Source organism: Caulobacter sp. GW821-FHT05F04, from assembly GCF_059419665.1.
On record NZ_JBWKSF010000006.1, the window covers coordinates 225874 to 282216 of the forward strand.

A 56343-nucleotide genomic window follows, 5' to 3' on the forward strand; every position below is an offset into this window, starting at 1 on the left:
CGCGGAGCCACTCTTTCCAGACTTGCGATCAACGATGTTTGGTCGTGGCAAGTCGAGGCCGCCTGCGAAGACTTTCGAAGAGCTCAAACCAGGCCTCACTCCCACGAGGGCTTGGACCGAATGATCAGCGGCACGTCGCCCTCGGTGCGCACGGCGACGCGCTCGCCCTGCCGTTCGAAGATCAGGTCGACGGTCAGGGCGCCGACGCGGAGGCGCTCGACGGCCAGACGATCGATGCCGATCGGCAGGCGCGGGTCCACCAGGACGATCTCGCCGCGATTGGCGTCGATGGTGATCCCCAGACACGCCTGCAATATCATGAACACCGACCCCGCCGCCCAGGCCTGGGGCAGGCAGGCGACCGGATAGGCCACGGGCGGCTCGCCCGGCGAGCGCGGGAAGCCACAGAAGAGCTCAGGCAGGCGCATGCCCATGCGGCTGGCGGTCTCGAAGAGATCCGCCGTCAGGTTCACCACCCCGTCGCGCTCGCCGTAGCGGGACAGGCCCATGACGCACAGGGCCGTGTCGTGCGGCCAGACCGAGCCGTTGTGGTAGCTGATCGGATTGAACCGGGCCTCGCCGGTGGCCAGGGTCCGCACGCCCCAGCCGGAGTTGAAGCTGGCCGATAGTAACTGGTCGCTGACCTTGCGGGCCCGCTCGGGCGAGGGCAGGCCGCAGAACAGCAGATGGCCCGGATTGGACGACAGCGTCCGGCAGAGCTGGCCCTGGCCGTCGACGGCGATGCCGTAGAAGCCGCGCTCCTCGATCCAGAACAGCGCCTCGACTTTCTCGCGCAGCGTCTCGGCCTTCTGTTTCCAGATCGCGGCCTGACCGATCTCGCCCCGTCGTTCGGCCAGGCGGGCCATGCCGCGATAGGCGGCGAAGGCGTAGCCCTGCACCTCGACAAGGGCGATGGGCCCCGTGGGATAGCGGCCGTCGGTGTGGAAGACGGAATCCTCGCTATCCTTCCAGCCCTGGTTGGACAGGCCGCTGTCCTGGCCGCGGGCGTAGTCGATCAGGCCGTCGCCGTCGCTGTCGCCGTCGTTCTCGATCCAGTGCATGGCCTTTTCCAGCGCCGGCCATAGCTCGTCGATCAGGCTGTCGTCGCCGGTCCGCTCCTGGTAGGCGCCGGCTAGGGCCACGAACAGCGGCGTGGTGTCGACCCCGCCGTAGTATCGGCCGAACGGCACCTCGCCCAAGGCGGGCATCTCGCCCTTGCGGGTCTCGTGCATGATCTTGCCGGGCGCGCTGTCGCGGAAGGTCGAGCGCTCCTGCGCCTGATGGGCGGCCAGATAGCGCAGTACGCCCTTGGCCAGGGACGGCTCGAACCACAGGATCTGCCAGGCGGTGATGATCGCGTCGCGCCCGAAGGCGGTCGAGAACCAGGGGATGCCGGCATAGGGGTAGGGGCCGGTCTCCATCCGGGTGGTCAGCAGGGCCAGATCCGCTCGCGACTTGCCCAGCCACTCGTTGAACAGGCGGCCGGAGCTGTTCAGCCGCGCGCCATGCCGGCGGCGGGCGCGCATGTCCCAGCGAGCGTGGGCCGCGGCGTCGCGGAAGCGCTCGCGGCTGGGAATATGGCCGTCGACCACGCCGATCTCGATATAGAGCTCGGTCTGGCCCTCGGCGTGCAGCGAGAACATGAACTCGGCCCTGTGGGCCGAGAGGCGGAACGGCGCATCTGAGAAGGCGATGACCGAGGTTCGCTCGACGTCGTCGAGGCCGAGATAGCTGAAGGCGACTCTCCGGCCGTCGATATGCGGCGGCCCCTTGGTTCCCCGCTTGGCGCGATGGCTGCCGCGCACCTCGAACATGTCGCGGAAGTCGGCGTCGAACTCGATGGTCATCGGCAGCAGCACGGTGTCGCGACTGTAGTTGACGCAGCGAATGCGCTCGAACAGGCGCTCGCCCCACAAGAAGCGCTTGCGCTCTATGTGCAGCACGCCGGGAGGCCCCATCCGTTCGCCGGGATAGGGCAGGGCCTGGTTGGTGCTGTTGCAGGTGAAGAAGACGTTGTCGTGAGCGACAGCGGCCGACAGAAGCGACGGCATGCGACCGCCCAGGGTCAGTCGGTAGAGCGACAGTATGCGAGTGTCGTTGTGGAAAAGCCCATCGCCTTGGCCGGCGATATCCCCGAACTCATCGGCGACGATAAAGGTGTCCTTGTCCTTGAGCGCATAGAGATTCTGCGGTGCGCGGACTTCCGCCGTCACGCCGTAGTCGACCGGCGCCTCCATGGCCGGTGCAAGACTCTCCATGGCCCCTCCTTCAATTCATGCGCTAGCCGCCATATCGACCAAGGACGGATAGACGGCCGCGCCATTGCACAGCCGCTCGTAGAGGGCGACATAGCGGCGGGCCATCGCCTCGGACGAGAACCGTTCCTCGAAACGCGCGCGGACACGCTTTCGATCCAGGCTTTCGACCTTGAGAATGGCGTCGGCGGCCTGGTCGTCATTCTCGACGATGAAGCCGGTCAGACCGTCATCGATGACTTCGGGCACCGAGCCGCAAGCATAGGCCACGACAGGCGTGCCGCAGGCCATGGCCTCGATCATCACCAGGCCGAAGGGCTCGGGCCAGTCGATCGGGAAAAGCAGGGCGTCGGCCCCGCCCAGGAAGGCCGATTTGTCGCTGTCGCCGATCTCGCCGACGAACTCGATCAGAGGCTCGCCGCGCATCATCGGCTCGATGACGTCCTCGAAATAGACGCGGTCGGCGGGATCGACCTTGGCGGCGATCTTCAGGCGCTTGCCCAGGCGCTTGGCCAGGTTGATGGCGCGGTCGGGGCGTTTCTCCGGCGAGATGCGGCCCAGGAACGCCAGGTAGCCCTGGCTCTTCTCGGAGAAGGCGTAGATGTCGGCGTTCATGCCGTGGTGCACCGTGCCGGCCCAGTTGGCGAAGGGCAGGGGGCGCCGCTGGTCATCGCTGATCGAGACCAGAGGGAATTGCGGCCAGCGTTTGTAGACGGCGGGCAGGTCCTTCAGATCCAAGCGACCGTGAAGGGTGGTCAGGGTGTTTTTCGCTCGGTCGGCGAAGAACGGGAATTGCACCATGTCGGTATGGAAGTGGACGATGTCGAACTGGTCGGCCATGGCGCGCACCTCGGCCAACTGGGCGAGGTGGGCCGCCAGATCCGACTTTAGCGGCGCGGGGTCCAGGCGGATGGCCTGGTCGCGGACGGCGATCAGTCGGGCCTTGGTCCGGGCTTCGGCGCTGGCGAACAGGGTGACCTCGTGGCCCAGGTCGACCAGGGCGTCGGTCAGGTGGGCGACCACGCGTTCTGTGCCGCCGTAAAGCCGCGGCGGAACAGCTTCGTATAGCGGGGTGACTTGGGCGATCTTCATGGCGCGGACCTTGACGGGGAGGAGCTGGAACGCGGCGCGGGTCCGCCACAGATCAGTTCCGATCGCCGCTATTGGTTCCGCAGCTCGCCCTTTTGCGGCCTCAATGCGGCTAAGCGCGTCGTTGCAATTGCTCCCGACGTTCCCGTTCCTGCCGCAAGGCGCGCTGGCGCCGCCGATAGCGTCCGTAGAGCTTGCGGCCGGCCGCGGTCAGGCGAGGCAGGAAATAGATCACGATCAGAGCGCAGATCGTCGTCACGATCACAACGGGCGCACTCAACATGGCGGTTTCCTATGAAGCCTAGATTTCCGGCTTCCTCCCCACTCGGCGGGTGAACCGCCGACAGCCGCTTATTTACCATACGGCGAAGCTGATCAATCAAGGTTACGTGACAGTCGCCGCCATGGGGTCTGATGACCACCTTTTGATCTTTGGGAGCATGCCCTCAGAAGGCGATGACGCTTTTAGGGCGCTCACCGGGCGACAGGCGAGCGAGCGCGGCTTCCGATCGCATTGCGTTTCGGCCGGGCGCGGACCTATAAGCCTGCTCGAAAGTCCAGTCCTTCGAGGGATTCCATGAGCACCGACTTCGCCGCCGCGCGGCTGAACATGGTCGAGAGCCAGATTCGCACCGCCGACGTCACTGACCTGCCGCTGCAGGACGCCCTGCGGGTGGTGGCGCGCGAGCGCGTCGTGCCGGCTTCGAAGGCCTATCTGGCCTATGCCGACGCGGACATCGAATACGCGCCCGGCCGCTGGCTGCTGCGCCCGCGTGAAGTGGGCAAGCTGCTGCAGGCCCTCAAGCCCCGGGAGGGCGAGAAGGCCCTGGCCATCGCCGCGCCGTACGCCGCGACCGTGCTGGAGACCATGGGCCTGGTCGTCACCCGCCTGGAAGGCGACGATCTGAAGGCCGTGCCGACCGGCTCCTACGACGTGATCATCTGTGAAGGCGCGGTCGCTGTGGCTCCCAAGGCCTGGCAGGACGCCCTGGCCGTTGGCGGCCGTCTGGGCGTCGTCGAGCGCACCGGCCCGGTCGGCCGGGCCGCCGTCTATCTGCGCGCCGAGGACGGCGTGGGCCGTCGCCAAGCCTTCGACGCTTCGCCGCCGATGCTGGCCGGTTTCGAGGTCGAGGCCGGTTTCAGCTTCTAGACACCCTTGGGCGATAGCCTGCCGCAACGTCTGCGTGAAAAAAGCTTAACTAGCGGCGTCTGGCGGCTGGACTTACACGCGGTCATATTGTGGCGAGCGCGCGCTTCGCGGGGATTGGGGATAGAACTTTGATGTCGAACCGTCGACGGGCCGGGCTCCTGGCCGCTGCTTGCTGCGCCAGCCTGCTGGCCGGCGCGTTTTCCGCCGTCTCGTTTTCCGAGGCTCGGGCTGACACCCTGGCCGACGCGATCTCCCTGGCCTATCAGACCAATCCGACGCTGCAGCAGCAGCGCGCCAGCGCCCGCATCACCGACGAGGGTGTCGTGCAGGCCAAGACGGGCTTCCGCCCGACGGTCGGCGCCGTGCTGGACGTGACCGGGGCGAACGTCAACCCGGCCGGCTCCGGCGCCACGGTCAAGTCCTCGGGCAGCAGCGCCACGGTCTCGGTGACCCAGCCGCTCTACACCGGCGGCCGCGCCAGCGCGACGCTGAGCGCCGCCGAGGCCGACGTGCTGTCGGCCCGCGAAAGCCTGCGCTCGGTCGAACAGAGCGTACTGGTCAATGTCGTCCAGGCCTATGTCGATGTCCGCCGCGACCAGGAACGCCTGCGCATCGCCAAGGAGAACGTCGCGGTCCTGCAGCGCCAGCTCGACGAATCCAACGCCCGCTTCGAGGTGGGTGAGATCACCCGCACCGACGTGGCCCAGTCGCAGGCGCGCCTGGCGGCCGCCAAGGCAGGCCTGTCGGGCGCCCAGGCCCAACTCGAGGTCAGCCGCGCCGGCTATGCCGCCGTCGTCGGTCAGACCGCCGGCGACCTGGCCCCGGAGCCGACCCTGGCCGGCCTGCTGCCCGCCTCGGTCGACCAGGCCTTCGAGGCCGCCCAGACGACCAATCCGGGCGTGACCTCGGCCCAGTACAACGAAGAGGCCGCCGCCGCCCGTGTCGCGGTGGCCAAGGCCGGCTATCGCCCGACGATCTCGGCCCGCGCCGGCATCGGCTTCGACGCCGGTCGCAGCGCTGGCGTCGGCAGCCAGTTCGACGACTATTCGCGCACCGTCTCGGGTTCGGTCACCGCCTCGGTGCCGATCTTCACCGGCGGCCTGACGACTTCGCAGGTCCGCGCCGCTACGGAGCGCGAGAACGCCGCCCGCAGCGCCACGGAAAGCGCCAAGCGCACCGCGATCCAGCAAGTCTCGAACGCCTGGAGCAACCTCCTGGCCTCGCGCGCCCAGCTGGGTTCGAACGAGGAACAGGTCCGCGCCACCCGCATCGCCTTCGAAGGCGTGCGCCAGGAGCAGCAGGTCGGCCTGCGCACCACGCTGGACGTGCTGAACGCCCAGCTGGAGCTGTCGAACGCCGAACTGGCCCTGGTCAGCGCGCGCCGCGACGAATACGTGGCCAGCGCCGTCGTCCTGCAGGCCATGGGCCAGCTGGACGTCAGCAAGCTGTCGACGGGCACGACCGCCTACGATCCCAAGGTTTCCTACAGCCGCGTGACGCACAGCGTGGGCTGGGTGCCGTGGGAGCCGGTCGTTCAGGCGATCGACAAGGTCGGCGCGCCCTCGACGAAGTCGCCCTCTTCAACCAGCGTGGCGACCTCCAAGTAGCCTTAACTCCGCGTCGATTCCGCTCAGGCGTGGACTTACGCTTGCTTAACACGCGTAAGTCTGCACCATCGCGGCCAAGCGCGTCCTAGGGCGCGCAAGGATTCGTACCCTTTACGACGGCCCCGCACATGTCCGATCAGAGCTCTCAAGAACCGACGATGGAGGAGATCCTCGCCTCCATCCGGCGCATCATCTCGGAGGATGACGCGCCGGCGGAGCCTGCGGCCGAGGCCGCGCCGCCTCCGCCGCCGGAGCCCGAGCCCGAATCGTTCGACGACGACATCCTCGAGCTGACCGATCCGATCATTTCGGAGCCGGAGCCCGAGCTGCCGCCGCTGGAGACCGTCGGCGACATCGACGTCTATTCGCCGCCAGAGCCCGCGCCCGAGCCGGTCTACACTCCGCCGCCCTCGGCGCCGGCGTTCAACCGTGACGAAATGGCCGACAACCTGGTCGGCGACCACGCCGCCTCGGCCGCCGCCAGCGCCTTCGGCAGCCTGAGCTCGGCCCTGCTGATGCCCAAGGACGGCCGCACGCTGGAAGACGTTGTCCGCGAGCTGCTGCGCCCGCTGCTCAAAGAGTGGCTGGACCAGAACCTGCCGCGCATCGTCGAGACCAAGGTCGAGGAAGAAGTACAGCGCATCGCCCGCGGTCGCGGCTAAACGCGCTAGATCTTCGAAAAATCGAGGCGGTCGCCGCGGCGGCCGCCTTTTTCGTTGTGAATTACCCCACAAATCCAGGCCCGCCGGTTCCCCGCGCGGGCCGCAGATGGCATATCCGCTCCGCCATGCTTGAAAAGACCTTCGATCCCAAGTCCGTCGAACCCCGCCTGTACGCCGCCTGGGAGGCCTCCGGGGCCTTCAAGCCGAGCGAGGATCCGAACGCCGAGCCGTTCGTCATCGTGATCCCGCCGCCGAACGTCACGGGCAGCCTGCACATCGGCCACGCGCTGAACAACACGCTGCAGGACGTGCTGACCCGTTTCCACCGCATGCGCGGCAAGGCCGCCCTGTGGCTGCCGGGCACCGACCACGCGGGCATCGCCACCCAGATGGTCGTTGAGCGCCAGCTGGCCGCCGCCGGCAATATCGGCCGCCGCGATATGGGCCGGGAGGCCTTCGTGGCCAAGGTCTGGGAATGGAAGGCCGAGAGCGGCGGGACCATCACCAACCAGCTGCGCCGCCTGGGCGCCAGCTGCGACTGGTCGCGCGAGCGCTTCACCCTGGACGAGGGCTTGTCAGCGGCTGTCCGCAAGGTGTTCGTCCAGCTCTACAAGCAGAACCTGCTGTATCGCGACAAGCGCCTGGTCAACTGGGACCCGCAGTTCCAGACCGCCATCTCCGACCTCGAGGTCGAGCAGAAGGAGGTCGACGGCGCCTATTGGCACTTCGCCTATCCGCTGGCCGACGGTGTGACCTACCAGCACCCGATCGCCTTCGACGACGAGGGCAAGGCCACCGCGTTCGAGACCCGCGACTACATCGTCGTGGCCACGACCCGTCCGGAGACCATGCTGGGCGACACCGGCGTCGCGGTTCACCCCGACGACGAGCGCTACAAGGGCCTGGTCGGCAAGTTCGTGACCCTGCCGATCGTCGGCCGCCGCATCCCGATCGTCGCCGACGACTACGCTGACCCGACCAAGGGTTCGGGCGCGGTGAAGATCACCCCGGCCCACGACTTCAACGACTTCCAAGTCGGCAAGCGCGCGGGTCTGGCGGTCATCAACATCCTGACGGTCGAAGCCAAGCTCAACGAGGCTGTTCCGGCCGAGTACCAGGGCATGGACCGCTTCGTCGCGCGCAAGGCCATCGTCGCCCGCGCCGAGGAAGAGGGCTGGCTGAAGGAGATCGAGAAGACCAAGCACATGGTCCCGCACGGCGACCGGTCGGGCGTGGTCATTGAGCCCTTCCTGACCGACCAGTGGTATGTCGACGCCAAGACCCTGGCCCAGCCGGCCCTGAAGGCGGTGGAAGAGGGCGAAACGGTCTTCGAACCCAAGCACTGGGAAAAGACCTACTTCGAATGGCTGCGCAACATCGAGCCGTGGTGCGTCTCGCGCCAGCTCTGGTGGGGCCATCGCATCCCGGCTTGGTTTGGTCCGGATGGCGCGATCTTCGTCGAGGAAACCGAGGAAGCCGCCTACGCCGCCGCCAAGGCCCAGTTCGGCGAGAACGTCGTCCTGAGCCAGGACGAGGACGTCCTCGACACCTGGTTCAGCTCGGCCCTGTGGCCGTTCTCGACCCTGGGCTGGCCGGAGAAGACCGCCGACCTCGCCAGATTCTATCCGACCAGCACCTTGGTCACCGGTTTCGACATCATCTTCTTCTGGGTCGCCCGGATGATGATGATGGGCATCCACTTCATGGGCGAAGTTCCGTTCAAGCAGGTGTTCATCAACGCCCTCGTCCGTGACGAGAAGGGCGCCAAGATGAGCAAGTCCAAGGGCAACGTGATGGATCCGCTGATCCTGATCGACGAGCTGGGCTGCGACGCGGTGCGCTTCACCATGACGGCGATGTCGGGCCAGGCCCGCGACATCAAGCTGTCGAAGCAACGCATCGAGGGCTATCGCAACTTCGGCACCAAGCTGTGGAACGCCTCGCGCTTCGCCCAGATGAACGAGTGCGTCCGTGTCGAGGGCTTCGATCCTTCGACCGTGCAGCAGCCGATCAACAAGTGGATCCGCGGCGAGACCGTCAAGACCGTCGCCGAGGTGACCAAGGCCCTGGAAGCGCCGGCGTTCGACGAGGCCGCCGGCGCCCTGTACCGCTTCGTCTGGAACGTGTTCTGCGACTGGTACCTGGAACTGGCCAAGCCGATCCTGAACGGCGATGACGCCGCCGCCAAGGCCGAGACCCGCGCCACCGCCGCCTGGGCGCTGGATGTGATCCTGAAGCTGCTGCACCCGGTGATGCCGTTCATCACCGAGGAGCTGTGGCAGAAGACCGCCGTGTTTGGTCCGGCCCGCGACTCCATGCTGATCTCGGCCCAGTGGCCGCAACTGCCGGACAGCTGGATCGACGCCGACGCAGAGGCCGAGATCGGCTGGCTGGTCGAGACGGTCGGCGAGATTCGCTCGATCCGCGCCGAGATGAACGTGCCGCCGTCGGCCAAGCCGGCGCTCAGCATCGTCGGCGCCGGCGCGGAGACCAAGGCTCGCCTGGTCCGTCACCGCGACCTGCTGCTGACCCTGGCCCGCCTGGACAGCCTCCGCGAGGCCGAGGCCTCGCCGGCCGGTTCGGTTCCGATCGTCATAGGCGAGGCGACCGGCGCCCTGGCCATCGCCGACTTCATCGACCTGACGGCCGAGAAGGCGCGCCTGACCAAGGAGATCGCCGGTCACGCCGGCGAGATCGAGAAGGTCAACAAGAAGCTCGGCAATCCCGACTTCCTGGCCCGCGCCAAGGAAGAGGTCGTCGAGGAAAATCGCGAGCGCCTGGCCGAGGCCGAGGCCGCCAAAGCCAAGCTCCAGGCGGCGCTGAGCCGGTTGGAGTCGGTGGGCTGACAAACATCCCATCTTGTCATCCCGGAAGCCTCGTAGAGGCTGTCCGGGACCCAGGGGCAACCGCAGTGCGCCGGCCCCTGGGTCCCGGCTCTCCGCTTCGCTACGGCCGGGATGACAAGCATTTTTTAGAAGCTCAGCGCCCCGGAAGCCGTCGTCCTGAAGGGCCCGTAGCCCGTCACTCCCGGATGGGGCGTCTCCAGCGGATGGCTGTGGGTGGCGGTGATCACCACGATGCTGGCTCCGGCAGCCTCGGCCGCGGCGATGCCCGCGGGGGCGTCCTCGAACACCAGGCAGTCCTCGATCGGATGGCCCAGGCGCTGGGCCGCCAGCAGGAAGCAGTCGGGCGCCGGCTTGCCGCGCTCGACGTCCTCGGCCGTGACCAGCACGGCGGGGAGGGGCAGGCCCGCCGCCGCCAGCCGCACCTTGGCCAGTTCGCGTGGGGCCGAGGTGACGATCGCCCAGCGATCGTCGGGCAGGGCGGCCAGAAACGCCTTCGCGCCGTCAATGGCATCCACTCCGTCGACATCGGCCATCTCGGCGGCGTTGATGGCTCGCGCCTCGGTCTCGGGATCGACGCCGGGCAGGGCCAAGGCCTGCAAGGTCTCGATCATGCGACGGCCATGGATGGTGGGCAGGAAGGCGTCGACATCGAGGCCATGCTCCCGCGCCCAGGCGCCCACAACACGCTCGGCGGCGACGATCGAGGTCAGGACCGTGCCGTCCATGTCGAACAGGAAAGCGGCGAATTCGCGATCGGGAAACAGCAGGGATTCGGCCAAGGCGGCGCTCCGAAGTCGGGAAATGACGCTAGGTCATCGCCCCTCGAAAGCATGGTGTCCAGGCCCGTATCGCGCGTCTAGGTTATCAATGTTCTCCTAGGGTCAAACGGACGTTTGCATCCGGCTTGCGGCTGTGCTCTCTGGTCGGCGAACGCGCTCGATCAAACAGGGCGCGACACCTAACCGGGAGAGTAGAATGAGCCAGGCCGCCCCCGTCACCGCGTCCGTTCCGTGGCCAGCGATGTCCGTCCAACAGGCCTATGCCCTGATCACTCAGCCCGGGACCCCCGGCGAGATGGAGGAGATCGAGATCCGGGGCGTGAAGACCCGGGTCTGGAAGCACGCGCCGCCGACCCTGCGCGAGACCCTGCTGATGGGCCGCACCCACGGCGACAAGATCTTCATGGTCCACGAGGATGAGCGCGTCAGTTTCGAGGCCTTCTATCGGGCCGTCACCGTCTTCGCGGCGGAGCTGGCGGCCAAGGGCGTTCAGAAGGGCGACCGGGTCGCCATCGTCATGCGCAACCTGCCCGAATGGCCCGTGGCCTTCTATGCCGGCCTGTCCCTGGGCGCGATCGTCACGCCTCTGAACGCATGGTGGACCGGCGCGGAGCTGGAATATGGCCTGCTCGATTCCGGCGCCTCGGTCCTCGTGGTCGATGTCGAACGCTATGAGCGCCTGACCGAGCACCTGCACAACTGTCCCGAGCTGCGGACTGTCTATGTCAGCCGCTCTCCCGAGGAGATCAGCCACCCGGCCGTGATCCACCTCGAGGCGGTGATCGGCGGTCCCAACGACTGGGCCGGGCTGGAGGAGAAGCCGCTGTCGACCACGCCCCTGGCGGCGGACGATGACGCGACGATCTTCTACACCTCCGGCACCACGGGAAAGCCCAAGGGCGCCATCGGCACCCATCGCAACATCAACAGCAACATCTTCGCCGCCGCCGCCGCCGGGGCGCGCAGCTTCCTGCGTCGCGGCGAGGCCCCGCCCGAGCCTGATCCCAGCCTGCCGCAGAAGGGCTCGCTGATTTCCGTGCCGTTCTTCCACGCCACGGGCTGTTTCGCGGTGCTGAACCCTTCGCTGTTCGGCGGCGCCAAGCTGGCCATGATCCGCAAGTGGGATCCCGACAAGGCCATGCAGTTGATTCAGGACGAGCGCCTGACCTCGATGGGCGGTGTGCCCACGATCGCCTGGCAGATCATCGAGCATCCCAACCGCGAGAAGTACGACCTTTCGTCCATCGAGGCCGTGGCCTATGGCGGCGCGCCCTCGGCCCCGGAGCTGGTGCGCAAGATCAAGGAAGTCTGGCCAAAGGCGGCGCCTGGCAACGGCTGGGGTATGACCGAGACCTCGGCCACCGCCACCAGCAATTCGGCCGAGGACTATGAGAACCGTCCCGACTCGTGCGGCCCCGCCGTGCCGGTCACCGACCTGAAGATCATGACCGTGGAGGCCCCATACCGCGAGCTGCCGATCGGCGAGGTCGGGGAACTGTGGTGCAAGGGCCCGCAGGTCGTGCGCGGCTACTGGAACAAGCCGGAAGCCACCAGCCAGACCTTCGTCGACGGCTGGGTGCGTACGGGCGACCTGGCGCGCCTCGACGCCGAGGGCTTCTGCTTCATCATCGACCGGGCCAAGGACATGCTGATCCGCGGCGGCGAGAACATCTACTGCATCGAGGTCGAGAACTGCCTCTACGACCACCCGGCGGTGATGGACGCGGCCCTGGTCGGCATCCCGCACAAGACCCTGGGCGAGGAGCCGGCGGCTGTCGTCACCCTGAAGCCGGGCGCGGAAGCCACCGAGGCCGAGCTGCGCGCCTTCGTCGCCGACCGCCTGGCGGCCTTCAAGGTGCCGGTGAAGATCGTCTTCTGGCACGAGACCTTGCCGCGCAACGCCAATGGCAAGATCATGAAGAACGACCTCAAGAAGGTGTTCGTCGAGGGGTGATCTCTCGGCGTCCGCCGCGAGAAGGAAGGGCCCGCATCGGTTGATGCGGGCCCTCTTGGTTTACAGGCTCACCGGCGGTTTGCGGTGCGCCCACGGCTGGGCCTCCTCCAGCTGATAGGCCAGCTGGAATAGCAGCGCCTCGCCGCCCGCGCGGCCGGCCAGCTGGACGCCCACCGGCAAGCCGTCCGGCGTCCAGTGCAGCGGCACGCTCATCGACGGCGCGCCGGCGACGTTCTGGACCGGGGTGTAGCCGACATAGGTTGTCAGTCGGGACTGCAGCTCCTGGAATGGAATCCAGCCGGCGACATAGCCCAGCTCGACCGGCGGCTTGCCCAGCACCGGCGAGAGGATGACGTCGTACTTGGTCAGCCAGGCGTCATAGGCCTTTGTGTTGGCGTTCAGGCGCTCAATGGCGGCGGGCAGGGCGCCTTGCGGCAGTTGGCCGACCAGTTCAGCCATGCCCAGGCTGAAGGGCTCCAGCACGCTGGAATCGGGCTTGTGGCCGATGGCCTTGCCGATCCCGGCGACCAGTTCGGCCGCGCCGCTGGCCCATAGCACGGTGAAGTCCTGGCCGAACTGGGCGCCGTCCATGGGCCAGGCGGTCGGCTCGACCTTGTGACCCAGGCTCTCCAGTAGCTTGGCGGCGTTGTTGACGGCGGTCCGCACCTCCGGATCGGGCGTCTCGCCCGTGCCGGTGGCCATGACGAGGCCGATCTTCAGCTTCCTCTTCAGCGGTTCGGAGACCACGCCGATCGGCTTGAACACCGCGTTGGCGCCGGTGCGCTCGGTGGCGGCGAACAGGGCGGCGGAGTCGCGGACGCTGTGCGAGACGCAGTGAGCGACCGAGATGTCGAGGCCGCGCGCGACGGGACGGCCTTGCAACATGCGGCCCCGCGAGGGTTTCAGGCCGAAGAGACCGCAGTTGCTGGCCGGAATGCGGATCGAGCCGCCCCCGTCGGTGGCGTGGGCGAGCGGGATCATGCCCGAGGCCACGGCCGCCGCCGCGCCGCCCGAGGAGCCGCCGGACGAGCGGGCCGTGTTCCAGGGATTGCGCGTCGGCTGAAAGCCCATCGGCTCGGTGGTCGGCAGGAAGCCGTATTCCGGCGTCGCCGACTTGCCGATCACCACGAAGCCGGCCGCGTCGAAGGCGTCGACATATTGGGTCTGGGTGGTTTCGGGCGGGGCGCGCAGGCCGCTGCGCGAGCCGTTGCGGGTGGGCAGGCCCTTATAGGGGTCCAGGTCCTTGACCATGAAGGGCACGCCCGCGAACGGACCCGACAACTGGCCGGCCTTGGCCTTGGCCAGAGCGCGGTCGAAATCCGAGGTGACGATCGCGCCGACCTGCGGCTGCAGAGCCTCGGCCTTGCGGATGGCGTCCTCGACCACCTCGGCGGCGCTGACCTCCTTGCGACGGATACGGCCGGCCAGCTCGGTGGCGTCGGGAGTCCAGGGCGCGGGTGCGGTCATCGATTTGGGCTTTGCCTCCACTGAAGATGCGGCCGCCACGGCGGCGGATGCGGCCAGCAGGCCGCGACGGGTGAATCGCATCGGTTTCTCTCCCCCAAAGCGTGGTCTCGCCACGCTCAGTCAAATGGCCAGCGTCTAATGCGCCGGTGATCGGCGTTCAGTTGAACCCGAAGAGACCTGGGCCGCAAGCCCGTGCTAGACGGCGGTCTGAACTTTCGAGGAGGCCGCGTGGCCCGCAAGCGTATCGATCTGTTGCTCGTCGAGCGGGGTGTCGTCGACAGCCGCGCCAAGGCCCGCGCGGCCGTCGAGGCTGGCCTCGTCACGGTCAATGGTAAGCTGATCACCAAGCCGGCCGATACGGTCGACCAGCACGCCGAGATCGTCGCCGAGGCCGCCCATCCTTGGGTCGGGCGTGGGGCGTTGAAGCTCGTCCACGCGCTGGACCTGTGGCCGATCGTCGTGGAGGGGCGCCTGGCGCTCGACGTCGGCGCGTCGACAGGCGGCTTCACCGAGGTCCTGCTGTCGCGCGGCGCCGAGAGGGTGTTCGCGGTCGATGTTGGCCGCGATCAGCTGCACGCTAAGCTGAGGGGCGACCCTCGTGTCGTCGACCTGTCGGGCGTCGACGCCCGGGCGCTGGACGAGACGGTGATCCCGACGGCGCCGATGCTGGTGGTCAGCGATGTCAGCTTCATCGCCCTGACCAAGGCCCTGCCGATGGCGCTGGACTTGGCGGGGCCGGGCGCGGACCTGGTGGCGCTGATCAAGCCGCAGTTCGAGGCGGGCCGCGACTTCGTCGGCAAGGGCGGGCTGGTCAAGGATCCCGAGATCATCGCCCGTTGCGAACGCGAGGTCGTCGCGTTCATCGAGGCTTCGGGCTGGTCGGTGAAGGGCCTGACCGAAAGTCCGATCACGGGCGGCGACGGCCAGGTCGAACGCCTGGTCTGGGCGACCAAGGCCTGAAACGAAATCGGCCGCCCCCATTTTCCACTAAAGGAGGAGGGGCGGCCGATGGTCTTCCACACAAGCTAGGTCGGGGACTTAGTCGACGACCTGGTACTTGCCGTTGCCGTCCGGGCAGACGCGCACGAAGCGTTTCTGGACGCGGCCGTCCGGCAGGTAGATCGGGCTTTCGGCCAGGGTGCAGCCGTTGATGTCGGCCTGGCCGCCGACGCGGTTGTTCACGCGGTAGCCTTCGCGATGCTCATACGATTGCTCGTAGTAGCTGTCGCGCTGGGCGTCCCGACGAACCTGGTCGTAGGGGACCGGGCGGTAGTCGTCGTCATAGCCGTCGTTGTAGGCGCGCGGCGGCGGGGGAGGTGGCGGCGGAGCGACGGAGCGACCCGGGGTGCAGGCCGCCGAACTCCTGCCGGCCATAGAGCCGACCACGGCGCCCAGGACGCCGCCCAGGACCGCGCCGTCGGTGCGGTGGCCGCGGGCGGCGATGCCGCTGCCCAGCGCCATGCCGATGCCGGCGCCGGCCAGACCGCCGCCCGTGGTGCGGTTGGTCGTCGAGCGCTGACAAGGATCGTAGTAGTAGCCTTGGTTGCTGTAGGCCCCGCCGTAGCTCGAGCCGTAAGGCTGCGAGCCATAGGATTGGGCCGAGGCCAGGGTCGGCGTCAGCACGCCACAGACGAGGGCGGCGGTGACGCCCAGAACGGTCTTGATCATCGGAGTCCTGCGCGTTGAGGCGGTCATGGTCATAAGAGAGCTTGTCTTTTTGTGGGCGTCCGGCTGGCGCCGGGCCGCCGAGGCCCATCCGTTATGTAGGGTGTGACATCGCCAACATGAACGATCGCTGACGGGGCTATTCAGCTTCACTGATATCGCACTGAAAATCGTTCGCGGCCCGCGCTCAAGCCCCGGTTTTAGGGTATGGACGCGCGATGCAAGACATGATGATCACCGCCATCGGCGCGCAAGGCGACGGACTCTCTCGTTTCGACGATGGCAAGCCAGCCTTCGTGCCCCTGACCCTGCCGGGCGAAACCGTGCGGGCGCGGATGGAAGGTTCGCGCGGCGAGGTCGTGGAGATCCTGACCGCCAGCGCCGACCGCGTGACGCCGCCCTGCAAGTATTTCGGCCATTGTGGCGGGTGCGCGCTGCAGCACTGGGCGGCGGAGCCCTATCTGAGCTGGAAGGCCGAGCAGATCCGCATCCAGCTGTCGATGGAAGGTCTGGAGACGGAGATCCTGCCGACTTTCGCCGCCCCGCCGGCCTCGCGACGCCGCGTGGCGTTGCACGCCCGCAAGGGCGCCAAAGGGCAGGGCGCGTTGCTGGGCTTCAAGGAGCGGCGCTCCTGGAATCTCGTGCCGATCGAGGAATGCCCGGTCACCGATCCGCGCCTGGTCGCGGCTTTCCCGGCTCTGGCGCGTCTGGCCGAGCCGTTCCTGGAGCATCCGAAGTCGGCTCCGACCCTGCACGTCACCCTGACGGCCACCGGCCTCGACATCGACGTCACCGGCGTCGAGCGCAAGAGCGGCGGGCTGTCGGCGGACGCTCGCATGCGCGCGGCCATGGCGGCCAGCGAGGGCGACTTCGCGCGGGTGACCCTGGCGGGCGAGACCGTCTATGGCGCGCGCCAACCGATGGTGAAGCTGGGCCCCGCCGTGGTCGCCTTGCCGCCCGGCGGCTTCCTGCAGGCCGTACCGGCCGCCGAGCGCGCCATGGTCGAATTCGCCGTCGCCCAGGCCCAGGGCGCGTCACGGATCGCCGATCTCTATTGCGGTGTCGGCACCTTCACGTTCCGCCTGGCCGAGATCGGCGCGGTCTACGCCGCCGAGATGAGCCCGCCGGCCATCGCCGCCCTGAAGTCCGCCCTTGGCGCGGCGTCGGGCCTGAAGCCGATCACCGCCGAGGCCCGCGACCTGGTCAAGCGCCCGATGCTGAGCACCGAGATGGCCAAGACCGACGTCGTGGTCATCGACCCGCCCCGGGCCGGCGCCGCCGAGCAGACGGTCGAGATCGCCAAGTCCAAGGTCGCCAAGGTGGTCAGCGTCTCGTGCAATCCTGGCACCTTCGCCAAGGACGCCCGCGCCCTGGTCGACGCCGGCTTCCGGCTGGAGAAGGTGCTGCCGGTGGACCAGTTCGTCTGGTCGCCCCATATTGAACTGGTCGGGGTCTTCACGCGCTGAGGCCCATGGGGAACCAAGGATGGACGAGCGACGCAGGCGGTCCGCCTTCGCGGTCGACGCGGTAGGCCAACGCGCCAGGGCGGCGGTCAAGGCGGCCTGGTGGACAGCAACGGGCTCGCTGGCCCGCTCCATGACCCGGCCGACCCAGGGCGAGCAGGCGCGAAGCTTCGAGCCAACGGCCGCGCCGCCGACCAAGGGCGGCCTGCGCCGCGCCTATCTGGAGGCGTTCGAAAAGGACGCCCGCGATGTCGCCGCCGGTCTCTATCCCGCCATCGAGGACGGTCCGGTCCGCCCCTCGGCCGCCGTGCGCGAGGCCGCCGATTTCATCGCCGACGCCTTCGAGGTCGATCAGCGTCGTCGGCGCGGCGATGGCGTCGAGGTGCGCGACGAGACCAATAGTCAAGCTTATCCAAGCTATTATCGCCAGAACTTTCACTTTCAGTCGGGCGGTTGGTTCACGCCGGAAAGCGCGCGCCGCTACGACGCCCAGGTCGAGGCGCTGTTCTCCGGCACGGCCGGAGCCATGCGGCGGCGCGGCCTGTCGCTGCTGGCGAAACACTGGCGCGGCCGCGATCATCGCGACGCGAAAATCATCGATGTGGCCTGCGGTTCGGGCGCTTTCCTCAAGGATCTGAAGGCGGCCTTCCCGCGCGCGGCCATCGCAGGCCTGGACCTCTCGGAGGCCTATCTGGCGCAGGCTCGCAAGCGGACGGGCGCGGGCGGGATCAAGGCTAATGCCGAAACCTTGCCGTTCGGGGATTCCGCTTTGGACGCGGTCAGTTGCGTCTATCTCTTCCACGAGCTGCCGCCGCGCGTGCGGCCCGTCGTGGCGGCCAGCCTGGCGCGGGTGCTCAAGCCCGGCGGCGTGCTGGTCTTCGTCGACTCCGTGCAGCCCTCCGACACGCCGGACCTGGCGCGCCTGCTGGAGGCCTTCCCGGTCTATTTCCACGAGCCGTACTATGGCAGCTATGCCGAGACCGATCTGGTGGCTTTGTTCGCCGAGGCGGGCCTGAAGCTGATCGGCGAGGATCGCGCCTTCCTGACCAAGGCCTTGCTGCTGGAGAAACCCCTCAGCTAAGCAAGGTCGGGGGGACGGCGTTTTGCAGGCTTACGAGTCAGGACGACGGTACGAGGCGCTGGACGGCCTGCGCGGCGTCGCGGCCGTGGGCGTCATGCTCTACCACATCGGCGGCTGGACCGGCCGGCCATGGCTGGTCAGCCACGGCTACCTCGCCGTCGACTTCTTCTTCTGCCTGTCGGGTTTCGTCCTGGCCCACGCCTATGGTCGGCGCGAGATCGGCTGGCGGGGTTTCCTGCGCCAGCGGCTGGTGCGGCTGTGGCCGCTGATCGCCCTGACCATGCTGGCCGGCGCGACGGTGATCATCCAGCATCGCGAGCGCGTGCCGGAGTGGCTGGTCCTGGGCCTGCTCATGGTTCCGCGGCTATGGGCCGAGGAGCCAGGTTTCGCGCCGATTTTCCCTTTGAATCCGCCAGCCTGGTCGTTGTTCTTCGAGCTGGTGGTCGGGGCGCTGTGGTTCCCGATCCGGCGGCTAGGCGTCCTGGGGCACGTGCTGATGATCGTGCTGCTGATCCCGGTGATGGCCTATATCGCCCATGGAATGGGCGGGGTTCTGACCGGCTGGGACCGGGCGACGTTCTTCATCAGCTTTCTGCGGACAGTGTTCTCGTTCCTGCTGGGCTGGGGCTGCTACCGGATCCAGGCGTTCACCGGCTTCACGGCGCCCGCCTGGCTGCTGGCCCTGATCCTGGCCGCCATCCTGTGCTTCCCGTGGACGCCGCTGAACTGGGTCTACGACTATGTCTGCATGAGCCTGGTCTTTCCGCTGATCGTGCTGGCTGGGCGGCGTGATCCGGGCGGCCTCCAGGGAAGGCTGGCCCGCGTCTCCGGCGCGATCTCCTATCCGCTCTATGCGCTGCACTGGCTGGGCTGGGAGCTGATGCTGCGGCTGTTCCGCGCCTTGGGCGGCCACGGCTATCCGCTAGCCTTCGCGGCGGTGGCGGTCCCGGCAATCCTGGCGTTCGCCTGGGCGGTGCTTAAGCTCTACGACGAGCCCGTTCGCCGGCGGCTGCGGCGTCTCTAAAATTGTCTAGAGCCGATGTCGGATGCGGGCATAGTTCGCCGTCCTAGGGATGAGAGACGAGGATCGCCCATGCTCTACGCCATACTCTGCTACAACTACGAGGATGTGATCTGCGGCTGGTCCAAGGCGCACGAGGACGGCGTCATGGAGAAGCTGGGCGTCGTCCAGGAGAAGCTGGCGCGCGACGGCCGGCTAGGCCCCGTCGCCCGTCTGATGCCGACCACGGCCGCCACCACCCTGCGCAAGGACCGCGAGCCGCCGTTGGTGCTGGATGGTCCGTTCGCCGAGACCAAGGAACAGCTTCTGGGCTTCTATGTCGTCGATTGCGACAGCCTGGACGGCGCGCTCGACATCGCCAAGGACCTGGGCAAGGCTAATCCCGGCGGCTCCTACGAGATCCGCCCGATCGCGCTGTTCAATCCGGCGCCGAACCCGGCGTTCGCCGGCCAGGAGTCCGGTGGAACGTGACCGAGCTCGGTTGGATCGAAGGGGCGATCGCCGCCGCTCGGCCCCAGGCCATGGCGGCGCTGCTGCGCTACTTCCGGGACATGGACGCGGCCGAAGAGGCGTTTCAGGACGCCTGTCTGCGCGCCCTGAAGGCCTGGCCCAAGAATGGTCCGCCTCGCGATCCGACCGCGTGGCTGATCATGGTCGGCCGCAACGCCGCCATCGACGCCGTCCGTAAGACCAGCCGCCACGTGGCCCTGCCGCCCGAGGAACTGCTGTCCGACCTGGAGGACGCGGAGGCGCAGGCCGCCGAGCGGCTGGACGGCTCGCACTATCGTGACGACGTCCTGCGGTTGCTGTTCATCTGTTGCCATCCGGATCTGCCGGCCACCCAGCAGATCGCCCTGGCCCTGCGTATCGTCTCGGGTCTGTCGGTGCGCGAGATCGCCCGCGCTTTCGTCGTGACCGAGGCGGCCATGGAACAGCGCATCACGCGCGCCAAGGCCCGTATCGGGGCTGGAGACTCGCCGTTCGAGACCCCGGGCCCGATCGAGCGCGCCGAGCGCTTCGCGGCTGTCGCGGTCATGCTCTACCTCGTCTTCAACGAGGGCTATTCGGCCAGCGGCCAGGCGGTCGAAGCCAAGGGCGGCCTCTGCGACGAGGCCATCCGCCTGGCGCGCCTGCTGCTGCGCCTGTTCCCGGCCGAACCGGAGATGATGGGCCTGACCGCGCTGCTCCTGCTGCAACATGCCCGTTCGGGCGCGCGCTTCGCCGTCGACGGCGCGGCGATCCTGCTGGAGGATCAGGACCGAAGCCTCTGGAATCGCAAGATGATCGGGGAGGGGCTCGCCTTGATCGACAAGGCGATGTTGAAGCGCGATCCCGGGCCCTACCAGGTCCAGGCCGCCATCGTCGCCCTGCACGCCCGCGCCGCCACGGCCGGTGACACCGACTGGGCGGGTATCGACGCGCTCTACGCGACGCTGGAGATCATGCAGCCTTCGCCGGTGGTCACGCTGAACCGCGCGGTGGCGACGGCCAAGGTTCGCGGGCCAGATGCGGCGCTGGCGATGATCGAGCCGCTGGGCGCGCGGCTGGACGCCTATTTTCACTATCACGGCGCGCGCGGCGCCTTCCTGCTGCAGGCCGGTCGCCAGGTCGAGGCGCGTCGGGCTTTCGACCGCGCGATTTCGCTAGCCAACACCGCGGCCGAGGCCGCCAACATCCGCCAGTATCTGGACCGCATCGCGGTCGAGGCGGAGGCGCCGGCATCGGCGGTCGGCAACGACTTCGAGTCAGGCCTGGCGACATGAAGGCCGAGGCCGAAAAGTCTTCCTGACCAATGGCGTAGACCGCCGCCGCCAGCCGTTGCCGTTGCCGTAGCGGCGCGGCCAGAGCCACGTGCTATCGAGATACACGCCCGCGACCTTGGCCACGAGGCCAGCATGGTCGGCACCGGCGAACATCAACGTGTCGCCGACCATGATCTTGAGACAAGCGAGCGCGATCATGGGCCATGCTACGCGTATCAGGTTATCGCCATACTAGGATCGCCAGCGGCTTGCCGTTGCATGACGAGTATATTGCGCGGTTCCACCCTCAAAAATGTTCTTGTTATGTTCTTATGAGTTGAGCATAGTCGCCACCATGGCCGAGGCAGCGAAACTGGGGTCCGCGCCGCGCGGGCGGGGCGCGAAATCCAATCGAACCGGACGCTTCGAGTCCCGGACGCGAGAGACGTTCGACGATGGCTGGGGTGAGGAGGACGAACCCGGGCAGCTGAAGACCGAGCTGCAGCCGATGAAGTCGCGGACGATCATCGCCCGCAACCAGAGCCCGGACGTAGGCTTCGACCGCTCGATCAATCCGTATCGCGGCTGCAGCCACGGCTGCATCTATTGCTACGCCCGACCCAATCACGCCTATCTCGGCTTATCGCCGGGCCTGGATTTCGAGAGCAAGATCTTCTTCAAGCCGCACGCGGGCGAACTGCTGGAGAAGGAACTGGCCAAGGCTTCGTACAAGCCCGCGACGATTCACATCGGCGGCGACACCGATCCCTACCAGCCCGATGAGAAGCAACTTCGGGTGACGCGGCAGATCATCGAGGTGCTGGACCGCGTCAGCCATCCGTTCACCATCATCACCAAGTCGGCTCTGATCCTGCGCGACCTCGACGTGCTGAGCCGGATGGCCGAGCGTAAGCTGACGCGGGTGGCGATCTCGATCACGACCCTGGACCGCAAGTTGGCCCGCAGCATGGAGCCGCGCGCGGCCACGCCTGGCAAGCGGATCGAGGCGGTGCGCCGGCTGACCGAGGCGGGCGTGCCGGTGACGGTGATGTTCGCGCCGGCCATTCCGGGTTTGAACGACCACGAGTGCGAGACCGTGCTGGAGGCGGCGGCCAAGGCCGGCGCGCGCGGCGCGGGCTATGTCGCCCTGCGCCTGCCCCGTGAGATCGCTCAGCTGTTTCAGGAGTGGCTGGAGACCGACCATCCTGACCGCGCCAGGAAGGTGATGTCGCTGGTTCGTCAGATCCGCAAGGGCGAGACCTACAGCGCCAGTTGGGGCGAACGGATGGTCGGCGAGGGTCCAGTGGCCGAGGTGCTGCGACAGCGGTTCCACCTGGCGGTCAAGAAGTTCGGGCTGGACCAGCCGTGGGCGCCGCTGGACGCGACCCAGTTCACGCCGCCGAGGAAGCCGAGCGTGCAGATGGATCTGTTTGGATAGGTTCGCCCTTCGACAAGCTCAGGGTGAGACTTCTAGTGTGAGGCCGCCACCTTGGTCCTCATCCTGAGCTTGTCGAAGGGCGAGGATCACGCGGGGCCTTGACCGCGTCGCCCCCGCTGGCCAAGCAAGGCCATGATCTCCGTCGTCCTCGTCGCCTCCGAAGACCTTCCGGGCCTGGCCGCCCAGATGGCCATGCTGGTGCCCGCCGCCGTGGATGGGCTGGTCAAGGAGGTGGTGCTGGTCGCGAGCGGCGAACCAGGTGTCGAGGCCCTGGCCGAAGACAGTGGGGCGCGGCTGGTGACGGCCTCGGGCGATCGCCTGGCGGCGGGCGCCGCAGTGGTTCGGGGCGACTGGATCCTGACCCTGCGTGCGACGCCGATCCTGCGCGAAGGCTGGCGCGAGCCGGTCGAGAAGCATCTGACCGGCGGGGCTGGGACGCCCGCGGTTCTGACCGCTCCGGGTGGCATGCTCAGCAAGCTTTCGCCACGCCTGCATGGCGTCCTGGTTCGACGGCTCGACTGGCCCGCGAGCGGCGGTGACGAGAAAGCTTTGGCGAAGACGTTGCGGGCTAGGCGGCTGACTTACTAGGTAGGTTCCCGTCCGCATGGGTCTCCCGCCTTCGCGGGGACAAGCGTGTCAGGGCTGAACCTGCGCCAGCTGCGTCATGAGCTGGTCGATCGAGGTCGGGGCGGCGACCTGCGGGTCGAGGCGGAAGTCCACCGTCCGCGCGCCGCTGGCCACGGCGTCCAGGGTCTTGTTCTCCGCGCCCATCAGCCGGCGATAGGTCCAGTAGCTGGCCATCACCTTCTCAACGTAGTTGCGGGTCTCCTTGAACGGCAGGCTCTCGATCAGCAGCAGGGTGTCGCAGTCCGCGCCCAGTTGAGCCGCCGTGCGGTTCAGGGTCGCCGGCCCGCCGTTATAGGCGGCGACGGTGCGCAGCAGGTCGGGACTCTTGACGCCGCGGTCCATCAGCCAGGTGAAATAGTCCTGGCCGGCCCGCAGGTTGTAGGCGGGATCGAATAGCGGGCTGTTGTCGGCCAGCAACTTGTCATCGCCGACCACGTCGGCGGCCGAGGCCGGGCGCACCTGCATCAGGCCCATTGCGCCGGCGGCGGAGAGGGCCATCGGGTCGAAGCGGCTTTCCTGGCGCACCAGCGCGTAAACCATGGCCTTGTCGATGGTGAAACCGCCGACCGGATCCAGCGGGGGCAGGGGATAATCCTCGCCGCCGACCCGGCGCACCGGGCGGCCGGCGTTCAGCGGAGCGTTGGCGTTCAGGGCCAGGGCCAGCGCGGTCCAGTCATCGCGCAGTTCCTGGGTGTCGGCCAGCGACAAGCCGGCGCGCAGCTCCATGCCCGCCTCGCGCCAGCGGCCGACCTGAGCCAGGGCGGTGGCGCGACGGGCGCGTGGATCGTTCTTCACGAGCTGTTCCAGCGACGCGGTGTCGGGACCGACATAGCTGGCGCGGGTCAGCAGGCTGGCGATCGGGTCGTAGTTGTCTTCGGCGATGGTGACTCCGGCCATGGCCAGCTGCCGCACGGCGATCATGCCGTAGAAGGTGTGCGGCGAGCGGGCGGCCTCGTTCAGCAGGGTCTGAGCGTCGCGGCCGTGGCCGGCCTGGCTGGCCACGCGGGCCGCCCAGAAGGCGCCAGCGGCGCGCAGCCACTCGTCCTCGTGTTCGTCGTGGGCGACCTGCTCAAAATAGGCCTGGGCGGCTCGATAGTCGCCCAGGCGATAGGCCGAAAGGCCCGCGATCCAGGTCTCGCCGCCAGCCACGGCCAGGCTCAGCGCCTTCTGTACGTCGCCGGAATAATAGGCCTCGCGGGCGGCGCGACCCTTGTCGGCGGGCGGCGGCGCGGTCTCGTCGCCGATGAAGAGTTCGGGAACCGGCGCGGCGGCGACGCGCTTGCCGGCCGGCTTGCGCTTGACGGCTAGGGCGTAGACGCGGTCGGCGCCGGCCTCATCGGCATAGGTGCGCAGCCAACGGGTTAGGTCGTCATAGCTGGCCGAAAAGCGAGTGGGGTGCATGACCTTGGCGAAGGTCAGGCGGCCGGCCAGGCTGCGGTCATGGGTGTTGGCGAAGGCCGCGGCGGCGGCGTCGAAATCACCGCGATCGGTTGCGGCGAAGGCGGCGCGATAGGCGCGGACGTCTTCCGGCGACAAAGGGTCAAGGGCGCCCGCGTGCGCGACAGACACCGTCGCGCACAGGAAAAGGGCCGATAACACGGCCAAAGGGCGAGCCAAAATCCGCAAAAACTGTTCCGCGCTCCCCCGCAGGCGCGCGTCCCCTGTTCCGACTGGTCGAACGAAGTTCTAGTGCGGGCGGTCCGGGCGATCAAGTCGCTCGGTCAGCGTCAGCAGATCCTGCCAGGCCTTCTTCTTCTGGGCGGGCGTGCGCAGCAGGAAGGCCGGGTGCAGGGTCGGCATGGCGGGCAGCTCGATGGACTTGTCCTCGGACAGCCATTCGAACCAGCGGCCGCGCATGGACAGGATGCCTTCCTCGCGCTTCAGCATGGCTTTCGCCGAGGCTCCGCCGGCCAGCAGCAGCATCTTCGGCTTCACCAGCGCGATGGCGCGCTCGACGAACGGAGCGCACGTCGCCTGCTCCTGGGGCGTCGGCGTGCGGTTGCCGGGCGGGCGCCAGAAGACGGTGTTGGTGATGAAGACGCGGCCTTCCAGGCCGGCGGCCTTCAGCATGCGGTCCAGCAGCTTGCCCGCGCGACCGACGAACGGCTGGCCTTGGGCGTCCTCGTCGGCGCCGGGGCCTTCGCCGATGATCATCAGCGGCGCGTCGCCGACCCCGCGCGAGAACACGGCCTGCTTCGCCCCCTGCATCTTCAGAGGGCAGCCGTCGAACGCGGCGATGGCGGCGGCCAGGCTTTCCAGGTCGTCGCAGGCGGCCGCGGCGGCCTTGGCGGCGGCGACAGCGGTCCCGACATCGGGGCCGCGCGCCAGAGCCAGGCCGGGGCGGGAGACCGGCGGCGGGGGAGGCGGCGGCTGGCTGCGAGCCCGCAGCATCGCCGCGCCCTCGGCCAGACGATCGATCGGCGCGTCCGCGTAGGACGTATCGACGCCCGCATCGGCCCAGAAGGCCAGCAGGCTTTCGACGGCGCGTTGATCGACGGCGAGGCTCATGAGACGGTAATTAGAGCGTGGCAGCCAAAAGTGTGAGCGGTTTTGGCGCCCGCCACGCTCAAAAAGTATGAGATCGAGCCTGCCTTGCGCAGGCTTGGTCGCGGAATGTCGCCGGGCTCCACGCTGCGTCGCAGCAAAAAAGAGGCGCTAGGCGCTTGACCGCCACTGCGTCACGTTCGGATAAGCTCTGATTCAAACAGTCATAAGACGGGCGGCCGAGCCCCCTTTACCGGGAGACCCCATGAGCGAAGACCTCGAACGCGAGTCGATGGAGTACGACGTCGTCATCGTCGGCGGCGGTCCCGCCGGGCTCTCCGCGGCTATCCGTCTGAAGCAACTGGCCGCCAAGGCCGGGACCGAGATTTCCGTGGCCCTGCTGGAAAAGGGCTCGGAAGTCGGCGCCCACATCCTGTCGGGCGCGGTGATCGATCCCAAGGGCCTGGCCGAACTCTTCCCGAACTGGAAGGAAGAGGGGGCGCCACTGGAGACGCCGGTCACCAAGGACCGCTTCAAGCTGCTGGGTCCGCAGGGCGAGCTGTCCCTGCCGATGTTCGCCATGCCGCCGTTCATGCACAACCACGGTTGCTACATCGCCTCGCTGGGCAACCTGACGCGCTGGCTGGCCGGCAAGGCCGAGGAGCTGGGCGTCGAGATTTATCCGGGCTTCGCCGCCTCGGATCTGGTCTGGAACGAGGACGGCTCGGTCAAGGGCGTCGTCGTCGGCGTCGTCGGCATCGCCAAGGACGGCCACCACAAGCCGGACTATCAGCCGGGCATGGAGCTGCACGGCAAGTACGTCTTCATCGCCGAGGGCGTGCGCGGTTCGTTGGCCAAGCAACTGATCGAGAAGTTCGACCTCTCGGCTGGCAAGTCGCCGCAGAAGTACGGCATCGGCATCAAGGAGCTGTGGCAGGTTCCGCCCGAGAAGCACCAGCCGGGCTTGGCCGAGCACACCACCGGCTGGCCGCTGGACAACCAGACCGGCGGTGGCAGCTTCATGTACCACTTCGGGGATAACTACGTGGCCATCGGCTACGTCGTGCACCTGAACTACAAGAACCCGTGGATCTCGCCGTTCGACGAGTTCCAGCGCTTCAAGCAGCATCCGGGCGTGAAGCCCTACTTGGAAGGCGGCAAGCGCATCGCCTACGGCGCGCGGGCCATCACCGAGGGCGGCTATCAGTCGGTGCCGAAGCTGACCTTCCCGGGCGGCGTGCTGATCGGCTGCTCGGCCGGCTTCGTCAACGTGCCGCGCATCAAGGGCAGCCACAACGCGGTCAAGACCGGCATGATGGCCGCCGAGGCCGCCTACGAGGCTGTCCAGGCGGGCCGCGCCAGCGACGAACTGACCGGCTACCAGACCGCCTATGACACGTCGTGGGTGGCCAAGGAGCTGAAGGTCGTCCGCAACGCCAAGCCGATGCTGGGCAAGTTCGGCACCGCCCTGGGCGGCGCGGTCAGCATGTTCGACATGTGGTGCACGCACCTGCTGGGCGGCTTCTCGTTCTTCGGCACCATGAAGCACGAGAAGACCGACGCGGCCTCGACCGGTCTGGCCAAGGACTACCAGCCGATCGTCTATCCCAAGCCTGACGGCGTCATCAGCTTCGACAAGCTGAGCTCGGTGTTCCTGTCGGCGACCAACCACGAGGAAGATCAGCCGGCGCACCTGAAGCTGAAGGATCCTTCGATCCCGATCTCGGTCAACCTGCCCAAGTACGGCGAGCCGGCGCGCCTCTACTGTCCGGCCGGCGTCTACGAGGTGCTCTACAACGAGCAGGGTCAGGATCCGCGCTTCCAGATCAACGCCCAGAACTGCGTCCACTGCAAAACCTGCGACATCAAGGACCCGTCGCAGAACATCGTCTGGACCACGCCGGAAGGTGGCGGCGGACCGAACTACCCCAACATGTAAATGGAATAGCCTCCCGGTCCCGGACCGGGAGGCTTTTTCTTGCGACCGACCTCGAAACCACCGAGGGTGGCGGGATGACGCGTTTCAAAGTCCTCCTCGCCTGCGTTTCCGTTTCGGCCCTGGCGGCCTGCGCCCAGGGACCCAGCACGGTGACGCTGCGAGGCCCCGTGGCGGGCTCGCCGCTGTTCGACACCCGCTCCTCGTATGGCCAGTTCCTGGCGGGCCAGGCGGCCCTGCGCGACGGCAAGTCCAAGGAAGCGGCCAGCTATTTCGGCACGGCCGCGGTGCTGGGCGACGACCCCGGCGTGATCGGCGAGCGCTCGTTCTCGGCCTTGCTGCTGGCGGGGGAGATCACCCGCGCCGCCGCCGCGGCCCCCACCGGTCCGGACGCCACCGAGGCCGTCCAGCGCATGGGCGTGCTGACCCGGGTGGTCGAGGCATTGGCCACCAACAAGGGCAAGGACGCCCAGGCGCTGCTGAAGGCCGAGCCGCTCGGCTTCCCGCACCAGCAGGCCGCCGCGCTGCTGGCCCCGTGGGCCGCCGCCGCGGCCGGCGACAAAGAGGGCGCGATCGTTCAGCCGACCCTGCGCACCGACAGGCTGGTGCAGTATTTCGGCCAACAGGGTCAGGCGCGCCTCTATGAGCGCGCCAAGCGCTATGACGAGGCCGAGACCGACTACAAGGCCCTGACCGGCAACGCCGCCACGGCCAGCATCTTCACCTTGGACTACGGCGCGTTCCTGGAGCGCCGCAAGCGCCACGACGACGCTGTGGCCCTTTACGATACGGCGCTGGGCGCCGCGCCCAACGATACGGGCCTGCTGCGGGCTCGCGCCCGCGCCGCCGCCAAGGGCGCGCCGCCGCCGATGCCGACCCTTCGCCAGGGCGCGGCCGAGGGGCTGGTGGCCTGCGCCGCCACCTTCGCCGGCGAGCACCAGGCCCAGTTCGCCCTGGCCTATCTGCGCCTGGCCCTGCGCCTGGATCCGGCCCGCGACGAGGCGTGGGTGCTGGTCGGCGACCTGCTGAACCAGGGCCGGGACCCACAGGGCGCGATCGAGGCCTATGGGCACGTGCCGGCGGGCTCGCCGCAATACGCCTCGGCTCAGAGCAAGATCGCCTGGGCCTGGAACGACCTCGGCGACAAGGCCAAGGCGCTGGACGTGGCCCGCGCCGCCGCGACGGCGGCGCCCGGTGATCGCGACGCCCAGCTGGCCCTGGCCGATCTGCTGCGGGCGGGCAGCCAGTGGGACGAGTCGGTGGCGGTGCTGGACAAGGTGGTCGAACGTGAGAGCGCCAGCCCCGACTGGCGCGTGCTCTATCTGCGCGCCGTCTCCCTGGAGCAGGCCAAGCGCTGGCCCGAGGCCGAGCGCGACCTGCAGGCCGCTCTGAAGATCAACCCGAATGAGCCGGAGTTGCTGAACTTCCTCGGCTACAGCTGGATCGACCGCAACGAGCACTTGGCCGAGGCCATGGGCATGGTCCAGAAGGCCGTCGCCGCTCGCCCGCAGTCAGGCGCCATGCTCGACAGTCTCGGCTGGGCCTACTATCGCCTGGGCGACTACAAGGCCGCCGTCGAGAAGCTGGAAGGCGCCGCCGAGCTGGAGCCTGGCGATCCGGACGTCAACGGCCACCTGGGCGACGCCTATTGGCGGGTCGGTCGCAAGACCGAGGCTCAGTTCCAATGGCGGCGCGTCCTGAGCCTTGAGCCCGACGAGAAGCAGAAGGCCGAGTCCGAAGCCAAGCTGAAGAACGGCCTGGCCGCGACCGGCGCGGCGGCGACCGCGTCGACGGTGGCCCACAACTAGGCTATCGGGCTTTCGTCCTTTTCAGCTGAGTTCGAGAGATCATGCGGCTTTCCGCCTTCGCCCCGGCCAAGGTCAATCTGTTCCTGCATGTGGGCGGGCCGGACGCGGAGGGTTATCACCCGATCTCCAGCCTGATGGTCTTCGCCGATGTCGGCGACCGGGTGATGATCCAGCCCGCCGACGCCCCGGATTTCGAGACCTCGGGTCCGTTCGGCGGCGCGATCCCGGCCGGAGGCGACAACCTCGTGGTCCGCGCCGCGCGGGCCTTTCACGCCAAGCTGGGCGGGCCGATCCCGCCGTACCGGCTGATCCTCGAAAAGCACCTGCCGATCGCGGCCGGCCTGGGCGGCGGCTCCAGTGACGCGGGCGCGGCTCTGAGGCTGTTGCGCGACGCCCTGGCCCCGAACCTGTCGGACGACGACCTGGAGCCGCTGGCCGCCAGCCTGGGCGCGGACGGCGCGGCCTGCCTGCGGGCCACGGCCCTGATGGCCGAGGGGCGAGGGGAGATCCTGTCGCCGGCCCCGGCCTTGCCGGAGCTGCATGCGGTGCTGGTCAATCCAGGCGTTCCATCGCCGACCGGGGCGGTCTATCGCGCCTATGACGCCGCCGTGCATCCGGACGGCGCCGAGCGCCCGTTCATGCCGTCCGACCTGGAAAGCGTCGAGGAAGTCGCCGCCTGGCTGTCGGTGGCCACCCGCAACGACCTGGAGGCGCCGGCCGTGGCGCTGGAGTCGCGCATCGGCGAGGTGCTGGACGTTCTGCGCGACGAGCCCGAAAGTTTGCTGGTCCGGATGTCCGGCTCCGGGGCGACCTGTTTCGCCCTCTGCGCCGGCGACATCGAGGCCGAGGGTCTGGTCGACCGTCTTGAGGCGATGCGACCGGACTGGTGGGTGCGGCGTTGCCGCCTGAGCTGAGGAAATGGACATGAAGCGCCGTGACGTTCTCGCCGCCCTCGGTCTAAGTCCCATTTGGGGCCTGGCCGCCGCGCCTGGGCGGGCCAACGCCCAGATCCTGAACCTGGCCCCGACGCCGATCGTGCCTGGCCCCGGCGACGTCGTGGTCAGCCTGGACACCAGCCTGGGCGGCATCATCATCGCTCTGAAGGCCAGGCAGGCGCCGCTGACCACGGCCAACTTCCTGCGGTATGTCGACGGCAAGCTCTATGACGGGGCCAGCTTCTGGCGGGCGGCCAAGGCGCCAGGCTCGACCACCTACGGCCTGATCGAAGGCGGCCTGGCCGGCGATCCGAAGAAGGTGCTGAAACCCGTCGCCCACGAGCCGACCACCCAGACGGGTCTGCGCCATGTCGACGGCACGCTGTCCCTCGCCCGCCGCGAGCCGGGCAGCGGCGACAGCGACTTCTTCATCTGCGCGGGCGACGCCCCCTACCTGGACGCAAATCCGGCGGCGGAAGGCGACAACCTGGGCTTCGCCGCCTTCGGTCAGGTGGTCAAGGGCATGGAGATCGTCCGCGAGATCCTGAACCTGCCGACGCCCGGCGTGGCGATCAATCCGGTGATGAAGGGGCAGATGCTCGATCCGGTCGTGCCGATCGTCACCGCGCGGCGGCTCTAGATCAGCCGCGCGAGGAACACGACGGCGCTGGCCGCCGGGACTAGCAGCAGTTGGGCCAGCACGGTGCCCGCCACGCGGCTGCCGGCGAACCAGACCACGGCGCGGCGGAAGGCAGGCTCGCTCACCCGGCCGTCCATCACGTCGTCGGTCATGATCGACAGCGCCGGGTCGATCAGGACGAACAGCAGGATCGTCGCCACGCCGTTGATCACCGACGACAGGCTGACGGCCGTGACCCGGAACTGCGGATCCAGATAGCCCGCGTAGAGCGAGGCGAAGACCCCGACGGTCAGCAGGGCCTGGGCCAGGACGTTCAGCACGATCACTCGGGCGGGGACGTCGATCTTCTGCTTCAGCCCGTCGAGGTGGCGTGGCGAGGGCAGGGCGACCGCGTCGCGGATATAGCCAACACCGCCCTTGGCGAAAGCGTGCATCAGGAGCTTGGGCACGGAACGGTGGATCTGGAAGTGGGCGACCGCGCGGGTGAACAGGCGCTGCGCGGTCGGGATCGCCAGCGCTCCGATGATCGCCGCCAGGCTGGCGCTGGCCATCAGCCATTGGAAGTCGGCCAGCAGGTTCTGGCCCGTACCATGCAGCAGGTCGCTCTCGATCCGTTTGGACAGGAACGGGCCCTGGAAGGCGTTCGAGGCGCGCGACAGCAGCACCAGCACGTTGAACAGCGCGAACGACATGGCGATCCGTCGCGTGCGGACGCCCGCGATGCGTACCGCGTAGGCCAGGGCTCCGATCAGGTGAATCACGAAGGTCAGGACGCAGAGCAGGAACAGTTGGGCGTCCACGGCGGTCTCCAGGCGGGGCGGGGCGAGCTTGGCTGATGCGCGCCCAAAGAGAAAGGGCGCGGAGGTTGCCCTCCGCGCCCTTCGACTAGGTGCTTACGCCAGCCTTAGCTGTGATAGGCGCGTTCGCCGTGTTCCGAGATGTCCAGGCCTTCTTCTTCGGCTTCCGGCGAAGCCTTCAGGCCGATGATCAGCTTGATCACGAAGAAGACGATCAGCGAGGCCACCAGCGACCAGACGACCGTGACGCCGACCGCCTTCAGCTGGGCGATCACTTGCGCGCCCAGATCATAGACGGCGTTGTCGCAGGTCGACAGGTCGCCGTCCTTGCCGCAGCTCGTGTAGTCGACGATGCCGGCGCCGCCCCAGGCGGGATTGACCAGCAGGCCGGTGCCGATGGCGCCGACGATGCCGCCAATGCCGTGGATGCCGAAGGCGTCCAGGCTGTCGTCATACTTCAGGGCGTTCTTCACGACCGAGCAGAAGAAGATGCAGATCGGCGAGACGACCAGACCCAGGATCACCGAGCCCATCGGACCGGCGAAGCCGGCGGCCGGGGTGACGGCGACGAGGCCGGCGACGATGCCCGAGGCCAGGCCCAGGGCCGACGGCTTCTTGCGGGTGACCCACTCGACGACGATCCACGACAGACCGGCGGCGGCGGTGGCGACGAAGGTGTTGATCATGGCCAGCGAGGCGTAGCCGTTCGACTCGAGGTTCGAACCGGCGTTGAAGCCGAACCAGCCCACCCACAGCAGGCCGGCGCCGACCAGGGTCAGGGTCAGCGAGTGCGGGGGCATCGGCTCCTTGCCGTAGCCTTGACGCTTGCCGAGGATCAGGGCGCCGACGAGAGCGGCGATACCCGCGTTGATGTGGACGACGGTGCCGCCGGCGAAGTCCAGGGCGCCGAAGCCCCAGATCAGGCCCGACTTGACCGGAGCGGTCGGGGCCAGGGCGATCGCGTCAGGACCCGGCCACCACCAGACCATGTGCGCCATCGGATAGTACGACAGCAGCGGCCACAGGACGGCGAAGGCGACGATGGCGGCGAACTTCATGCGCTCGACCAGTGAACCAACCACCAGGGCGGCGGTGATGGCCGCGAAGGTCGACTGGAACGAAATGAAGGTGAACTCGGGGATCACCACGCCGGTCGAGAAGGTCGCGACGTTGCTGGCCGGGGTCACGTCCTTCAGGAACAGGCGTCCCAGGCCGCCCACGAAGCTGTCCCAGCTGCCGCCGTCGGTGAAGGCGAAGCTGTAGCCCCACAGGACCCAAGCGACGAAGCCGATGATGGCGACCGTCGAGACCTGCATCATGACCGACAGCATGTTCTTGGCGCGCACCAGGCCGCCGTAGAACAGGGCCAGGCCCGGGATGATCATCAGCAGGACCAGCAGCGAGGAGGTCAGCATCCACGCGTTGTCACCCTTGTCGTTCTTGTCGACGATGGTGGGCGCGGCGGCTGGGGCGGGAGCCGGCGTGGCGGCCGGCGCGGCCTCGGCGGGCGCTGCGGCGGTCATGGCGGCGGCCGGCGCGGGCGCGGCCTCCTGGGCGAAGGCGGTGGCGCCCAGCGGGGCCCCCGCCAGGGTCGCGGCGAGCAACAGCCCGGCCAGCGGTTTGAAGGTGAGTTTCATCGTCGGTATCCCCTTTTCCCGATGCGTTACAGAGCGGCCGAGCCGGTTTCGCCGGTGCGGATGCGGACGGCTTCTTCGACGTTCAGGACGAAGATCTTGCCGTCGCCGATCTTGCCGGTGGCCGCGGCGGCCTTGACCGCTTCGACGGCCTTGGCCGCGGACGCGTCGTCGACAACCGCTTCCAGCTTCACTTTCGGCACGAAATTCACCTGGTACTCGGCGCCCCGGTAGATCTCGGTCTGGCCTTTCTGACGGCCGTAGCCCTTCACTTCCGACACCGTCAGACCTTCGACGCCGGCGGCGACGAGCGCTTCGCGCACCTCGTCCAGCTTGAAGGGTTTGACGACCGCTATGATCAGTTTCATCCGCCTTGCTCCGACCCGTTGAGCTACGGGCTTGCTTTGCTTGGTTGTTCGGAAGCGTTCTCGCCCCCGGTGCGATCACCGCCGACGCCGCCATCACGCGCTGCATCGTTCCCCGGCTTGGCCACGCTATCGGCGACGGTTCCATGACGGGCGGCGCGGGCAAGGTTTTGGAAAGGAAATGGGCAAGGCGCCCAAAATATCGGCACGTAGCGCTGCTACTGCGTCAGAAACCGGCGATTCGGCCTGACGGGAAGTTCTGGCTCCGACGGGCCGGCTTGTCCTAGGTTGGCGGAATCCCCAACGCCCCGCTTCGGAGCCCGCCCATGTCGCCGCTGGTCATGAAGATCGCTCCCTGGCTGATGCTGGTCATGTCGAACGTCTTCATGACCTTCGCCTGGTACGGTCACCTGAAGGGCAAGCCGATGGCCCTGCCCGTCGCGATCATCTCCAGCTGGCTGATCGCCCTGCCCGAATACTTGCTTGCCGTGCCGGCCAACCGGATCGGACACGCCGTGTATTCGACGGCTGAATTGAAGGTCGGTCAGGAGTTCATCACCCTGATGGTCTTCATGCTGTTTTCGTATTTCTATCTCGGTGAAGCGATCAAGTGGTCGACCGTCGCCGGATTTGGTCTGATCATCGCTGGTGTGGCGGTCATATTCTATTTCCGGTGACGCTTTGCGTGATCACGTGCCCGTGATCACGGAACCGACTCCCCGGTCCGGGCGTACTCCGCTCGAACCGAGAGGAACTCGATCATGATCACCCAGCGTCTCCTGACCGCCGCCGCCGCGGTCGCCCTGATGACCGGCTTCGCCCACGCCCAGGACGCCACGGCGCCCGCCGCGCCAGCGCCGGCCGCGTCCTCGCCCGTCGTCGCCAAGGGCGACCTGATCCAGACCGTCGAGGCCTCGGGTCAGTTCAACACCTTCCTGAAGGCTGTCGGGGCCGTGAACCTGACCAGCGTCCTGAAGACCAACCAGAACCTGACCCTGTTCGCCCCGACCGACGCGGCCTTCGCCGCCCTGCCGGCCGGTGAGCTGGACAAGCTGATGCTGCCCGAGAATGGGCCGATGCTGCAGAAGGTGCTGACCTATCACCTGATCAACGCCAAGGTGGACTCCACCAAGATCAAGGGCGCCAAGGGTGAGGTGAAGAGCGTCGAGGGCTCGCCGCTGCTGCTGGATGGCTCGGGCGCGGTCCCCATGGTCGACACCGCCACCATCACTCAGACCGATGTGATGGCGACCAACGGCGTACTGCACGTGGTCGACAAGGTTCTGATCCCGAAGGATGTTCCGGGCCTGCAGGCCGCCGCCTCGGCGACCGACGCCAATGCGACCATGCAGGTCGCCGCCAACGAGCAGGAAGCGCCGGCCGGCCAGGCCATGACGCCGGCCGCAGACTCGATGGCCCCGACGCCGCAGACCACGACGTCGGCTCCCGCGACCAGCAGCGACATGGCCTCCGACCCCGCCGTCAGCCCCGCCATGCCGGCGGCCACGGCCGCTCCGGACGCCGGGGTGAACACCTCGGTGGTCGTGCCGGTGTCGTCGCAATCGCCGGAGGCCCAGGCCTCGCTGAAGGCCGGCGACGCCAATGTCGTCTCCAACCCGCCGGTCGCCGACACCAAGGCCAACCGCGCCAAGTACGGCGCCCCGGAGTCGAACGCCGGCAAGCACACCGTGCCGAAGGGCAACTAAAGCCCTTACCGTTCCGGACATCGCTTGAAGCACCGGTCGGCGGGCCCTATGGTCCGCCGACTTTTTTCTAGGCCTGCTTCGATATATGTCGCGCGAAAAACCCAAGTCCTTCCAAAGCCTGATCCTGACGCTCCATGACTATTGGAGCCGGCAGGGTTGCATCATCCTGCAGCCGCATGACGTGGAAGTCGGGGCGGGGACCCTGCACCCGGCCACCGTACTGCGCGCCCTGGGCCCCAAGCCGTGGAACGCGGCCTATGTGCAGCCCTCGCGCCGTCCGGGCGACGGGCGCTATGGCGAAAACCCCAACCGCCTGCAGCACTATTACCAGTACCAGGTGATCCTGAAGCCGAACCCCGAGAACATGCAGGACCTGTATCTCGGCTCGCTGGAGGCGATCGGCCTGGACCTGCGCACCCACGACATCCGCTTCGTCGAGGACGACTGGGAGAACCCCACCGTCGGGGCCTGGGGCCTGGGCTGGGAAGTCTGGTGCGACGGCATGGAAGTGTCGCAATACACCTACTTCCAGCAGGTCGGCGGGCTGGATGTCTCGCCGGTGGCCGGCGAGCTGACCTACGGCCTGGAACGCCTGGCGATGTACGTGTTCGGCGTCGACAACGTCTACGACCTGCCGTTCAACGATCCGGACTCGCCGCTGGGCGCGACGACCTATGGCGATGTGTTCCTGGAGAACGAACGCCAGCAGTCGGAAGCCAACTTCCACGGCTACGACGTCGCGGTGCTCAAGCAGCAGTTCGAGCAGATGGAAGAGCAGGTCCCGCTGATGCTGGCCCGCTCGTACCACAACAAGGCTCTGGTCCTGCCCGCCTACGACATGGTCCTCAAGGCCAGCCATCTCTTCAACCTGATGAACGCCCGCGGCGCGATCGCCGTCGCCGAACGCGCCAGCTACATCGGCCGCATCCGCGACCTTTGTAAGATGTGCGCCAGCGCCTGGGTCGAGCAGCAGGAAGCCGCGTAAAGTCTGATGCCCCAACTTCTCCTCGAACTGTTCTCGGAAGAGATCCCCGCCCGCATGCAGGCCCAGGCCGCCAAGGACCTGGAGCGCATGGCGCGCGAGCACCTGGCCGCCGCCGGCTTCCTGCCCGAGGCCCTGAAGACCTTCGCCGGCCCGCGTCGGCTGACCCTGGTGGCCGAAGGCCTGCCGCTGGCCCAGGCCGACCGTAAGGAAGAGCTGAAAGGGCCCCGCGTCGGCGCCCCGCCGCAGGCCATGGAAGGCTTCCTGCGCAAGGCCGGCCTGACGCAAGACCAATTGGTCGAGCGCGACGGCGTCTACATGGCCTTCATCGAGAAGAAGGGCCGCCCGACGCCGGAGATCGTCGCCGAGATGGTCGAGGCGATCGTGCGCGGCTTCCCCTGGCCCAAGTCGATGGTCTGGGGGACCAAGAAGTTGCGCTGGGTGCGGCCGCTGAAGCGCATCCTGTGCGTGCTGGACCGCGAGATCGTGCCGTTCGCCATCGAGGGCATCCCGAGCGGCGACATCTCCGAAGGCCACCGCTTCATGGGCGACGCCCAGCCGTTCGTGGCGCGGGACTTCGATGAATACGCCGCCGGCCTGGAAGCCCACTACGTCGTGCTCGACGTCGAGGAGCGCAAGCAGCGCATCCTCGAAGGCTGCAAGACCCTGTGCTTCGCCCGTCACCTGGAACTGGTCGAGGACCAGGGGCTTCTGGACGAAGTCGCCGGCCTGGCCGAATGGCCGACGCCGGTGCTGGGCGACATGGACCCGGTGTTCCTCAGCCTGCCGCCCGAGGTGATCCGCACCTCGATGCGCACGCACCAGAAGTACTTCGCCGTCCGCAAGGCCGGGGAAGAGGGGCTGGCGCCGCACTTCATCACCATCGCCAACATCCAGGCCGCCGACGGCGGCGCGGTGATCGCGGCCGGCAACGCCAAGGTGCTGTCCTCGCGCCTGTCCGACGCCCGCTTCTTCTGGGACGAGGACGTCAAGGTCGGTTTCGAGCCTTGGCTTGAGAAGCTGAACGGCGTCACCTTCCACGCCAAGCTCGGGACCATGGCCCAGCGCGTCGAGCGCATCGTCGCCCTGGCCGGCGAGATCGCCCCGCTGGTCGGCGCGGATGTCGCCAAGACCAAGGAAGCCGCGCGTCTGGCCAAGGCGGATCTCGCCTCGCAGATGGTCGGCGAGTTCCCCGAGCTGCAGGGGATCATGGGCGGCTACTACGCCCGGACCTTCGGCCTGGACGGCGAGATCGCCGACGCCGTGCGCGACCACTACAAGCCGCAAGGGCCGTCGGACGCGGTGCCGACCGCGCCGGTGAGCGTGGCCGTGGCGCTGGCGGACAAGCTGGATACGTTGGTCGGGTTCTTCGCGATCGACGAGAAGCCGACGGGGAGCAAGGATCCCTATGCGTTGCGCCGCGCGGCGCTGGGCGTGATCCGGATCGTGCTCGAGAATGGGTCTCGTATTCCGCTAGGCAAGATACTTAGCATCGCCGGGACGATCGTCATTACGTCGAGCCGACTGAGTAATGAGACCTCCTATTCGAAGGATATTCTTGCCTTCTTCGCTGACCGCCTGAAGGTCACCCTCCGCGACCAGGGCAAGCGCCACGACCTCGTCGACGCCGTCTTCGCCCTGGGCGACGACGACCTGGCGCGCATCGTCGCGCGGGTCGAGGCCCTGGACGGCTTCCTGAAGACCGACGACGGCAAGAGCCTGATGGCCGGCTACAAGCGCGCCTCCAACATCCTCAAGGCCGAGGAGAAGAAGGGCGCTCTGCCGGTCGGGGCGCCCGAGGAGCCGGCCGCCGACAGCGCCGCCGAGGTGGGCCTGTACAACGCCCTGCGCCTGCTGGCCAAGCCGCTGAAGGACGCCCTGGACGCCGAGGACTTCACCGGCGCCATGACCCAGCTGGCTGAGCTGCGCGGCCCGGTCGACGCCTATCTGGACGGCGTCTTCGTCAACGAACCCGAGCACCGCGACAACCGCCTGAAGACCCTGGCGGCGGTGCGGGATGAAATGGGTAAGGTGGCGGACTTCGGCCTGATCGCGGGGTAACCCGATCTTCCGATTTCCCCGGCGAATGCCGGGGCCCAGACGAACCAAGAGCGCCGGGCGGCTTCGCTCGGCGCTCTTTCGCATTCGCGGCTGACGTTCAGGATGGATCTGGGCCCGGCATTCGCCGGGGAGATCGGGTGTTTTGGTTCGAAAGACCCTACGCCGCCGCCGAGTCGAACTCGGCTTTCCAGCCGGCGAAGGCGGCGCGGTCGTCCTGGTCCCAGGGGTGGAAGCCGGGGCGGTACCAGGCGAAATAGGTCTTCCAGCCCCGGCGGAACAGGCCCGGCTTGTCCCACACGAACGCGTTGACCGCCTTCAGCGCCGCCTTGGGCGAATAGCCGTCGGCCTCCAGCAGGCGGGCGGCGTAGCGGCAGATGTTGCGGGTGAACATGAGGGTCACGAAGAACATGGCCCGGCAGCGCATCATATAGCGGCGACGCGGCGACCAGTCCTTGGTCGCGACCATGAAGACGTCGTAGGCGACGGCCTTGTGCTCGGTCTCCTCCATGGCGTGCCAGCGCCACAGCTTCTCGACTTCGGGGTGGGCCTTGTCGAACAGGTCCTGATGACGCGCGTGGGTCTCGGCCATCATCGCCGTGAAGTGCTCCAGCGCGATGGTCGACAGCAGCATGGCCATCTGGCCGCGCTCGCGGGCCATCTTCACGCGGCCCTTCACCGTCTCCTCGATCTCGGCGACCGGATAGCGCGTGCGATCGATCAGGCTGTTCAGCTGATGGTGCTCGCGCGAGTGGATGGCTTCCTGGGCGATGAAGTTCCTGGCGTCGTCCAGCAGCTTTCCGGTCAGCAGGTGGCGGTAGTTGCGCACCGCGTCCATGAACAGGCGCTCGCCGTCCGGGAAGGTCAGGGACAGGGCGTTGAACACCGCCGTGCCGACGGGATCGCCGCCCAGCCAGTGACCCTTCTGGGCGTCGGCGAGGTCGAAGCGGATGTCGCGCGGGGTGACGTCCAGGTCGGCCGGAGTGGTTTTGGTGTCGATCATGGCGTTATGCGCTCCGCCGGTTTAGGGCTGTCTAAGCCGCTCGATGGCGCAGAGTGAGTTGTACTGACAAAAATGTCAATAGAGGCTTCAGCCCCGAAGACCCGCGTGCGTCGTACGCCCGAGGCCGCGCGCGAGAACATCCTCGCGGCCGCCGAAGTCCTGCTGGTCGAACACGGCCCCCAGGCCATCAAGCTGGCCGATGTCGCCAAGGCCGCCGGTGTGGTCCACGCCAATGTCATCCACCACTTCGGTTCGATCGCCGGGGTCGAGACGGCGCTGATGGAGCGGATGATCCGGCAACTGGCCGACAAGATCATCGTCGGGTTCAACGCGCAGGGTGTTTCGCCGGGCTTCGGGGCCCAGGCCCTGTTCGACGCCTTCGAGGCCAAGGGCGTGGCGCGGCTGGCGGCGTGGCTGGAGCTGACCGGGGAAGGGCGGCGCATGACCCTGGTGCGAGAGGTCGTCGACGCGGTGGTTCAGACGCGGCTGGCGCGCGACGTCGGCGTCGAGCGCGACAAGATCGTCGACTTCATCCTGGTCAACATCATCCTGGCGATCGGGGTGGGACTGTTCGGGCCGACGCTGAGCGAGCTGCTGGGCCGGCCGTCGGGCCGCGCGCGTGAACTGGCGCTGGAGATGGTCGCGGGACGGATCACCGCCATGGGCGGCAAGGCCTAGGGCCCTTTAGCTTTAGATGGAATCATCTAAAGCGTTCAAAAGGGCTCTAAATGTTTGATTCTAGAGCCTGTTTATCCCGTCTAGATGGTTCCATCTAAACGGGACAGGCTCTAGGCGCGGGCCAGCAGCGCCGGCAGGACGGCCTGCGTCAGCAAGGGCGCCAGGCGGAGGTCGCCCGGCGCGGCCGGGTCGATCCAGACCAGTTCTTCGATCTCGGCTTGAGCGGCGATGTCGCCCTCGACCGTGGCCAGATAGGTCGCCGACTGGACGGTGAAGCCGGCCTCGTTGGCGGCCGGGGCCGAGAAATGGCCCAGGAGTTCGGCATGGACCAGCCGGCAGCCCAGCTCCTCGTCGAGCTCGCGCGCCAGGGTGGTGAGATCGTCCTCGCCGGCGTCGCGCTTGCCGCCGGGCTTCATGAAAGTGGCCGTGCCGCGCTTGCGGACCAGCAGCATGCGGCCGTCCTGGTCGCGGATCACGGCGGTGACGATGTCGAGGACGCGGCTCATCCCGGGAAGATAGCCGCGTCCCCGATTCTTTTCCGGGCTTCGCGGCGCTATTTCTCGACCGCCGCCAGGATGTGCTCGGCCAGCAGCTTCTCGGCGATGACGTGCGGCTGGCGGACGCCGAAGTTGGCGGTGGTGATCACCGCCACCAGGTCGAGGTCCGGTACGATGGCGACCTTCTGGCCGCCCGTGCCGCTCATCACCCAGGCCTTGTGGCCGGCGCCATCAGAGCCTGGGAAGGTCTGCAGCCAGATCAGGTAGCCGTAGTCGGTGTTCTCCCGGGCGTTGGCGTGGGGCGCGACGGCCGCCTTCACGAAGTCGGCCGGCAGCACCGGCTTGCCGTCCCACCGGCCGCCATTGGCGTAGAGCTGGCCCAGCTTCAGCAGGTCGCGGCTACGCAGGCCCAGACCGCCGCCGCCCATGGCCAGGCCCTTGGGCGATATCTGCCAGTGTGGGGCCTCGATGCCGAGCGGCTTGAACAGCACCTCGTCGGCGAAGGCAGGCAGGGGCTTCTTCACGGCGTTCTGGACGACCTGACCCAGGGTCACGACCCCGGCGGTGCAGTAGCTGAAGCTGCGGCCATACGGCGAGGCCTCGGGCTTGGGCATCCAGTCCGGGAAGCCGCGCACCGGCAGGTCCAGATAGAAGCCGACCCAGTCCTCGATTAGGTACATCCGCTCCTCGTTGCCGCGCGAGAACTGGTTGTCGTCGTCGCACTCGGCGATGGAGCTCATGGTCAGCAGGTCCTCGACCGTGACCTTGTCCTTGCGCGGGTCGGGATTGGCGACCGGCGGCCGGCCTTTCAGGTAGGCCTTGATGGGCGCGTTGACGCCGGACAGGGCGCCGCGGGCGATGGCGGCCCCGGCCAGCATGGCGGTGACGGTCTTGGTTGTGGAGCGGGTGTTGCGCCGCGCCTCGGGACCACCGTCCTTCTGATCGGCGTCGTAATAGGCTTCGAAAACCAGCTTGCCGTGGCGCGCGACCAGGACGCTGGTGATCTGCTGGAACTGTCCGGCCTTGATGGCACCCGACATCGCGTCGAGCTTGGAGGCCGAGAGGCCTTCGGCGGCGGGCGTGGCCGTGGGCCAGTCGGCGGCGTGAGCCGAGAGCGGCGCCCAAAGAGGAGCGAGTGCGAGGGCGGCGGCGAACGCGAAGGCTTTCAAGGCGTGAACTCCAAAAGGAACCTCCGCCGTCTAGGCCGCGTCGGCGGTCTCGTCTTGGACGCTTGAAACTTCCGGCCGGCGACCGCACAGCCGGGCGAACTCGCCGGGCGTGACGCCATAGGCCTTGAGGAACTGGCGATTGAGGTGGCTCTGGTCGCAGAAGCCGGAGGCCAGGGCGATCTCGCCGATCGGGTCGCGGCCGCGCATCAGCAGGTCGGCGGCGCGCTCCAGCCGTCGCGCGCGCAGCCGGTCGCCCGGCGCCGCGCCCAGCCAGCGGCGATAGCCGCGCGCCAGATGGACCGGATGCACGCCGGCGATCTCGGCGAGATTTGCGACGCTGATCGGCTGGTCGAACGCATCCGCCAGATAGGTCTCGGCGCGGTCCAGCCAGGGTGGGCGGCTGTCGCCGTCCGAGGCCGGCGCCAGCGCCTGGGCGGCCAGCTCCAGGCTCAGGCCCTCCAGCGACAACGTCTCGGCGTCGCGGGCCAGCAGCGAGCGGGTCAGGCGCAGGGCGGCACGGCGGGCGGCGGGACCGGTCAGCCGAAGGGCGTCGATGGCCGCGCCGCGCCCGGCGTCGGCCAGGGTCCGCCAGTCGGTAGGGGCGAAGCTGACGGCCAGGAAATAGCCGCCGACATCCACGAAGCGGTCGCGATGCACCACGCCCGGCGGGTTGAAGACCAGCACCGGCCCCTCGGTCTCGGGGCCGGCGGCGGTGGTCACATAGCGGCCGTGGGTGGCCAGCACGAAGTGGGCGTCGTCGTGGCTGTGCTCGTCGACGTGCTCGGCGCGCTTGGTGGCCTTGAGGTGGGCCAGGCGCACGCCCTGAAGCTGGCGCTCGACGGTCGGCGCGCCATAGAACCGGCCTTGGCTGAAGGCGGTCCTCGGCGCGGCCACGTCAGCCCAGCTTCTCGGCGGCCCAGGGGGCGAAATAGGTGATGACGCCCGCCGCGCCGGCGCGCTTGAAGGCTGACAGGCTTTCGAGGATGGCGCGGTCGTGGTCGATCCAGCCGTTCTGGGCGGCGGCCATGATCATCGCGTACTCGCCCGACACCTGGAAGGCGTAGGTGGGCATGCGGAATTCCTCGACCAAGCGCCGCACGATGTCCAGATACGGCATGCCCGGCTTGACCATCACCATGTCCGCGCCCTCGGCGATGTCGAGCGCGACCTCGCGGATGGCTTCCTCGGTGTTGGCCGGGTCCATCTGGTAGGTCTTCTTGTCACCCTGGCCGGCGGAGAGCTTGGCCGAGCCGATGGCGTCGCGGTACGGACCGTAGAAGGCCGAGGCGTATTTGGCCGCGTAGGACATTATCATCGTGTCCTGGAAGTTCGCGCCTTCCAGCGCCGCGCGCAGCTTGCCGATGCGGCCGTCCATCATGTCGGACGGGGCCAGGATGTCGGCGCCGGCCTCGGCTTGGATTAGCCCCTGTTCGACCAGGCGCTCGATGGTCGGGTCGTTGAGGATCCTGCCGCCCTCGATCACGCCGTCGTGGCCGTGGTCGGTGAAGGGGTCTAGCGCCACATCGCACATGATCCCGACCTCGGGGGCGGCGTCCTTCATCGCCTTGACGGCGCGCGGAATGACGCCGTCCGGATCGGCGGCGATCGAGCCGGTCGCGTCCTTCCGCGAGCCGTCGATGTGCGGGAAGATGGCGATGGCCGGGATGCCCAGGTCGCGGGCGCGGACGGCGGCCTTGGCGGCTTCCCTGACGGAAAGGCGTTCGACGCCCGGCATCGAGGCGATAGGGATCGTCCCTTCGCCTTCGTGCACCACCATCGACCAGATCAGGTCCGATGGTCGGACCTCGGTCTCGCGGACGAGGCGGCGGGTCCAGTCGGCCTGGCGCAGGCGGCGCAGGCGGGTGGCGGGATAGGGAGCGAGGGGCGGAACGGTCATGACGTTGATTTGAACCGCGCCGCCTCTCTAGGCAAGTTCATGGGGCCCTTAAGAGGCTCAAGAATAGCGGAACGCCGGATCGTCCAGGTCGAGGGTCGGGAAGAGGTCCTTCTCGGTCCAGTAGTCCTGGGTGTGTCGCCACTCCGGCTTGTCGCCGGCCTTGGGCAGCAGATGCATGTTCCGCATCAGATAGCCGGGATTGAAGTCCTCTGGATCGATCCATTCGCCGATCTTCATGTCCGCGTCCTGCGGCCGCAGGGCGACCTCGACCTGCCGCGCGCCTTTGGCTTCCATGTGGGCCAGCAGCCGGCAGACGAAGTCGCCGATCATGTCGGCGCGCAAGGTCCAGCTGGCTCGGAAATAGCCGAAGACCCAGACGAGGTTCGGCAGGCCGGTGAACATCATGCCGCGGTAGGTGACCGTATTGGCGAAGTCGAGCGGCTTGCCGTCCACCGCGAACGCGATGTCGCCCAGGACGCTGAGGTCGAAGCCCGTCGCCGTGACGACGACGTCCGCCTCCAGCATCTTGCCGGACTTGAGCAGCAGCCCCGTCTCGGTGAAGCGGTCGATCTCGTCGGTCACCACCGAGGCCTTGCCGGAGGCGATGCCCTGAAAGAGATCGCCGTCGGGCACGAAGGCGATGCGCTGCCGCCACGGACGATAGCGCGGCGTGAAATGGGTCTTGATGTCGAAGTCCGGGCCCAGGAACGCCTTCACGCCTTCCAGCAACTCGGCCTTGACCACTTCGGGCTCCTCGACCGAGCGCCGCGTGAATTCGTTCTGGTCGAACAGCACCTTGCGGCGGACGATCTCGTGGATCCAGGTCTCGTCGATCTCCAGCTGGCGCAGGACGTTGGCCAGCTCGTTCTCGTTGCGGCCGGGTACGAAGTAGGTGGGCGAGCGCTGCAGCACGGTGACATGGGCGCAGTCGCCGGCGATGTTGGGAACCAGGGTCGCGGCCGTCGCGCCAGAGCCAATCACCACCACCCGCTTGTTCTTCAAGTCGAGGTCGTCGGGCCAGGTTTGCGGATGCACGATCCGGCCCTTGTAGTCCGACATGCCGGGCCAGTCGGGCGTATAGCCCACCGAGTGACGGTAATAGCCCTGGCACATCCACAGGAAGTTGGTGGTGTAGCGCTCGGCGCCGTCCGGGCCGGCGACCTCCAGCGTCCAGAGCTTGTCAGCGGACGACCAACTGGCCGAGACGATCCGTCGCCGATATCGGATGTGGCGCGCCAAGTCGTTCTCGGTGATCACCTCGCCCATGTAGTCGAGGATTTCCGCGGCGGTGGCGATCGGTGGGCCGACCCACGGCTTGAAGCGATAGCCGAAAGTATAGAGGTCGCTGTCCGAGCGGATGCCGGGGTAGGTGTGCGTTAGCCAGGTGCCGCCAAAACTCTCGAGCGCCTCCAGCACCGTGAAGGTCGTCCCCGGTCGTTGCACGCCGAGGTGATAGGCGCTCCCGATCCCGGAAATGCCCGCGCCCACGATGATCACGTCGAAATGCTGTGTAGCCGCGCCTGACGCGGTCTTCGAAAGCGTCGCCGCCTCGGTCATGTCGTTCCTCCCGTGCTGGCCGACAGACGGCCAAGTTGCCCCCGGCGTCTCTTCGGACGCCTGGGTTATCAACGTACACTTAGAGGGTGCTGCGCCGTTTGAGCTGAATCAAGCGGCGTTTGCGCGTTCGGGCGAAAAGGTCAGGGCGCCGTGCGGGCGGCCAGCATCGACGGTCCGTCGATGCGGGTCCACAGCTGCGACTTGCACAGGAAGTTGCCGATCACGCAGCCCTTGGCGCGCATGGTCTTGGGGTCGATGATGTCGGCCGACCCCACGAGGGTGACCTTCAGGGTCGGGACCCACACGCGCCCCTTCAGCGAACCGTCGCGCTGGCTCTCGAAGTCACGCAGCAGTTGCTTGCCGATCAGGGTGTCGGCGCCCGCCTTGCGCGCGTCGGCCTCGGCCTTGGCGCTGGCCCACACGACGACGCCGCAGGTGCTGGGGCCGCAATCCTTGATTTCCAGGTGCACGGTGTTGTGCGGGTTACGCCACACGCCATAGCTACGCGCGATGTCGCCGCCCTCGGCCGCATGGGCCGGGACCGCGGCCGTGGCCATCCCCAGGGCCGCGACAAGAGCGGCGAGTGCAAGTTTCACGAAACGCATAATCGTCGATGCAAATGTTATTGTTGAGAACGCCCAGACTCGAGATCGGCATTTGGGCCGAAAGGCGATGGTTATCAAGGGGGTGCGACGCCTGAGTCGCTACACACCGTGTAACGGAGGATTTCAGGCCACACTTGGAGGCCCGCGCGACACGCGTTGACAGCTGGCGCACGGCGCGGCACGTCAGCGGCCAAGAAGGTGAGGGCGGCTTTGCCCCGAACGGGAGGAAGTGCGCATGGATTTCGCGCTGAACGAAGATCAAGTCGCAATCCAGGATGCGGCTCGCGCTTTCGCCGAAGGACAGCTTGCCCCGTTCTCGGCCGAGTGGGACGAGAAGAAGCATTTCCCTGTCGAGACTCTGCGCCAAGCCGCCGAGCTGGGCTTCGCCGGCATCTATGTGAACGAGGATGTCGGGGGCAGCGGTCTGTCGCGCCTAGACGCCTCGATCATCTTCGAGGCGCTCAGCTACGGCGACGTGCCGACCGCCGCCTATCTGACCATCCACAACATGGCCTCGTGGATGATCGATCGCTTCGGCTCCGAGGATCTGCGCAAGCGTTACCTGCCGCGTCTGACGACCATGCAGCTGATCGCCAGCTACTGCCTGACCGAGCCGGGCTCGGGTTCGGACGCGGCCAACATGCGCACGAGCGCCCAGCTCGACGACGACCACTATGTCCTGAACGGTGGAAAGGCCTTCATCTCGGGCGGTGGCGTGTCGGACGTCTATGTCGTCATGGCGCGTACGGGCGGCGAGGGCGCCAAGGGCGTTTCGGCCTTCGTGGTCGAGAAGGGGACGGAAGGGCTCAGCTTCGGGGCCAACGAGCGCAAGATGGGCTGGAACGCCCAGCCGACGGCGCAGGTGAATTTCGACAATTGCCGCGTGCCGGTCGAGAACCGCATCGGCCAGGAAGGCGAAGGCTTCCGCTTCGCCATGATGGGCCTGGACGGCGGTCGCCTGAACATCGCCTCGTGCTCGCTGGGCGGGGCGCAGTTCGCCCTCGACACGGCCAAGGCCTACATGGAGACCCGCAATCAGTTCGGCAAAGCGCTGAAGGACTTCCAGGCCTTGCAGTTCAAGCTGGCCGACATGGCCACCGAGCTGGAGGCCGCCCGACTGATGGTGCGCCGGGCCGCCCACGCCCTGGACAATCGCCACCCGGAAGCGACCAAGTTGTGCGCCATGGCCAAGCGGTTCGCCACCGACGCCGGCTTCCAGGTGGCCAATGACGCCTTGCAGTTGCACGGCGGCTACGGCTACCTCCAGGATTATCCGCTGGAGCGCATCGTGCGCGACCTGCGGGTGCACCAGATCCTGGAAGGGACCAACGAGATCATGCGCGTCATCATCGCCCGAGAGATGTTCCGGCAGTGATCTATCTCTGTCGCCATGGGGAGACCTTCCACAATCGCGAAGGCCGTCTGCAGGGGCGGTCGGAGTCGGACCTGACGCCGCTGGGCCGCGCCCAGGCGGGAGCCATGGCCGACCTGTTGTTCGACCTGGTTCGCCGCGACCCGCCGGCCGGCCCCCTGGGTGAGTGGCGCATCGTCGCCAGCCCGTTGCGCCGGGCGCGCGACACGGCCGAGACCATCGGCGCGCATCTGGGGCTGTCGGTCGCGACCGACGAACGCCTGGTGGAGATCGACGTCGGCGAATGGTCCAACCGCCTCCGCGAGGAGGTGAGAGGCGAGAAACCGCATCTTCACGGCGACGACGCCTGGGGCTTCCACGCGCCGGGCGGCGAGACCTATGAGGCCATGATGGCCCGCATTACCCACTGGCTGGGCGAACAGGCGGCCGAGCCCGAGCGCCGGCTGATCGTCGTCAGCCACGGCGTCGCCGGCCGGCTGCTGCGCGGCGCCTATGCCGGCTTGTCGCAAGCCGAGACTCTGGCCCAGGACATCCCGCAGGACGCCGTCTATCGCCTCACGGCCGGTCAGATCGACCGCTTCGACTGCGCGCCCGTCGCCGAACCCGCCTAGGACCTATCGATGACCGACGAACCCGAAGTCCTGATCCGCGTCGAGAAGAACGTCGGCCGCATCACGCTCAATCGCCCGAAAGCCCTGCACGCCCTGACGCTTGGCATGTGCGAGACCATGATCGGCGCGCTGCTGGACTGGCGGGAAGATCCCGAGATCTACATGGTCCTGATCGACCATGCGGGCGAGCGCGGCTTCTGCGCCGGCGGCGACATCCGGATGCTGGCCGACAGCGGGGCCAAGGACGGCGTCGAGGCGCGACGGTTCTTCCACACCGAGTACCAGTTGAACCACCTGCTGTTCACCTATGACACGCCTGTCGTGGCGGTGATGGACGGCATCGTCATGGGCGGTGGTGTCGGCATCTCGATGCCGGCCCATGTGCGGATCGCCACCGAGCGCACGACCTTCGCCATGCCCGAGACCGGCATCGGCCTGTTTCCGGATGTCGGCGGCGGCTGGTACCTGCCGCGCCTGCCGGGCAAGGCGGGGCTGTGGCTGGCCCTGACCGGCGCGCGGATCAAGGGCGCGGACTGCATGCGCTTGGGAGTAGCCACCCACTTCGTCGAGTTCGGCGCCGTGGCGGGGCTGAAGAAGGCGATCATCGCCGATCCCCGCCGCATCGAAGAGATCCTCAAGAAATACCGCGCCGACGCTGGCAAGGCGGCGCTGCTGGGCTTCGAGCAGGACCTCAACCGCCTGTTCGTCGGCGAGACCGTCGAGGAGATCGTGGAGTTCCTGACCCTCGACTCCAGCGACTGGGGCAAGGCCCAGTTGGCCGTGATGCGGACCAAGTCGCCCCAGACGATGAAAGTCGCTTTCGAGCAGCTGAAGCGCGGCGCGGCCATGACCGACTTCGCTGACAACATGGTCATGGAGTACCGGATCGGCTCGCGGGTGGTGATGAAGCACGACTTCATCGAGGGCGTCCGGGCCGTGATCGTCGACAAGGACAACGCCCCGAAGTGGAATCCCGCGACCCTCGAGGGGGTCACGGACGCCATGCTGGAGGAGATTTTCGCTCCGCTTCCCCGCGGGGAGGAATGGAGGCCGCTGACGTAGCCGTCACGCTAGGTTAGGGTCGCACAACAAGAACACGTCGGTTCGGAAGGATTGCCATGCGTAAGCCGCTTCTCAGTCTCGTCGCCGTGCTGGGCCTTGCGGCCTGCGCCACCCAGCCGATGATGGGACCTCCGCCGCCGCCGCCTTCGGGCCCGGCGGCCGCGGCCATCTCGCCGAACATCGCCGCCGCGCTCAGCGATCCGTCGCGTCCGGCCGCCGACATGGTCCGAGACGCCAACCGGCATCCGGGCGAGGTCCTGACCTTCGCCGGGGTGCGCCCGGGCGCGAAGGTCGCCGATCTGATCCCCGGCGGCGGCTACTTCACCCGCATCCTGGCCAAGTCGGTCGGCCCCAGGGGCGTGGTCTATGCCTATGTGCCGGACGAGCTGACCAAGCTGGCCAATCGCGAGCCCGCGGTGAACGCCATCGCCCGTGATCCGGCCTATTCGAACGTGAAGGTGATCCTGAACACGCTGCCGAACTTCTCCACGCCGGAGAGGCTGGATCTGGTGTTCACCGCCCAAAACTATCACGACATGCACGACAAGTTCATGGGGCCGGCCGACCTGTCGGTCGTGAACCGCCAGATCTTCAGAGCTCTGAAGCCGGGCGGCGTGTTCCTGGTTATCGACCATTCGGCCGAGGCCGGCTCGGGCCTGCGCGACACCGAGACCCTGCACCGCATCGACTCGGCGGTGGTGAGGTCCGAGGTCACGGCCGCCGGCTTCATCTTCGAGGGCGAGAGCCGCGTGCTGAAGGATCCGGCCGACTCCCGCAAGGCCAACGTCTACGACCCGTCGATCCGCGGGAAGACCGACCAGTTCGTCTACAAGTTCCGCAAGCCGGCCACGGCGCGCTGAGCCGGAAGGCCCGACGATACTCAACGATAAGAGCCGCGCCCATGAGGCGCGGTTCGCATTTTCTGGGAGCTCTACAATGACCCGCATCGCCTTCATCGGCCTGGGCAACATGGGCGGCGGCATGGCCGCCAATCAGGCCAAGGCTGGCCACGAGGTCCACGCTTTCGACCTGTCGGCGGCGGCGGTCGAACGGGCGGTTGCGGCTGGCTGCCAGGCGGCCGGCTCGGTGGCCGAGGCGGTGGCGGACGCCGAGGTGGTGATCACCATGCTGCCGGCCGGTCCGCACGTGCGCGCCGTCTATGGCGAGCAGATTCTGAAGAGCGCGCCCAAGTCCGCCTTGCTGATCGACAGCTCGACGATCGACGTCGAGAGCGCCCGCGCTGTGGCCGGGCAGGCGGCCGAGGCCGGTTTCCGCTTCGCCGACGCGCCGGTGTCGGGCGGCGTGATGGCCGCCGAGGCCGGCGCCCTGGCCTTCATGGTCGGCTGCGCGGCCGTGGACTTTCCGGCCATTGAGGCGGCGCTGGACCCGATGTCGCGCGTGACGATCCACGCCGGCGACCACGGGGCGGGGCAGGCGGCGAAGATCTGCAACAACATGCTGCTGGGCGTGTCGATGCTGGGGACCTGCGAAGCCTTTGCCCTCGCCGAGAAGTTGGGTCTGGACGCAGATCGCTTCTTCGAGATCGCCAGCAAGTCATCGGGCCAGTGCTGGTCAGTGACCAGTTACTGTCCGGTCCCGGGCGTGGGGCCCCAGACCCCGGCCGACCGCCACTACGAGGGCGGCTTCGCCTCGGCCATGATGCTGAAGGACCTGAAGCTGGCCCAGGAGGCCGCCGCCAAGGCTGGGGCCAGCACGCCGATGGGGGCGCAGGCCGAGGCGCTGTACGCGTTGTTCGACGGCAACGGCTTCGGCGGCAAGGACTTCTCGGCCATCATCCAGTTACTGCGCGGAAAGCTGGCGCAGCTTGGATGAATCGTCGAAGACGCCGCATCCGCGACGGAGTTCATTGGCGAAGTCGATGCGGCCAATCGCGTACTTCAATTTGCTAGGTAAACGTCCCTAGATGGACACCAACGGCGCTTGGTGCGAAAAGCCGAGCCATGAACTAAGGGGACCCCCGGACCATCCGGCCGGTGGTTTAGAGACCGACATGGACTACAAAGCCGCGTTCCGCAGCGCCGTTGACCAGATCCGCGAAGAGGGCCGCTACCGGGTCTTCGCCGACCTTAAGCGACAGCGTGGACAGTTCCCGCGCGCCACCTGGACCCGTCAGGACGGCTCGGAACGTGAAGTCGTGGTCTGGTGCAGCAACGACTATCTCGGCCAGGGTCAGAATTCCGTCGTCATGGACGCCATGAAGGCCGCCGTCGACGCGCATGGCTCGGGCTCGGGCGGCACACGCAACATCTCGGGCACCAACCACGACCACGTCCTGCTGGAGCAGGAACTGGCCGACCTGCACGGCAAGGAAGGCGCGCTGCTGTTCACCTCGGGCTACGTCTCCAACGAGGCCAGCCTGTCGGTGGTGCAGAAGATCCTGCCCGGCCTGATCATCTTCTCGGACGAGTTGAACCACGCCTCGATGATCGCCGGCATCCGCAATGGCGGCGGTCCGCGCAAGGTGTTCCGCCACAACGATCTTGAGCATCTCGAAGAGCTGCTGGCGGCGGCCCCGGCCGACGCGCCCAAGATGGTCGCCTTCGAGAGCGTCTATTCGATGGACGGCGATATCGCCGACATCCGCGCCACGGCGGCTCTCGCCAAGAAGTACGGCGCCATGACCTATCTGGACGAGGTCCACGCGGTCGGCATGTACGGCCCGCGCGGCGGCGGCGTCGCGGAGCGCGACGGCCTGATGGGCGAGATCGACATCATCGAAGGCACGCTCGGCAAGGCGTTCGGCGTCATGGGCGGCTACATCACCGGCGACGCCGAAGTGATCGACGCCATCCGCCTGATGGCCGCGGGCTTCATCTTCACCACCTCGCTGCCGCCGGCCTTGGTGGCCGGCGCGCTGGCCAGCGTCCGCTGGCTGAAACAGCACCCGGAAGTGCGCGAGATCCACCAGGAGCGCGCCGCGACCCTGAAGGCCATGTTCAAGGCCGCCGGCCTGCCGGTGATGGAAAACGAGAGCCATATCGTTCCGGTGCTGGTCGGCGATCCCGTCCACACCAAGTTGATCAGCGACATGCTGCTGGCCGATCACGGCGTCTATGTGCAGCCGATCAACTACCCGACGGTGCCGCGCGGCACCGAGCGCCTGCGCTTCACCCCGACTCCGTTCCATACCGACGACATGATGCGCAAGCTGGTCGCGGCGATGGAAAAGCTGTGGGCTCACTGCAATGTCGCCCGCATGGGCGGCTACGCGGCGTAGAGCCTGTCCGTTTCGGATTTTATCCGAAGCGGATAAACAGGCTCTATCTCAAACATTTTGAACGTGGTCTTCGCCACGTTCAGGGGATCAGACGCACCTTCAGCTTCGACCAGACCGCACATCGTCGAACCGAAAAACGCCGCCGGAGTCCGGCGGCGTTCGCGTGCCCGAACGGCGAGAGGCGGTCAGCTTCCCCGGCGCACGCCCTTGCCCAGGCCGATCTTCTTGGCGAAGTCCGAGCGGCGGGCCGCATAGGCCGGCGCCACCATCGGATAGTCGGGCGGCAGGCCCCACTTGCGACGGTATTCCTCGGGGCTCATGTCGTAGTGCGAGCGCAGATAGCGCTTGAGCATCTTGAGCTTCTTCCCGTCCTCCAGACAGACGATGAAGTCATGCTGCACCGAGCGGCCCACCGGAACCGCCGGCTTGGCCTTTTCGGCCGGTTGCGGAGCCTCGCCGCCGTTGCCCAGCGAGGCGAGCGCCTGGTGGACCGTACGGATCAGGTCCGGAATGGCCGTCTGAGAGACTGTGTTCTGACCTACATAAGCCGCCACGATCTCGGCGCTGAGCCCCAGAATATCGACGTTGTTGTCGCTCGTCGTGTCCGTGCCGCCGCCTTGAGACGCCATGAGATACCCCATTCCCGTTGTTGTCGTTGGAACTCCGCGGGGGTTGAGCACCGCCCTGCAGGACGGCAACGCACAAAACAGGATGCGGTTCCTACATTGATCGCCGCGCCTATCCCGTTAAAGAGGGCGCCTCTGCCGACTCCCCCAAACGCCCGGAGAGCGAAATGACCCAAGCCAACACCAGCGCCTTTTTCGGCGCCGACCTCGCCACCGCGGACAAGGACATCTTCGACCGCATCGGTCGCGAGCTGGACCGTCAGCAGAACCAGATCGAGCTGATCGCCTCGGAGAACATCGTCTCGAAGGCGGTGTTGGAGGCCCAGGGCTCGATCCTGACCAACAAATACGCGGAGGGTTATCCGGGCAAGCGCTACTACGGCGGCTGCGAATATGTCGACGAGATCGAGACGATCGCCATCGAACGCGCCAAGTCGCTGTTCGGCGCCGGTTTCGCCAACGTCCAGCCGCACTCGGGTTCGCAGGCCAACCAGGCGGTGTTCATGGCTCTGCTGCAGCCGGGCGACAGCTTCCTGGGCATGGACCTGGCCGCCGGCGGCCACCTGACCCACGGCTCGCCCGCCAATCAGTCGGGCAAGTGGTTCAAGCCGGTGTCCTACACCGTGCGCCAGCAGGACCAACTGATCGACTACGACAACGTCGCCGAGGTGGCCGAACGCGAGAAGCCCAAGCTGATCATCGCCGGCGGCAGCGCCTATAGTCGCGAAATCGACTTCGCCCGCTTCCGTCAGATCGCCGACAGCGTCGGCGCCTATCTGATGGTCGACATGGCCCACTTCGCCGGCCTGGTGGCCGGCGGCGTGTTCCCGAGCCCGGTCCCCCACGCCCACGTCGTCACCACCACCACTCACAAGACCCTTCGCGGCCCGCGTGGCGGCATGGTGCTGACCAACGACGAAGCCATCATCAAGAAGGTCAATTCGGCCGTTTTCCCGGGCCTGCAAGGCGGTCCGCTGGAGCACGTCATCGCCGCCAAGGCCGTGGCCTTCGGCGAAGCGCTGCAGCCGGCGTTCAAGGACTATGCCCGGCAGATCATCGCCAACGCCAAGGCGCTGTCGGAAGCCCTGCTGAAGTCAGGCGTCAACATCGTCTCGGGCGGCACCGACAGCCACCTGATGTTGGTCGACCTGCGTCCGAAGGGCGTGACAGGCCGGGACACCGAGCACAGCCTCGAGCGCGCCCACATGACCTGCAACAAGAACGGCGTGCCGTTCGACACCGCGCCGTTCACGATCACCTCGGGCGTTCGCCTGGGCACGCCGGCCGGCACCACGCGCGGCTTCAAGGAAGCCGAGTTCACCCGCGTGGGCGAGCTGATCGGCGAAGTGGTCAACGGCCTGGCCGCCAACGGTCCGGAAGGCAACGCCGAGGTCGAGGGTAAGGTCCGCGAGGAAGTGCTGGCCTTGACGGCCCGCTTCCCGATCTACAACTAATATGGTCTAGGCGCCGCGGGAGGGGCCACATCATGCGCTGCCCCTTCTGCGGACACGCCGAAAGCCAGGTTAAGGACAGCCGCCCGTCTGAAGACGGCGCGGCCATCCGCCGTCGCCGCATGTGCCCCGAGTGCGGCGGTCGCTTCACCACGTTCGAGCGCGTGCAACTGCGCGAGCTGATCATCCTGAAGCGTTCGGGCCGGCGCTCGCCGTTCGATCGCGACAAGCTGGTGCGTTCGATCGCCCTGGCCACCCAGAAGCGCCCCGTCGAGGCCGAGCGCGTCGAGCGCATGATCAACGGCATCGTCCGGCAGCTGGAAAGCATGGGCGAGACCGAGCTCCCGTCCTCGACGGTGGGCGAAATGGTCATGAAGGCGTTGAAATCGCTCGATGACGTCGCCTATGTCCGTTACGCCTCCGTCTATCGGGATTTCAAGGAAACCAGCGACTTCGCCAAGTTCCTGACCGAAGAAGGTCTGAGCGACAGCGTCGAAGAAGAGCTATAGTTCGTTAATCCCTGATGTGTGTTTGTGTGCGCGCGGCAAGCGCGGCCGTGGAGATTCGAAGCTAGATGGTTGAAGACAACATCCGCTTGCTGATCGTAGAGGGCCGAAGCCATTCGGGGATCTCCGACGAGCTGCTGCGCGGAGCCGTGCAGGCGATCGAGGCCCAGGGCGCGGAATACGACGTGATCACCGTCTCCAGCGCCCTGCAGATCCCGACGGTCATCGCCATGGCCGAGGACGCGGCTCGCCGCCCCGTGGGCGTGCGCTACGAAGGCTATGTCGCGCTCGGCGCGGTCATCCGGGGCGAGACCTACCATTTCGAACTGGTCGCCAATGAAACCGCCCGCGGCCTGCAGGATCTGGGCATCGGCAAGCGGCTGGCGATCGGCTTCGGCGTCCTGGCCGTCGACGACGAGGCCCAGGCCTTGACCCGAGCTCGGGTCAGCGAAGGCGACCGCGGCGGTTCGGCCGCCAAGGCCTGCCTCGAGACCATCGCCCTGAAGCGTCAACTGCTGGGACAGGCCCGATGAGCGGCAACCGCATCCAACCGCGCTCGGTGGCGCGTCTCGCCGCCGTCCAGGCCCTGTACCAGATGGAAGTCTCGGGCGCGGGCGTCGACGCCGTGGTGCGCGAGTTCGGCGAGCACCGCTTCGACCGCGATGTCGAGGGCGAGCGCCTGGCCGCCGCCGACGAGACCTTCTTCGCCGAACTGGCCAAGGGCGTGGTGACCAACCAGTCCAAGATCGACCAGGGCATCGTCAAGCGCCTGGCCTCGGGCTGGCGCCTGGAGCGCCTGGACGCTACGGCCCGCGCCGTGCTGCGAGCCGGCGCCTACGAATTGATGTACCGGCCGGACGTTCCGACCGAAGTCGTCATCAACGAGTATGTCGAGATCGCTAAATCCTTTTTTGAGGGTCCCGAGTCAGGCTTCATCAATGGCGCCCTCGACGCGATCGCCCGTGATGCACGAGACTGACGAAGACGACTGGTTCGCTGACGATGACGCCGCGCCCGCCGCGGCGGAGGCGCCCCCGACGGAATTCGACCACATCGCGCGCCTGCTGCGTCCGCTGACGCGCGGCGACCCGGCGGCGCTGGACCTGCTGGACGACGCGGCCGTGCTGCCGTCGCGTCCTGGCTACGACCTGGTGATCACCAAGGACGCCATGGTGGCCGGCGTGCACTTTCTGGCCGACGAGGCCCTGGACGTCGTCGCGCGCAAGCTGCTGCGCACCAATCTCTCCGACTTGGCGGCCAAGGCGGCCGAACCCTACGGCTATTTCCTGGCCATCGGCTGGCCCTCGGGCTCCGACGTCACCTCGCGCGAGACCTTCGCCCGGGGTCTGGCCGAGGACGGCGCGCTGTTCGACATGTCGCTGCTGGGCGGCGACACGGTCACCACCTCGGGTCCGCTGGTCGTTTCGGCCACTTTGCTGGGCTGGGTTCCCGAGGGCGGGGCCATCCTGCGACGCGGCGCCAAGCCGGGGGACCGCCTGATGGTCTCCGGCACGATCGGCGATGGCTGGCTGGGTCTCCTGGCCCAGTGGGGCGAGGTGGTCGACGCCGACGGCGCCATGCTGCGCCGCTATCGCCAGCCCGAACCGCGCGTCACCCTGCGCGAGGCGATGCGCGTCCACGCCAAGGCCGCCGCCGACGTCTCCGACGGCCTGCTGGCCGACAGCGCCCATATCGCCAAGGCCAGCGGCTGCCGCGTGCGCGTCGACCTGGAGCGCCTGCCGCTGTCGCCGGGCGGTCAGGCCTGGCTGGACCAGCAGCCAGAGCAGGTCGAGGGTCGTATCTCGCTGGCTTCCGGCGGCGACGACTATGAGATCGTCTGCGCCGTCGATCCCAGCGAGGCCTGGAACTTCCGCGTCGCC

53 protein-coding genes and 1 pseudogene (1 of these 54 only partly in view) are annotated in these 56343 nt (G+C 67.6%); 33 read left to right on the forward strand and 21 right to left on the reverse strand.

Annotation, left to right across the window (positions count from 1 at the left end):
* Positions 1–95: 95 nt before the first annotated feature.
* The 3 genes from AC07R7_RS17195 to AC07R7_RS17205 form a co-directional block, all read right to left on the reverse strand.
* A complete protein-coding gene (locus AC07R7_RS17195; RefSeq protein ID WP_494636009.1) occupies positions 96–2258 on the reverse strand; it encodes an amylo-alpha-1,6-glucosidase in 2163 nt (720 codons plus the stop codon).
* Positions 2259–2273: 15 nt separating this feature from the next.
* The gene (locus AC07R7_RS17200) at positions 2274–3347 is read right to left on the reverse strand and encodes a glycosyltransferase family 4 protein (RefSeq protein ID WP_494636010.1); all 1074 of its coding nucleotides are present in this window, start codon (positions 3345–3347) and stop codon (positions 2274–2276) included.
* Between the two features lie 109 nt (positions 3348–3456).
* Positions 3457–3627, reverse strand: coding sequence for a hypothetical protein (locus AC07R7_RS17205; RefSeq protein ID WP_492884202.1), 171 nt, complete (start codon positions 3625–3627; stop codon positions 3457–3459).
* A 294-nt stretch (positions 3628–3921) separates the two neighbouring features.
* On the opposite strand from AC07R7_RS17205, the gene AC07R7_RS17210 reads away from it, so the two are divergent.
* From AC07R7_RS17210 to AC07R7_RS17225, 4 genes are all read left to right on the forward strand, one after another.
* Positions 3922–4494, forward strand: a complete 573-nt coding sequence (locus AC07R7_RS17210; protein ID WP_494636011.1) for a protein-L-isoaspartate O-methyltransferase family protein — start codon at positions 3922–3924, stop codon at positions 4492–4494.
* 131 nt (positions 4495–4625) lie between these two features.
* A complete protein-coding gene (locus tag AC07R7_RS17215) occupies positions 4626–6101 on the forward strand; it encodes a TolC family outer membrane protein (protein WP_494636012.1) in 1476 nt (491 codons plus the stop codon).
* A 128-nt stretch (positions 6102–6229) separates the two neighbouring features.
* Entirely contained in the window at positions 6230–6763 is a 534-nt protein-coding gene (gene popZ, locus AC07R7_RS17220; protein ID WP_492884208.1) for a pole-organizing protein PopZ, read from the forward strand.
* Between the two features lie 125 nt (positions 6764–6888).
* Positions 6889–9609 (forward strand): valine--tRNA ligase, encoded by a 2721-nt coding sequence (locus AC07R7_RS17225; protein WP_494636013.1) that lies wholly within the window; start codon positions 6889–6891, stop codon positions 9607–9609.
* 15 nt (positions 9610–9624) lie between these two features.
* Here AC07R7_RS17225 and AC07R7_RS17230 read toward each other — a convergent pair.
* Together AC07R7_RS17230 and AC07R7_RS17235 are read right to left on the reverse strand one after the other, a co-directional pair.
* Positions 9625–9735, reverse strand: a pseudogene (locus tag AC07R7_RS17230) (hypothetical protein); the annotation flags it as partial.
* Positions 9735–10388 carry an HAD-IA family hydrolase gene (locus AC07R7_RS17235; protein ID WP_494636014.1) on the reverse strand — a complete coding sequence of 218 codons (654 nt, stop codon included), beginning with the start codon at positions 10386–10388 and terminating at the stop codon, positions 9735–9737. The pseudogene AC07R7_RS17230 and the gene AC07R7_RS17235, both read right to left, overlap by 1 nt.
* A gap of 196 nt (positions 10389–10584) precedes the next feature.
* Here AC07R7_RS17235 and AC07R7_RS17240 point away from each other — a divergent pair, with 196 nt between their 5' ends.
* Positions 10585–12342 carry a class I adenylate-forming enzyme family protein gene (locus AC07R7_RS17240; protein WP_492884214.1) on the forward strand — a complete coding sequence of 586 codons (1758 nt, stop codon included), beginning with the start codon at positions 10585–10587 and terminating at the stop codon, positions 12340–12342.
* A 60-nt stretch (positions 12343–12402) separates the two neighbouring features.
* On the opposite strand, the gene AC07R7_RS17245 is transcribed toward AC07R7_RS17240, so the two are convergent.
* A complete protein-coding gene (locus AC07R7_RS17245; protein WP_494636015.1) occupies positions 12403–13890 on the reverse strand; it encodes an amidase in 1488 nt (495 codons plus the stop codon).
* 147 nt (positions 13891–14037) lie between these two features.
* Here AC07R7_RS17245 and AC07R7_RS17250 point away from each other — a divergent pair, with 147 nt between their 5' ends.
* On the forward strand, positions 14038–14769 hold the full coding sequence (locus AC07R7_RS17250; RefSeq protein WP_494636016.1) for a TlyA family RNA methyltransferase: 732 nt from the start codon (positions 14038–14040) through the stop codon (positions 14767–14769).
* A 78-nt stretch (positions 14770–14847) separates the two neighbouring features.
* Here AC07R7_RS17250 and AC07R7_RS17255 read toward each other — a convergent pair whose 3' ends face one another.
* A complete protein-coding gene (locus tag AC07R7_RS17255; RefSeq protein ID WP_494636017.1) occupies positions 14848–15477 on the reverse strand; it encodes a hypothetical protein in 630 nt (209 codons plus the stop codon).
* A 215-nt stretch (positions 15478–15692) separates the two neighbouring features.
* On the opposite strand from AC07R7_RS17255, the gene AC07R7_RS17260 reads away from it, so the two are divergent.
* From AC07R7_RS17260 to AC07R7_RS17280, 5 genes are all read left to right on the forward strand, one after another.
* Positions 15693–16940, forward strand: coding sequence for a class I SAM-dependent RNA methyltransferase (locus tag AC07R7_RS17260; protein WP_494636018.1), 1248 nt, complete (start codon positions 15693–15695; stop codon positions 16938–16940).
* Positions 16941–16959: 19 nt separating this feature from the next.
* Positions 16960–18018, forward strand: a complete 1059-nt coding sequence (locus AC07R7_RS17265) for a class I SAM-dependent methyltransferase (protein WP_494636019.1) — start codon at positions 16960–16962, stop codon at positions 18016–18018.
* Positions 18019–18040: 22 nt separating this feature from the next.
* Positions 18041–19042, forward strand: coding sequence for an acyltransferase family protein (locus AC07R7_RS17270; RefSeq protein WP_494636020.1), 1002 nt, complete (start codon positions 18041–18043; stop codon positions 19040–19042).
* Positions 19043–19111: 69 nt separating this feature from the next.
* On the forward strand, positions 19112–19510 hold the full coding sequence (locus AC07R7_RS17275) for a YciI family protein (protein WP_492884227.1): 399 nt from the start codon (positions 19112–19114) through the stop codon (positions 19508–19510).
* Positions 19507–20802 carry an RNA polymerase sigma factor gene (locus AC07R7_RS17280; RefSeq protein ID WP_494636021.1) on the forward strand — a complete coding sequence of 432 codons (1296 nt, stop codon included), beginning with the start codon at positions 19507–19509 and terminating at the stop codon, positions 20800–20802. Before AC07R7_RS17275 ends, AC07R7_RS17280 begins: the two co-directional genes overlap by 4 nt.
* Here AC07R7_RS17280 and AC07R7_RS17285 read toward each other — a convergent pair.
* The gene (locus tag AC07R7_RS17285; RefSeq protein WP_494636022.1) at positions 20785–21000 is read right to left on the reverse strand and encodes a hypothetical protein; all 216 of its coding nucleotides are present in this window, start codon (positions 20998–21000) and stop codon (positions 20785–20787) included. The two genes, AC07R7_RS17280 and AC07R7_RS17285, sit on opposite strands and share 18 nt — an antisense overlap.
* 136 nt (positions 21001–21136) lie before the next feature.
* On the opposite strand from AC07R7_RS17285, the gene AC07R7_RS17290 reads away from it, so the two are divergent.
* Together AC07R7_RS17290 and AC07R7_RS17295 are read left to right on the forward strand one after the other, a co-directional pair.
* Positions 21137–22219: a PA0069 family radical SAM protein gene (locus AC07R7_RS17290; protein WP_494636023.1), complete on the forward strand. Its 1083-nt coding sequence runs from the start codon at positions 21137–21139 to the stop codon at positions 22217–22219.
* A gap of 132 nt (positions 22220–22351) precedes the next feature.
* Positions 22352–22807 carry a glycosyltransferase family protein gene (locus AC07R7_RS17295; RefSeq protein ID WP_494636024.1) on the forward strand — a complete coding sequence of 152 codons (456 nt, stop codon included), beginning with the start codon at positions 22352–22354 and terminating at the stop codon, positions 22805–22807.
* A gap of 48 nt (positions 22808–22855) precedes the next feature.
* Here AC07R7_RS17295 and AC07R7_RS17300 read toward each other — a convergent pair whose 3' ends face one another.
* Both AC07R7_RS17300 and AC07R7_RS17305 read right to left on the reverse strand, forming a co-directional pair.
* Positions 22856–24472 carry a lytic transglycosylase domain-containing protein gene (locus tag AC07R7_RS17300; protein WP_494636025.1) on the reverse strand — a complete coding sequence of 539 codons (1617 nt, stop codon included), beginning with the start codon at positions 24470–24472 and terminating at the stop codon, positions 22856–22858.
* Positions 24473–24532: 60 nt separating this feature from the next.
* The gene (locus tag AC07R7_RS17305) at positions 24533–25354 is read right to left on the reverse strand and encodes a uracil-DNA glycosylase (RefSeq protein WP_494636026.1); all 822 of its coding nucleotides are present in this window, start codon (positions 25352–25354) and stop codon (positions 24533–24535) included.
* Between the two features lie 241 nt (positions 25355–25595).
* Here AC07R7_RS17305 and AC07R7_RS17310 point away from each other — a divergent pair, with 241 nt between their 5' ends.
* From AC07R7_RS17310 to AC07R7_RS17325, 4 genes are all read left to right on the forward strand, one after another.
* Positions 25596–27269, forward strand: coding sequence for an electron transfer flavoprotein-ubiquinone oxidoreductase (locus tag AC07R7_RS17310; RefSeq protein WP_494636027.1), 1674 nt, complete (start codon positions 25596–25598; stop codon positions 27267–27269).
* Positions 27270–27343: 74 nt separating this feature from the next.
* The gene (locus tag AC07R7_RS17315) at positions 27344–29074 is read left to right on the forward strand and encodes a tetratricopeptide repeat protein (RefSeq protein WP_494636028.1); all 1731 of its coding nucleotides are present in this window, start codon (positions 27344–27346) and stop codon (positions 29072–29074) included.
* 41 nt (positions 29075–29115) lie between these two features.
* The gene (locus AC07R7_RS17320; protein ID WP_494636029.1) at positions 29116–29988 is read left to right on the forward strand and encodes a 4-(cytidine 5'-diphospho)-2-C-methyl-D-erythritol kinase; all 873 of its coding nucleotides are present in this window, start codon (positions 29116–29118) and stop codon (positions 29986–29988) included.
* A gap of 10 nt (positions 29989–29998) precedes the next feature.
* Complete coding sequence (locus AC07R7_RS17325; protein WP_494636030.1) at positions 29999–30649, forward strand: peptidylprolyl isomerase; 651 nt, start codon at positions 29999–30001, stop codon at positions 30647–30649.
* Here AC07R7_RS17325 and AC07R7_RS17330 read toward each other — a convergent pair.
* The 3 genes from AC07R7_RS17330 to AC07R7_RS17340 form a co-directional block, all read right to left on the reverse strand.
* On the reverse strand, positions 30646–31449 hold the full coding sequence (locus AC07R7_RS17330) for a lipid II flippase Amj family protein (protein ID WP_494636031.1): 804 nt from the start codon (positions 31447–31449) through the stop codon (positions 30646–30648). The genes AC07R7_RS17325 and AC07R7_RS17330 overlap by 4 nt on opposite strands.
* Positions 31450–31553: 104 nt before the next feature.
* A complete protein-coding gene (locus tag AC07R7_RS17335; protein ID WP_492840099.1) occupies positions 31554–33083 on the reverse strand; it encodes an ammonium transporter in 1530 nt (509 codons plus the stop codon).
* Between the two features lie 26 nt (positions 33084–33109).
* Positions 33110–33448 carry a P-II family nitrogen regulator gene (locus tag AC07R7_RS17340; protein WP_004623580.1) on the reverse strand — a complete coding sequence of 113 codons (339 nt, stop codon included), beginning with the start codon at positions 33446–33448 and terminating at the stop codon, positions 33110–33112.
* A gap of 323 nt (positions 33449–33771) precedes the next feature.
* Here AC07R7_RS17340 and AC07R7_RS17345 point away from each other — a divergent pair, with 323 nt between their 5' ends.
* The 4 genes from AC07R7_RS17345 (at position 33772) to glyS (ending at position 38194) form a co-directional block, all read left to right on the forward strand.
* Positions 33772–34122, forward strand: coding sequence for a DMT family protein (locus AC07R7_RS17345; RefSeq protein ID WP_494636032.1), 351 nt, complete (start codon positions 33772–33774; stop codon positions 34120–34122).
* 84 nt (positions 34123–34206) lie between these two features.
* Positions 34207–35151, forward strand: a complete 945-nt coding sequence (locus AC07R7_RS17350) for a fasciclin domain-containing protein (protein WP_494636033.1) — start codon at positions 34207–34209, stop codon at positions 35149–35151.
* Between the two features lie 85 nt (positions 35152–35236).
* A complete protein-coding gene (locus tag AC07R7_RS17355) occupies positions 35237–36136 on the forward strand; it encodes a glycine--tRNA ligase subunit alpha (protein ID WP_492840096.1) in 900 nt (299 codons plus the stop codon).
* A 6-nt stretch (positions 36137–36142) separates the two neighbouring features.
* Positions 36143–38194, forward strand: a complete 2052-nt coding sequence (gene glyS, locus AC07R7_RS17360) for a glycine--tRNA ligase subunit beta (RefSeq protein ID WP_494636034.1) — start codon at positions 36143–36145, stop codon at positions 38192–38194.
* A 157-nt stretch (positions 38195–38351) separates the two neighbouring features.
* Here the strand turns inward: glyS and AC07R7_RS17365 are convergent, their stop codons facing one another.
* Entirely contained in the window at positions 38352–39194 is an 843-nt protein-coding gene (locus tag AC07R7_RS17365) for a metal-dependent hydrolase (protein WP_494636035.1), read from the reverse strand.
* A gap of 72 nt (positions 39195–39266) precedes the next feature.
* On the opposite strand from AC07R7_RS17365, the gene AC07R7_RS17370 reads away from it, so the two are divergent.
* A complete protein-coding gene (locus AC07R7_RS17370; RefSeq protein ID WP_494636036.1) occupies positions 39267–39872 on the forward strand; it encodes a TetR/AcrR family transcriptional regulator in 606 nt (201 codons plus the stop codon).
* 110 nt (positions 39873–39982) lie between these two features.
* On the opposite strand, the gene AC07R7_RS17375 is transcribed toward AC07R7_RS17370, so the two are convergent.
* From AC07R7_RS17375 to AC07R7_RS17400, 6 genes are all read right to left on the reverse strand, one after another.
* Positions 39983–40378 (reverse strand): NUDIX hydrolase, encoded by a 396-nt coding sequence (locus AC07R7_RS17375; RefSeq protein ID WP_492884254.1) that lies wholly within the window; start codon positions 40376–40378, stop codon positions 39983–39985.
* Positions 40379–40425: 47 nt separating this feature from the next.
* A complete protein-coding gene (locus AC07R7_RS17380) occupies positions 40426–41538 on the reverse strand; it encodes a serine hydrolase domain-containing protein (RefSeq protein ID WP_494636037.1) in 1113 nt (370 codons plus the stop codon).
* A gap of 30 nt (positions 41539–41568) precedes the next feature.
* Positions 41569–42432 (reverse strand): helix-turn-helix domain-containing protein, encoded by an 864-nt coding sequence (locus tag AC07R7_RS17385; RefSeq protein WP_494636038.1) that lies wholly within the window; start codon positions 42430–42432, stop codon positions 41569–41571.
* 1 nt (position 42433) lies between these two features.
* A complete protein-coding gene (gene hemB, locus AC07R7_RS17390; protein ID WP_494636039.1) occupies positions 42434–43435 on the reverse strand; it encodes a porphobilinogen synthase in 1002 nt (333 codons plus the stop codon).
* A gap of 57 nt (positions 43436–43492) precedes the next feature.
* A complete protein-coding gene (locus AC07R7_RS17395) occupies positions 43493–44992 on the reverse strand; it encodes a flavin-containing monooxygenase (protein WP_494636040.1) in 1500 nt (499 codons plus the stop codon).
* Positions 44993–45132: 140 nt separating this feature from the next.
* Positions 45133–45597 carry a DUF2147 domain-containing protein gene (locus AC07R7_RS17400; protein WP_494636041.1) on the reverse strand — a complete coding sequence of 155 codons (465 nt, stop codon included), beginning with the start codon at positions 45595–45597 and terminating at the stop codon, positions 45133–45135.
* A 229-nt stretch (positions 45598–45826) separates the two neighbouring features.
* On the opposite strand from AC07R7_RS17400, the gene AC07R7_RS17405 reads away from it, so the two are divergent.
* The 6 genes from AC07R7_RS17405 to hemA all read left to right on the forward strand — a co-directional run bounded on the left by AC07R7_RS17405 (position 45827) and on the right by hemA (position 51880).
* Positions 45827–46972 (forward strand): isobutyryl-CoA dehydrogenase, encoded by a 1146-nt coding sequence (locus AC07R7_RS17405; RefSeq protein WP_494636042.1) that lies wholly within the window; start codon positions 45827–45829, stop codon positions 46970–46972.
* The gene (locus AC07R7_RS17410) at positions 46969–47580 is read left to right on the forward strand and encodes a histidine phosphatase family protein (protein WP_494636043.1); all 612 of its coding nucleotides are present in this window, start codon (positions 46969–46971) and stop codon (positions 47578–47580) included. The genes AC07R7_RS17405 and AC07R7_RS17410 overlap by 4 nt, the downstream gene beginning before the upstream one ends.
* Before the next feature lie 9 nt (positions 47581–47589).
* Positions 47590–48642, forward strand: coding sequence for an enoyl-CoA hydratase/isomerase family protein (locus AC07R7_RS17415; protein ID WP_492884270.1), 1053 nt, complete (start codon positions 47590–47592; stop codon positions 48640–48642).
* 56 nt (positions 48643–48698) lie between these two features.
* The gene (locus AC07R7_RS17420) at positions 48699–49502 is read left to right on the forward strand and encodes a class I SAM-dependent methyltransferase (RefSeq protein ID WP_492884272.1); all 804 of its coding nucleotides are present in this window, start codon (positions 48699–48701) and stop codon (positions 49500–49502) included.
* 76 nt (positions 49503–49578) lie between these two features.
* Positions 49579–50475, forward strand: coding sequence for a 3-hydroxyisobutyrate dehydrogenase (mmsB, locus tag AC07R7_RS17425; RefSeq protein ID WP_492840082.1), 897 nt, complete (start codon positions 49579–49581; stop codon positions 50473–50475).
* A 178-nt stretch (positions 50476–50653) separates the two neighbouring features.
* Complete coding sequence (gene hemA, locus AC07R7_RS17430; protein ID WP_492884274.1) at positions 50654–51880, forward strand: 5-aminolevulinate synthase; 1227 nt, start codon at positions 50654–50656, stop codon at positions 51878–51880.
* 185 nt (positions 51881–52065) lie between these two features.
* Here hemA and AC07R7_RS17435 read toward each other — a convergent pair whose 3' ends face one another.
* Positions 52066–52509, reverse strand: a complete 444-nt coding sequence (locus AC07R7_RS17435; protein ID WP_492840080.1) for a Ros/MucR family transcriptional regulator — start codon at positions 52507–52509, stop codon at positions 52066–52068.
* 164 nt (positions 52510–52673) lie between these two features.
* Between AC07R7_RS17435 and glyA the strand changes: the two genes are divergently transcribed.
* The 5 genes from glyA to thiL all read left to right on the forward strand — a co-directional run.
* The gene (gene glyA, locus AC07R7_RS17440) at positions 52674–53960 is read left to right on the forward strand and encodes a serine hydroxymethyltransferase (protein WP_492884276.1); all 1287 of its coding nucleotides are present in this window, start codon (positions 52674–52676) and stop codon (positions 53958–53960) included.
* Positions 53961–53992: 32 nt separating this feature from the next.
* Complete coding sequence (gene nrdR / locus AC07R7_RS17445) at positions 53993–54466, forward strand: transcriptional regulator NrdR (protein ID WP_492840078.1); 474 nt, start codon at positions 53993–53995, stop codon at positions 54464–54466.
* 65 nt (positions 54467–54531) lie between these two features.
* Complete coding sequence (locus AC07R7_RS17450; protein ID WP_494636044.1) at positions 54532–54996, forward strand: 6,7-dimethyl-8-ribityllumazine synthase; 465 nt, start codon at positions 54532–54534, stop codon at positions 54994–54996.
* Entirely contained in the window at positions 54993–55442 is a 450-nt protein-coding gene (gene nusB / locus AC07R7_RS17455; RefSeq protein ID WP_492840076.1) for a transcription antitermination factor NusB, read from the forward strand. Before AC07R7_RS17450 ends, nusB begins: the two co-directional genes overlap by 4 nt.
* Positions 55402–56343, forward strand: partial view of a thiamine-phosphate kinase gene (gene thiL, locus AC07R7_RS17460; protein WP_492884280.1) — the 5' portion only. Its footprint extends 120 nt past the window's final position; the window shows 942 of its 1062 coding nt (coding positions 1–942); the start codon lies at positions 55402–55404; its stop codon lies beyond the right edge, outside the window. The genes nusB and thiL overlap by 41 nt, the downstream gene beginning before the upstream one ends.

Coding starts and splice junctions, on each gene's coding strand:
- AC07R7_RS17450 (WP_494636044.1), top strand. CDS start 54,532: ATGGTTGAAGACAACATCCGCTTGCTGATCGTAGAGGGCCGAAGCCAT.
- AC07R7_RS17320 (WP_494636029.1), top strand. CDS start 29,116: ATGCGGCTTTCCGCCTTCGCCCCGGCCAAGGTCAATCTGTTCCTGCAT.
- AC07R7_RS17260 (WP_494636018.1), top strand. CDS start 15,693: ATGCAAGACATGATGATCACCGCCATCGGCGCGCAAGGCGACGGACTC.
- hemA (WP_492884274.1), top strand. CDS start 50,654: ATGGACTACAAAGCCGCGTTCCGCAGCGCCGTTGACCAGATCCGCGAA.
- AC07R7_RS17225 (WP_494636013.1), top strand. CDS start 6,889: ATGCTTGAAAAGACCTTCGATCCCAAGTCCGTCGAACCCCGCCTGTAC.
- AC07R7_RS17265 (WP_494636019.1), top strand. CDS start 16,960: ATGGACGAGCGACGCAGGCGGTCCGCCTTCGCGGTCGACGCGGTAGGC.
- AC07R7_RS17205 (WP_492884202.1), bottom strand. CDS start 3,627: ATGTTGAGTGCGCCCGTTGTGATCGTGACGACGATCTGCGCTCTGATC.
- mmsB (WP_492840082.1), top strand. CDS start 49,579: ATGACCCGCATCGCCTTCATCGGCCTGGGCAACATGGGCGGCGGCATG.
- AC07R7_RS17420 (WP_492884272.1), top strand. CDS start 48,699: ATGCGTAAGCCGCTTCTCAGTCTCGTCGCCGTGCTGGGCCTTGCGGCC.
- AC07R7_RS17275 (WP_492884227.1), top strand. CDS start 19,112: ATGCTCTACGCCATACTCTGCTACAACTACGAGGATGTGATCTGCGGC.
- AC07R7_RS17335 (WP_492840099.1), bottom strand. CDS start 33,083: ATGAAACTCACCTTCAAACCGCTGGCCGGGCTGTTGCTCGCCGCGACC.
- AC07R7_RS17365 (WP_494636035.1), bottom strand. CDS start 39,194: ATGATCGACACCAAAACCACTCCGGCCGACCTGGACGTCACCCCGCGC.
- AC07R7_RS17315 (WP_494636028.1), top strand. CDS start 27,344: ATGACGCGTTTCAAAGTCCTCCTCGCCTGCGTTTCCGTTTCGGCCCTG.
- AC07R7_RS17325 (WP_494636030.1), top strand. CDS start 29,999: ATGAAGCGCCGTGACGTTCTCGCCGCCCTCGGTCTAAGTCCCATTTGG.
- AC07R7_RS17310 (WP_494636027.1), top strand. CDS start 25,596: ATGAGCGAAGACCTCGAACGCGAGTCGATGGAGTACGACGTCGTCATC.
- AC07R7_RS17245 (WP_494636015.1), bottom strand. CDS start 13,890: ATGCGATTCACCCGTCGCGGCCTGCTGGCCGCATCCGCCGCCGTGGCG.
- AC07R7_RS17210 (WP_494636011.1), top strand. CDS start 3,922: ATGAGCACCGACTTCGCCGCCGCGCGGCTGAACATGGTCGAGAGCCAG.
- AC07R7_RS17375 (WP_492884254.1), bottom strand. CDS start 40,378: ATGAGCCGCGTCCTCGACATCGTCACCGCCGTGATCCGCGACCAGGAC.
- AC07R7_RS17295 (WP_494636024.1), top strand. CDS start 22,352: ATGATCTCCGTCGTCCTCGTCGCCTCCGAAGACCTTCCGGGCCTGGCC.
- AC07R7_RS17345 (WP_494636032.1), top strand. CDS start 33,772: ATGTCGCCGCTGGTCATGAAGATCGCTCCCTGGCTGATGCTGGTCATG.
- AC07R7_RS17215 (WP_494636012.1), top strand. CDS start 4,626: ATGTCGAACCGTCGACGGGCCGGGCTCCTGGCCGCTGCTTGCTGCGCC.
- AC07R7_RS17195 (WP_494636009.1), bottom strand. CDS start 2,258: ATGGAGAGTCTTGCACCGGCCATGGAGGCGCCGGTCGACTACGGCGTG.
- AC07R7_RS17305 (WP_494636026.1), bottom strand. CDS start 25,354: ATGAGCCTCGCCGTCGATCAACGCGCCGTCGAAAGCCTGCTGGCCTTC.
- AC07R7_RS17370 (WP_494636036.1), top strand. CDS start 39,267: ATGTCAATAGAGGCTTCAGCCCCGAAGACCCGCGTGCGTCGTACGCCC.
- AC07R7_RS17415 (WP_492884270.1), top strand. CDS start 47,590: ATGACCGACGAACCCGAAGTCCTGATCCGCGTCGAGAAGAACGTCGGC.
- AC07R7_RS17395 (WP_494636040.1), bottom strand. CDS start 44,992: ATGACCGAGGCGGCGACGCTTTCGAAGACCGCGTCAGGCGCGGCTACA.
- AC07R7_RS17200 (WP_494636010.1), bottom strand. CDS start 3,347: ATGAAGATCGCCCAAGTCACCCCGCTATACGAAGCTGTTCCGCCGCGG.
- glyA (WP_492884276.1), top strand. CDS start 52,674: ATGACCCAAGCCAACACCAGCGCCTTTTTCGGCGCCGACCTCGCCACC.
- popZ (WP_492884208.1), top strand. CDS start 6,230: ATGTCCGATCAGAGCTCTCAAGAACCGACGATGGAGGAGATCCTCGCC.
- nusB (WP_492840076.1), top strand. CDS start 54,993: ATGAGCGGCAACCGCATCCAACCGCGCTCGGTGGCGCGTCTCGCCGCC.
- AC07R7_RS17290 (WP_494636023.1), top strand. CDS start 21,137: ATGGCCGAGGCAGCGAAACTGGGGTCCGCGCCGCGCGGGCGGGGCGCG.
- AC07R7_RS17285 (WP_494636022.1), bottom strand. CDS start 21,000: ATGATCGCGCTCGCTTGTCTCAAGATCATGGTCGGCGACACGTTGATG.
- AC07R7_RS17435 (WP_492840080.1), bottom strand. CDS start 52,509: ATGGCGTCTCAAGGCGGCGGCACGGACACGACGAGCGACAACAACGTC.
- AC07R7_RS17255 (WP_494636017.1), bottom strand. CDS start 15,477: ATGATCAAGACCGTTCTGGGCGTCACCGCCGCCCTCGTCTGTGGCGTG.
- AC07R7_RS17240 (WP_492884214.1), top strand. CDS start 10,585: ATGAGCCAGGCCGCCCCCGTCACCGCGTCCGTTCCGTGGCCAGCGATG.
- AC07R7_RS17355 (WP_492840096.1), top strand. CDS start 35,237: ATGTCGCGCGAAAAACCCAAGTCCTTCCAAAGCCTGATCCTGACGCTC.
- hemB (WP_494636039.1), bottom strand. CDS start 43,435: ATGACCGTTCCGCCCCTCGCTCCCTATCCCGCCACCCGCCTGCGCCGC.
- AC07R7_RS17350 (WP_494636033.1), top strand. CDS start 34,207: ATGATCACCCAGCGTCTCCTGACCGCCGCCGCCGCGGTCGCCCTGATG.
- nrdR (WP_492840078.1), top strand. CDS start 53,993: ATGCGCTGCCCCTTCTGCGGACACGCCGAAAGCCAGGTTAAGGACAGC.
- AC07R7_RS17400 (WP_494636041.1), bottom strand. CDS start 45,597: ATGCGTTTCGTGAAACTTGCACTCGCCGCTCTTGTCGCGGCCCTGGGG.
- glyS (WP_494636034.1), top strand. CDS start 36,143: ATGCCCCAACTTCTCCTCGAACTGTTCTCGGAAGAGATCCCCGCCCGC.
- AC07R7_RS17340 (WP_004623580.1), bottom strand. CDS start 33,448: ATGAAACTGATCATAGCGGTCGTCAAACCCTTCAAGCTGGACGAGGTG.